The sequence below is a fragment of the Hymenobacter daecheongensis DSM 21074 genome (assembly GCF_900141805.1).
GTDB lineage: Bacteria > Bacteroidota > Bacteroidia > Cytophagales > Hymenobacteraceae > Hymenobacter > Hymenobacter daecheongensis.
In genome coordinates this window covers 518,231-573,507 of record NZ_FQYN01000002.1, presented here as the reverse complement: position 1 = coordinate 573,507, position 55,277 = coordinate 518,231, and the positions used below count along the sequence as shown (strand labels likewise).

The following is a 55,277-nucleotide window of genomic DNA, read 5'->3' as shown; positions in this document are numbered from 1 at the left end:
TCAACAACCAAATCACTGAAACCCTCATGGGTCGCCTCGAAAAGGAGAACCAGGGCTTCAACTCGATTTACATGATGATGCACTCCGGCGCCCGCGGTTCGCGCGAGCAGATTCGTCAGCTCGGCGGTATGCGGGGTCTGATGGCTAAGCCGCAGAAGTCTCTCCAGGGTTCGGTAGGTGAGATTATCGAAAACCCGATCCTGTCCAACTTCAAAGAAGGCCTAGACGTTATCGAGTACTTCATCTCGACCCACGGTGCCCGGAAAGGTCTGGCCGATACGGCTCTGAAAACGGCCGACGCCGGCTACCTGACCCGTCGTCTGGTGGACGTGTCGCAGGACGTAATCGTAAACGAAAACGACTGCGGTACACTACGCGGCATCGAAACCTTCGCCCTGAAGGATAACGAGGACGTGGTAGAGCCCCTGTCGGAGCGAATCCTGGGCCGGGTTACGGTGCACGATATTGTGGACCCGCTGACCGACGAGGTTATCCTGGCTTCGGGCGAGGAAATCAAGGAGGACACCACCCGCCGTATCGACGCTACCAGCATCGAGTCGGTGGAAATTCGCTCGGTACTGACCTGCGAAAGCAAGCGTGGTATCTGCGCCAAGTGCTACGGCCGTAACCTCGCCTCGGGCCGCATGGTCCAGAAGGGGGAAGCCGTGGGCGTTATTGCCGCCCAGTCGATTGGCGAGCCTGGCACCCAGCTCACGCTGCGTACCTTCCACGTGGGTGGTACGGCCTCCAACATTGCGGTGGAAGCCAACATCAAGGCCAAGTTTGCCGGCGTGGTTGAGTTCGAAGACATCCGCACCGTGGATTCCGTCAACGCCGAAGGTGAGAAGACCAAAGTGGTGATGGGTCGCTCGGGCGAAATCCGCATTGTGGAGAAGGGCACCGGTAAGGTGTTCATCTCGAACCACGTTCCTTATGGCTCGTTCCTGCTCGTTGACGAAGGTCAGGAAGTGGAGAAGGGCCAGGAGCTGAACAACTGGGATCCGTACAACGCTGTTATTCTGGCCGAGTTCGATGGTACGGTTGTTTACGATGCCATTACGGAAGGCGTGACCTACCGTGAGGAGTCGGATGAGCAGACGGGTCACCGCGAGAAGGTAATTATCGAATCGCGCGACAAAGCCCAGAACCCGTCCATCATCGTGAAGGCCGGCAAGAAGGATATCGAAGAAGGCCAGCGTGCTTACAGCATTCCGGTGGGTTCGCACATCAATGTCGACAACAACGAGAAGATCAAAGCCGGACACATCCTGGCCAAGATTCCTCGGGCTGTTGGCAAGACGCGCGATATTACCGGTGGTCTGCCCCGCGTTACGGAACTGTTCGAAGCCCGCAACCCGTCGAACCCGGCCGTCGTGTCGGAAATCGATGGCGTGGTGACCTACGGCACCGTGAAGCGTGGTAACCGTGAAATCTTCGTCGAGTCGAAAGATGGCGTCAAGAAGAAGTACATGGTGCCGCTGTCCAAGCACATTCTGGTGCAGGACAACGACTTCATCCGCGCTGGTATGCCGCTCTCGGATGGTGCCATCACGCCTTCGGATATCCTGAGCATTCAGGGTCCGGGTGCCGTGCAGGAGTACCTCGTGAACGAGATTCAGGAAGTGTACCGCTTGCAGGGGGTAAAAATCAACGACAAGCACATCGAGGTGGTAGTTCGCCAGATGATGCAGAAGGTGGTTATCCTCGACGCCGGCGACACCACGTTCCTGGAGCATCAGGTAATCGACAAGATTATCTTCATGGAGGAAAACGATACCATCATCGACATGAAGGTGGTAACGGATGCCGGTGATTCCACGATCCTGAAGCCCGGTCAGATCCTGAGCGCCCGCAAGCTGCGCGACGAGAACAGCAGCCTGAAACGCCGTGACCTCCGCTTGGTGGAAGTGCGCGATGCTCAGCCTTCGGTTTCCCGTCCGACGCTGCAGGGCATCACGCAGGCCTCTTTGGGCACGCAGTCGTTCATCTCGGCGGCTTCGTTCCAGGAGACTACCAAGGTTCTGTCGGAAGCTGCCATCCGTGGCAAGGCCGATGAGCTGTTGGGCCTGAAGGAGAACGTAATCGTCGGGCACCTGATTCCGGCCGGTACCGGTCTGCGCGAGTATACTCGTCAGATTGTCGGCTCGAAAGAGGAACTCGAAGCCCAGCAAGCGGCCAAAGCGGAAGCCCCGGAAACGGGAACGAAACGGGCGTCGCGGGTTGGCAAGCGTGAAACCTCCGTTTCGGAGTAGTCTGCGCTGAAATAAGTAGTAGAAAAGCCGACCGGAGCAATCCGGCCGGCTTTTCTCTTTTTAGTAGCTTTGGTCATTCTGAAAAAGCCCGCCTCTTTCACACCCATGTTTCTGATATGAACCAGCCCCAAGACCCCAACGCCCCGCAGGCGGACCCGAACGCCATCAACATTGAGCTGTCGGAGGAAATTGCCGAGGGCGAGTACGCCAACCTGGCCATGATTGCGCACAGCAGCAGCGAGTTCGTCATCGACTTCATTCGCCTGATGCCCGGCCTGCCCAAGGCCAAGGTGAAGGCTCGCATCGTCGTCACGCCCGAGCACGCCAAGCGCCTGCTCTCGGCCCTGGCCGACAACATCGAGCGGTTCGAGCAAACCTTCGGCCCCATCAAGCAGCAACCCGACTCGCCCAGCTTCCCAATGAACTTCGGCGGCACGATGGGGGAGGCGTAGGCTTCCTGATGTTATAGCATCCTGGAAAAGGCCTTCGACTTCGAGTTGAAGGCCTTTTCGCGTTAAAATGAATAGCAGCAGAGTAGGAGCACTGCCGGTTTACTAGCAGTCAGAGTTTCCTAAAACAAACTATTTCAACCCGTTTGCTATTTCGCCCCGACTTCTATACCTTTGCAAGCCTAATTTTTTGGGAGAGAACCCTCCTTGACAAACCATTCCGTAAATGCCTACCATTAACCAATTAGTACGAAAAGGCCGCGAGAAGCTGACGACCAAGTCGAAGTCGCCCGCCCTTGACTCGTGCCCGCAGCGCCGTGGCGTATGCACCCGTGTGTACACCACCACGCCCAAAAAGCCGAACTCGGCTATGCGCAAAGTGGCCCGTGTGCGTCTCACCAACGGCAAAGAGGTTAACGCCTACATTCCGGGTGAAGGTCACAACCTGCAGGAGCACAGCATCGTGCTGATCCGTGGTGGTCGTGTGAAAGACCTTCCGGGCGTACGTTACCACATCATCCGTGGTGCCCTCGATACAGCCGGTGTAAACGGCCGTACGCAACGTCGCTCGAAGTATGGTGCCAAGCGTCCGAAGCCAGGTCAGCCAGTGGCGACCGGCAAAGGTGGCAAGCCAGCCCCCGGCAAGAAAAAGTAATTGATACGAGTGGAGTCGGGCCCCGCGTTGGATAGAAAATGGTTCTTATCCCGCGGCTCCCGCCATCCGGCTCACATCTGAACCCATGAGAAAGTCAAAACCAAAGAAGCGCATCCTCCTGCCCGACCCCAAGTTCAAGGAGACGCTGGTAACCCGTTTCGTCAATTACATGATGTATGACGGAAAGAAAAACCTTGCCTACGGCATTTTCTACGACGCCTGCGAAATTGTAGAGCAGCGCACGAAGGAAAATGGCCTGGAAATGTGGCGCAAGGCACTGAACAACGTGATGCCGACCGTAGAAGTGAAGAGCCGCCGCGTAGGTGGTGCTACCTTCCAGGTGCCAATCGAAGTTCGCCCCGACCGTCGTATCTCGGTAGGTGCCAAATGGATGATTCAGTACGCCCGTCGTCGTGGTGAGAAAACCATGAAGGACAAGCTGGCCGGCGAAATCATTGCTGCCGCCAAAGGGGAAGGTGCTTCCGTGAAAAAGAAGGACGACACCCACCGTATGGCCGAGGCTAACAAGGCCTTCTCGCACTTCCGCTTCTAACATAGATGAGTGCTTCAGTGAATGCGTAGCCCCGGGGTTTGGTTAAGGCCACACTCCGCCGGCTGCTCAGGCACTAATCACACATTCACTCATTCAAATAGACATGGCTGTTAATAAAGATCTGCAATACCTCCGGAATATCGGGATTATGGCGCACATCGATGCTGGTAAAACCACCACGTCGGAGCGCATTCTCTACTATACCGGTAAGACCCACAAGATCGGGGAAGTGCACGAAGGTGCCGCCACGATGGACTGGATGGAGCAGGAGCAGGAGCGTGGTATCACCATCACGTCGGCTGCTACTACTACGTTCTGGAACTACCCGACCGATGCTAACGGTGACCCAACCCCGGACACCAAGCAGTACAAGATCAACCTCATCGATACTCCCGGCCACGTTGACTTCACGGTAGAAGTGGAACGCTCGCTGCGCGTACTCGATGGTGCCGTTGCTCTGTTCTGCGCCGTATCGGGCGTGGAGCCGCAGTCGGAAACCGTATGGCGTCAGGCTGACAAGTACAAGGTGCCCCGCATCTGCTTCGTCAACAAGATGGACCGTGCCGGTGCTGACTTCTTCAAGGCCGTATCCGAAATCAAGGAAAAGCTGGGTGCCAACCCCGTACCGCTGCAAATTCCAATCGGCGCCGAGGATACCTTCAAGGGTGTCGTTGACCTGCTGACTGGTAAGGCCATCGTATGGGATGATGCTACCCAGGGCAAGTCGTACCACGAAATCCCGGTTCCCGCGGATTTGGTGGACACGGTAGCCGAGTGGCGTCAGAAGCTGGTAGAAAGCGTTGCCGAGTACGACGACGCGCTGCTGGAGAAGTTCTTCGAGAACCCTGATTCCATCACGAAAGAGGAAATGATGGTCGTTATCCGCCAGGCGGTTATCGACATGAAGTTCTCGCCCGTAATGTGCGGTTCGGCCTTTAAAAACAAAGGCGTACAGTCGATGCTGGACGGCGTAATGGCCTACCTGCCTTCGCCGCTGGATATGCCTCCCATCATTGGCACAAACCCCGACACGGGCGAGGAAATCGAGCGTCACCCCGACAACTCGGAGCCCTTCACCGCTTTGGCGTTTAAGATTGCCACTGACCCCTTCGTGGGCCGTCTGTGCTTCTTCCGCTGCTACAGTGGCGTGCTGGATGCCGGCTCGTACGTGCACAACAACCGCACGAACAAGAAGGAGCGTATCTCGCGTCTGATGCAGATGCACTCCAACAAGCAGAACCCGATCGACAAGATCCAGGCCGGCGACATTGCTGCCGGCGTTGGCTTCAAGGACATCAAGACCGGCGACACGCTGACCGACGAGAAGACGCGCATCGTCCTCGAGTCGATGAGCTTCCCGGAGCCGGTAATCGGCTACGCCATCGAGCCTAAGACCCAGGCGGACATGGACAAGATGGGTATGGCCATTGCTAAGCTCGTGGAAGAAGATCCTACCCTGGTAGTACAGACCGACCCCGAGACGGGCCAGACGGTACTGAAAGGTATGGGTGAGCTTCACCTTGAAATCATTATCGACCGTATGCGTCGTGAATTCAAGGTTGAAATCAACCAGGGCGCCCCAATGGTAGCCTATAAGGAGATTCTGACCAAGAAGGTGGAGCACCGCGAAACCTACAAGAAACAAACTGGTGGTCGGGGTAAATTCGGTGATATCCAGTTCGAGCTGGGCCCGAAAGAAACCGATCCGGAGAAGCCAGGTCTGGAGTTCGTAAACGGCATCACCGGTGGTGTTATCCCGCGCGAATTCATTGCCCCGGTTCAGAAAGGCTTCGAAGAGGCTATGAAGAACGGCCCGCTGGCCGGCTTCCCAATCGAAGGCATGCGCGTGCGCCTGTTCTACGGTTCGTATCACGACGTTGACTCGGACGCCCTGTCTTTCGAACTCGCCGCCCGTGGTGGTTTCCGCGAAGCTGGTCGTCTGGCCGGTCCGAAGCTGCTTGAGCCCATCATGGCGGTAGAAGTAGTTTCGCCCGACGAGTACACGGGTTCCGTAACCGGTGACCTGAACCGTCGTCGCGGTATCATGAAAGGTTTGGACACCAAAGGTGGTCTGAACGTGGTAAAGGCCGACGTTCCGCTGTCGGAGCTGTTCGGCTACGTAACCACGCTCCGTACGATTTCGTCGGGTCGCGCTTCGGCGTCGCTCACGTTCTCGCACTACGACCAGGTGCCGCAAAACCTTGCCGAAGGCATCATTGCCAAGCAGAAGGGTAACTCCATTCGCTAACCCGCTTTCACTCAACATCACATGAATCAGAAAATTCGCATCAAACTCAAATCCTACGACCACAACTTGGTGGACAAATCGTCGGAGAAGATTGTGAAGGCGGTGAAGGCTACGGGCGCTATCGTGAGCGGTCCTATTCCCTTGCCGACCGTCAAGGAAAAATTCACCGTGCTTCGTTCGCCCCACGTGAACAAGAAGGCCCGGGAGCAATTCCAGCTCTGCACCTACAAGCGTCTGGTGGATATCTACTCGACTTCGTCGAAGACGGTAGATGCCTTGATGAAGCTGGAGTTGCCCAGCGGCGTTGACGTTGAAATCAAAGTCTGAGGACCGGTTTCACCCGTTGAATAAGTTAAACACCCCATCGGTTTTCGGACCGGTGGGGTGTTTTTTTGACTATCCTTCCCAACTTAGCGCTTCTCTTAACCCACCTAAATGGCGTCAACTCTGGCTTCTACCGTCACTATTCTCCGCCTGCACTTTGCAGCTACGCTGTTCTGCGCATTCGTTATTGTGGGGCTATTTGTGGCTAACTATTTCCGCATTCTGCCCAGTATCGGTATTGCCGGCCTCGGGCTGACGGCCATTAGTTACGCCCTAGTATATAAGCGCGTGGCTAATCGGCAGCAATGGCCGCTGTTCGGCTCCTTCATCGTTATCTATGGCATCCACCTGCTGAGTGGCCTCAACACGGAAGCAGCAAACATGGGCGAGTATTACCGGGACGTAGTGCTGCAGCTACCCTTCGTGGTGCTGCCGCTGGCGTTTTGGGTGCTACCAGCTTTGCCGGCCCAGAAGCTGGAGAATCTGTGGCGGCTTTTCATCGGCTGCGTGGTCGTTTCCGCGCTGATAAGTACCGGCTACTATCTGCTGCACGCAGCGGCCATCAATGAAATCTATTTGCACTCGAAGATTATGCCCACCGAGCCCGACCACATTCGGTTTAGTCTGATGGTGACGCTGGCAGTGGCGGTGGGGGTAGTGCTGTTGAACTGGGGCCGCAATACGACGGCCTGGCGCGTGGCGCTATTAATGGCTGTCATATACCTAGCGCTGTTTCAGCATTTATTGGCCGTGAGAAGCGGCTTGGTTACACTGTATGCGGTAGGAGGGATGTACTTCCTCTGGCTGGTATTGCGAGCAAAGCACTACCGCCGCGCCGCCTATCTGACCGGCTGCCTGCTGCTGCTGCCTGCTGTTAGCTATTTGTGCTTTCCGACTTTTCGCAACAAGTTCATCAACACCCAGGAGGACTTGGGCAAGGTGAGTGATACGCAGGCGGCCAATAATTATTCGCTGGTGGCGCGGGTGTATTCCTACAAAGCGGCCTGGGCCATTATGAAGCAGAACCCGGTAACCGGAGTCGGTAAGGCCGATATGCAGGACGAAATGGCCAGGCAGTTTCGGCAGCACTACCCGGAAATTGCTGAAAGCTCCTACTTGCTGCCGCATAACCAATTCATTTACGACCTAGTCGCCTTTGGTCTGCTGGGCACGCTGCTGTTTGCGGTGTGTTTCTACTACCCGGCATTTTGGGCGTGGCCTCAGTTTGCCCCGCTGCTGGTGGCTCAGTATACGCTGGTCACGCTTTCCTTTCTGGTCGAGTACACACTCGAAACCCAGATTGGTCTGACCTTCTCCCTGTTTTTCCTGCTGCTCAGCCTGAACGGGTTGCTTCCCGCGCCTGATGAATCCCAGCAATGGCGGCCGGCCTGAAAATGGTAGCCGCGAGGCAGGATTGCACTTTTCACTACTCCCCGGCAACAGCAGTAGTGTTCTTTCAGGCAGTGCGAACATAGAACATATTCATTTGCGGCAGATACTTCAAAATGGAACGGCTTGAAGGCCAGCAAATAGCCGCTTAGCTGAGTCAACTACGTGACCCTGAAAATATTTCGGAGCGGGGTTAGATTTCTGTCCTACTTTTTCCTAGCTTTGCACTCCCATTGCGAAAACGTCATTTGGGCGTTTTCTTTTTGCGTCTTTTCATAAACACATAACAGAATGCCTGGCATCATCGGTAAGAAAATCGGTATGACAAGCCTCTTCACTCCGGACGGGAAGAACATTCCCTGCACGCTCATCGAGGCGGGTCCGTGCGTAGTGACGCAGGTTAAGACAGCTGCGAATGACGGTTACACCGCCATTCAGATCGGCTACGGCGAGAAAAAAGCGAAGAATACGACCAAGGCTTTGGCCGGTCACTTCGCGAAAGCCGGTACCACCCCCAAGAAAAAGCTCGTTGAATTCCGCCTCGACGCGGAGTCTACGTACGCTGCAGGCGCCACCATCGACGCGACTCTCTTCGAAGAAGGGGAGTTCGTTGACGTTGTGGGTACCTCCAAAGGTAAAGGTTTCCAGGGCGTAGTGAAGCGTTACAACTTCGCTGGTGTTGGCGGGCAGACCCACGGTCAGCATAACCGTCTGCGTCACCCCGGTTCCATCGGTGCCTGCTCCTGGCCTTCGCGCGTATTCAAAGGAATGCGTATGGGTGGCCGCATGGGCAACGACCGGGTAAAAGTGCAGAACCTGAAGGTGATGCGCGTGGTAGCCGATAAGAACCTCATCTTGGTGAGCGGTTCGATTCCCGGTGCCAAGAACTCTTACGTGGTACTCGAGAAATAGACGATTACGATGGAACTCGCAGTATTTAACATCAAAGGTGAGGACACCGGCCGTAAGGTGACGCTGTCTGACGCCATCTTCGGCCTCGAGCCGAACGAGCACGTGATGTACCTCGACGTGAAGCAGTACCTGGCCAACCAGCGCCAGGGCACGCACAAGTCGAAGCAGCGCAACGAGGTGCACGGCACCACGAAGAAGCTCAAGAAGCAAAAAGGTACGGGCGGCGCCCGCGCCGGCAGCATGAAGTCGCCGGTATTCATTGGTGGTGGCCGTGTATTCGGTCCTGAGCCCCGTGACTACGGCTTCAAGCTCAACAAAAAAACCAAGCGCCTGGCTCGTCTGTCGGCTCTGTCGACGCTGGCCCAGGATGGCAAAATCGCCCTGGTTGAGAACATCAGCCTGAGCGCTCCTAAAACGAAAGATTTCCTCTCGATCCTGTCGGGTCTGAAGCTGAACAACGGCAAGAAAACCCTGCTCGTGACCGGCGAAATCGACAAGAACGTGGTGCTGTCGGCCCGCAACATTCAGCGCGTGAGCGTAGCTACGCCCGTAGCGCTGAACACGCACGACCTGCTCAACACGGACACGCTGCTGCTGTCGGAAGACGGGTTGAAATCGTTGGAACAACTTTATTCGACCGCTGAGTAATGAGCACGCTGAAGAAACCCATCGTGACCGAAAAGGCCACCGCCCTGAACGAAAAAGGTCAGTACTCCTTCCAGGTGGAGCGTACGGCCAACAAGGTTCAGATCAAAAAGGAAATCGAGGCGCTGTATGGCGTGACGGTAACGGGCATTAGCACGATCCGCACCAACGGCAAGATGAAGACCAAATCCACGAAGGCCGGCCAGGTAACGGGCCGTCGCCCGCACGGGAAAAAGGCAATTGTAACTGTGAAGGAAGGCGACGTAATCGACTTCTACAACGGTATCTAGGGTCGGGCAACCGACGAAACGCGCATTTTAAACTAAAATGGCACTCAAAAAACTAAGACCAACATCACCGGGTCAGCGCTTCCGCATCGCCCCGGCCTTCGACGAAATTACGACGTCGAAGCCGGAGAAGTCGCTGTTGGCACCCATGGAAAAATCCGGTGGCCGCAACAACGCGGGTAAAATGACCAACCGCTACATCGGCGGTGGTCACAAGCAGAAGTATCGTGTTATCGACTTCAAGCGTGACAAAGCCGGCGTACCGGCCACGGTGAAGACGATTGAATACGATCCTAACCGCACGGCGCGTATCGCTCTGCTGCACTACGCCGACGGCGAAAAGCGCTATATCATTGCGCCCGCTGGCCTGGCTGTAGACACAGTAGTGGTATCGGGCCCTGGTGTTGCGCCCGAAGTTGGCAACGCGCTGACGCTGCGTGAAATCCCGCTGGGTACCATCCTGCACAACATCGAGCTGATGCCCGGTAATGGTGCAGCCATGGCTCGCTCGGCTGGCACGTACGCCCAGCTCGTGGCCCGCGAAGACAAATACGCTACGCTGAAACTGCCTTCCGGTGAGATGCGCATGGTCCTGGTGACCTGCATGGCTACCGTCGGTACCGTTTCGAATGGTGACCACATGAACGTTCGGATGGGCAAAGCCGGTCGGAATCGTTGGATGGGTCGTCGTCCGCGTGTTCGTGGTGTGGCTATGAACCCCGTCGATCACCCAATGGGTGGTGGCGAAGGCAAATCGTCCGGTGGTCACCCACGCAGCCGTAACGGTATCTTCTCGAAAGGTCAGAAGACCCGTAACAAGAACAAGTACTCCGAACAGCTCATCGTTAACCGTAAAGGCAAGAGATAATCAATGGCACGTTCACTAAAAAAAGGGCCGTACATTGACTTTCGGCTCGAGAAGAAAGTAGTAGCGATGGAAGGTTCCGGCAAAAAGTCGGTTATCAAGACCTGGTCACGCCGCTCCATGATTTCCCCGGATTTCGTGACGCATACTTTCGCGGTTCACAACGGTAATAAGTTCATCCCGGTTTTCGTCACGGAAAACATGGTAGGTCACAAGCTCGGTGAGTTTGCTCCTACCCGCAACTTCCGCGGCCACGTAGCCAAGAAAGATAAAGGCAAGCGCTAAGATGGAAGCAAGAGCTAAACTCAATAACGTGCCTACCTCGCCGCGCAAGATGCGGCTGGTAGCCAACATGGTTCGCGGTCAGAAAGTGACCCGCGCCCTGGGCTTGCTGAAATTCGAAGCCAACTCGGGTGCTGAGCGGATCGAAAAACTGCTCCTGTCGGCTCTGGCCAACTGGCAGCAGAAAAACGAAGACGAGCGAATCGAGGATGCTAATCTCTACATCAAGGAGATTTTCGTAGACGAAGGCCGTCAGCTGAAGCGTTTGCGCCCCGCCCCTCAGGGTCGTGGTCACCGCATCCGCAAGCGTTCCAACCACGTGACGCTGGTAATTGACTCGAAAGTAGAGCCCCTGGGTAGCAAAGCTGCTGCTCAACAGGCTGCTGAGACGAAAGGCACCGAAGCCAACGCTGAAGGCAAAGCGAAGACCACGCGTCGTAGCTCGGCTAAGAAATCAACTGAAACGAAGGCAGAAGCCACCGCATAGCACTATGGGACAGAAAGTAAATCCGGTTGGCTTCCGTCTGGGCGTCATCAAAGGATGGGACTCGAACTGGTACGGCGGCAAGGACTTTGCCGACAAGCTGGTTGAGGACGAAAAAATCCGCAAATACATCATGGCTCGGATTCCGAAAGGTGGCATTAGCCGCATCGTAATCGAGCGTACGCTGAAGCGCATCACCATCACCATCAACACCGCTCGTCCGGGCGTGGTTATTGGCAAGGGCGGCGCCGAAGTGGATAAGATCAAAGACGAGCTGAAGCAGATCACCAGCAAGGACGTTCAGATCAACATCTTCGAAATTAAGCGTCCAGAACTCGACGCGAAACTGGTTGGTGAGAGCATTGCTCAGCAGCTCCAGGCTCGTATCTCCTTCCGTCGCGCCATGAAGATGTCGATTCAGGCCGCTATGCGCGTGGGTGCTGAAGGCATCAAGATTCAGTGTGGTGGTCGTCTGGGTGGGGCTGAAATTGCCCGCTCGGAGCAGTACAAAGAGGGTCGCACTCCGTTGCACACCCTGCGTGCTGACATCGACTACGCTCTGTCGGAGGCCCAGACGGTCTATGGCAAAATCGGCATTAAGGTGTGGGTAATGCGGGGCGAGGTGTTCGGCAAGCCCGACCTGTCGCCTAACCAAGTTCCCGCTAACCAAGGCAACGACACCCGCGGCGGCAACGACCGTGGCCCACGCGGTGAGCGTGGCGACCGTGGCGGTGACCGTGGCCCACGTCGGAATGACCGGGGCGGCAACGACCGGGGTGGCGCAGGTGCTGGCGACCGTGGCCGTGGCCCCGGTGCTGGTGGTCCGAACCGCGGTGGTGGTGCAGGTGCACCCCGTCGCTAACTTTTCTCTCTTCTCGAATCCTTTTTTTCGATAACTCATGTTACAGCCGAAAAGAACCAAGTATCGGAAGATGCAGAAGGGTCGCGTGACTGGCCTGGCCTACAAGGGCTCCACCATCGACTTCGGTTCGTTCGCCATCAAGTCGCTGGAGGTTGCCTGGATTACGGCCCGCCAGATTGAAGCTGCCCGTATCGCCATGACCCGCGCTATGAAGCGTGAAGGTCAGGTATGGATCCGCATTTTCCCCGATAAACCAATCACCAAGAAGCCAGCCGAAGTTCGGATGGGTAAGGGTAAGGGTTCCCCAGAGTATTGGGTAGCCTGCGTGAAGCCCGGCACCATCATGTTCGAGTCGGACGGCGTTTCGTTGGAAGTAGCTCAGGAGTCGCTGCGTCTTGCTGCTCAGAAGCTGCCCGTGAAGACCAAGTTTGTTGTTCGTCGCGATTACGAAGAGAGCAAGTAAGATGAAGCAATCCGAAATCAAAGGTCTTTCGCTCGAGGAGCTGAAAGCCCAAGTTAAGACCGAACAGACCAGCGGTCAGGCCCTGCGCTTCGCGCACGCCATTTCCCCGCTGGAGAATCCGATTCGCCTGAAGCACAGCCGCAAGAACGTTGCTCGTCTCAAGACCGAGTTGACCCGTCGCGAAAACGAGCAGGCTAACCAAACTGCTAACTAACGATGGCAACCAACGAAGCAACCCAAGCAACGGCCGCCTCGGAAGAGCGGAACCTGCGCAAAGAAATCGTCGGCCGGGTGACTAGCTCCAAAATGGACAAGTCTATCACGGTGATGGTGGAAAGCAAAATGAAACACCCGATCTACGGCAAGTTCGTTACCAAGTCGACCAAATTCATGGCCCACGACGAGAACAACGAATGCGGCGAAGGCGATACGGTTCGCATCATGTCGACCCGTCCGCTGAGCAAGAGCAAGCGCTGGAGACTGGTAGAAATCGTAGAACGCGCCAAGTAAGATGATACAGCAAGAATCCCGTCTGACCGTCGCTGATAACAGCGGCGCCAAAGAAGTTCTCTGCATCCGTGTCCTCGGTGGCACGGGCAAGAAATACGCCAGCGTAGGCGACAAGATCGTGGTTTCGATCAAGTCGGCTATTCCTTCGGGCAACGCCAAGAAAGGTACTGTATCGAAGGCGGTAGTAGTTCGCACGAAGAAGGAAGTACGCCGCAAAGACGGTTCGTACATCCGCTTCGACGACAACGCTGCTGTTCTGCTCAACAATAACGACGAGCCCCGCGGTACCCGCATCTTCGGCCCGGTTGCCCGCGAACTGCGCGAGCGTCAGTTCATGAAGATCGTTTCGTTGGCTCCTGAAGTTCTCTAAGCAATGGCAACGAAAACGAAAGCACAGAAGCCCGTAAAACTGCACGTCAAGACCGGCGACACCGTGAAGGTGATTGCCGGCGACGAGCGCGGCAAGACCGGTGTCATCAAGTCGGTGAACCGTACGACTCAGCGCGTCATCGTGGACGGCCTGAACCTGGTGACCAAGCACAACAAACCCAGTGCTAAGAACCCGCAAGGGGGAATCACCAAGATTGAGGCTGGTATCCACGTCAGCAACGTGAAGGCCGTTGATTCGAAAAACGCCTAATCTGTTACGACAATGGCTCGACTCAAAGAGATTTATAAGAAAGACGTAGTACCCGCGCTCCAGGAGAAATTCCAGTTCAAGAGCATCATGCAGGTACCGCGCATCACCAAAATCTGCATCAACCGCGGTATTGGTGCGGCTGTAGCCGACAAAAAGCTGGTTGACAATGGCGTGGACGAACTGACGACCATCACTGGTCAGCGCGCCGTTGCCACCATCGCCAAGCGTTCGGTATCGAACTTTAAGCTGCGCGAAGGCATGCCAATCGGCGCCCGCGTAACGCTGCGTGGTGACCAGATGTACGAATTCATGGACCGTCTCTTAACGGTGGCGCTGCCCCGCGTACGTGACTTCAAAGGCATCAACGATAAAGGCTTCGATGGCCGCGGTAACTATACCCTGGGCATCAAAGAGCAAATCATCTTCCCCGAAATTTCGATCGATAAGATCAAGTCGATTTCGGGTATGGATATTACCTTCGTAACGACGGCCGAAAACGACGAGCAGAGCTACGAGCTCCTCAAAGCTTTCGGAATGCCGTTCGCTAACGCCAAGAAAGAAAACAATGGCTAAGGAATCCGCAAAAGCAAGAGCGCGCAAGCGCATCGCTACGGTTGCTCGTTATGCTGAGAAGCGTAAAGCTTTGAAGGCTGCCGGCGACTACGAAGGTCTGGACAAGCTCCCCAAGGATGCTTCGCCCGTACGCCTCCACAACCGGGACATGATCGACGGTCGTCCTCGTGGTTACATGCGTAAGTTCGGCATCAGCCGGGTGCGTTTCCGCGAAATGGCACTGGCCGGTAAAATCCCCGGTGTCACGAAGTCGAGCTGGTAAAACAGCTTCAGTTATCAAAGTAGCTTAGCCACGAGATAACGCCACTTGGCAGGTTGCCGAGAGAAACCATTGGCCGAGCCTCAATAAGTCGAGCCAAGAAGTCTTAACCGAAAATTTCGCTGCCGCTTTTTCGCGGGGGCGAAATTTTCTTATCTTTGCGCTCCGTTAAAACGAGTGCTCTTCTAAACCGAATGAATACAGATCCAATTGCCGACTACCTGACCCGGGTACGCAATGCCATCAAGGCAAACCACCGGGTAGTAGAAATTCCGGCCAGCAACATCAAAAAGGAAATCACGAAAGTGCTTTACCATAAGGGCTACATCCAGTCCTACCGTTTTGATGACTCATCGGTACAAGGCACGATCAAAATCGCGCTGAAGTACAATCCTACGACCAAGGTTCCGGCCATCACCAAGCTCGAGCGTATCAGCTCGCCTGGTCTGCGCACGTATGCCCACGTAGAAAACATGCCCCGCGTACTGAGCGGCTTGGGTATCGCAATCCTGTCTACGTCGAAAGGCGTGATGACAGAGAAAGAGGCCAAAGCCCAGAACGTTGGTGGCGAAGTATTGTGCTACGTTTACTAATCGAGAAAGAACCAGACTATGTCACGCATTGGTAAACTCCCGATCAGCCTGCCTACGGGCGTCCAGGTTGAAGTAAGCAACGACAACACGGTAACGGTAAAAGGCCCGAAAGGCACTTTGTCGACTCCCGTAGACCGCGACATCATCCTCACCAACGCCGATGGCCAGTTGGTAGTAGAGCGTCCGACCGAGCAGAAGCGCCACAAGGCGATGCACGGTCTGTACCGCTCGCTGCTCAACAACATGGTTGTTGGCGTAAGTAACGGCTATGAGCACAAGCTGGAGCTGGTAGGTGTAGGATACAAGGCTGCAATGGCCGGTACTACGCTGGAATTGTCGTTGGGTTACTCGCACAACATCTTCCTGGCTCTGCCCAAGGAAGTAACGGCTACCGCTCTCACCGAGAAAGGTAAAAACCCGATTGTTACGCTGAACAGCATTGATAAGCAACTGCTGGGTCAGGTAGCCGCTAAGATTCGTTCCCTGCGCAAAGTCGAGCCATACAAAGGCAAAGGCGTACGCTTTGTGGGCGAGGTCATCCGTCGTAAGGCTGGTAAAACAGCTTCGAAATAATTTCGCATCATGGCTTTCGATAAAGCAACTAGAAGAAAACGGATCCAGCGCATCATCCGCACTAAGGTGGCTGGCACGTCCGAGCGCCCTCGTCTGTCGGTGTTTCGCAGCAATACGGGCATTTACGCCCAGATTATTGACGACACTACCGGCAACACGCTGGCGTCTGCTTCCTCGAAGCACGTTTCGGTGGAAGGGGGCAACGGAGTCGCCCTCGCTGCCGCAGTCGGCAAAGAACTTGCTGCCCGTGCTACAGGAAAAGGAATTTCGAAAGTGGTATTTGACCGTTCCGGTTACCTCTACCACGGCCGCGTAAAATCATTGGCAGAAGGAGCCCGCGAAGGCGGCCTCAATTTCTAAGGCATCATGGCAGAAATGAATAACAATCCCCGTGGTGGTGGCAATGAGCGCGGCGGCAACGACCGTCGCGGCGCTGGCAACGACCGTCGTGGTAACACCAACGAGCAGTCTCGCACTGGCGATTCTGATCTGAAAGAAAAAGTGGTTGCCATCAACCGCGTAGCCAAAGTAGTAAAGGGCGGTCGTCGCTTCAGCTTCTCGGCCATCGTGGTAGTAGGTGACGGAAACGGCACAGTAGGCTACGGCCTGGGCAAAGCCAACGAAGTAACCGACGCCATTGCCAAAGGCATTGACGATGCTAAAAAGAACCTAGTGAAAGTGCCGCTGTACAAGCACACCGTTCCCCACGTGATGGAAGGCAAATACTCGGGTGGCTTCGTCCTCGTGCAGCCCGCAGCAGCAGGTACCGGCGTAATTGCTGGTGGTGCTATGCGCGCCGTATTCGAAAGCGCCGGCATCAAGGACGTTCTGGCCAAATCGAAAGGCTCGTCGAACCCCCACAACGTGGTAAAGGCTACGTTCGATGCTCTCCTCAAAATGCGCGACCCAATGCAGATTGCACAGGCTCGTGGCATCACCCTCGCCCAAGTTTTTAACGGCTAAGTAGAGATGGCGCAGATCCACATCAAACTCGTAAAAAGCGTAATTGACCGCCCTGAGCGTCAAAAACGTACCGTCAAGGCTTTGGGCCTGGGCAAAATGGGCAGCACTTCCGAAAAAGAACTCAACCCGCAGATTGCTGGGATGGTTGCGGCAGTACAGCACCTGGTAGAAGTAACTGAACTCTAGGAGCATCTTCGATATGAATCTCAGCAATCTCTCACCCGCCACTGGCTCGACGCGCAACAACAAGCGCCTTGGCCGTGGTACGGGTTCCGGCCGCGGCGGCACATCGACGCGTGGTCACAAAGGTCAAAAGTCGCGTTCGGGCTACTCCAAGAAGTCAGGCTTTGAAGGTGGCCAGATGCCCCTGCAGCGTCGGGTTCCAAAGTTCGGCTTCAAGAACATCAACCGCATTGAGTACAAAGGGGTTAACCTGGACGTATTGCAGGGCCTGAACGAGCAGCATGGTGCTACCACCATGGACGCTGCTTTTTTCGTAGCCAGCGGTTTGGCTTCTAAAAACGCCAAAATCAAAGTTCTGGGTCGCGGTGAAATCACCCAGGCGCTAGAAGTACATGCCCACGCCTTCTCGAAATCGGCGGTTGAAGCCATCGAGAAAGCTGGTGGTAAAGCTGTGACGCTTTAAGCCTATCTGGCAATGAACAAGTTTATCACCACGATAAAGAACATTTTTGCGATTGAAGATCTGCGTACGCGGATCTTCAATACGCTTTTTTTCATTGCCATCTATCGGCTGGGGTCCTTCGTTGTGTTACCCGGAGTCGACTCAACCCGGTTGAAGCAAGGCTCTGAGGGCGTATTCGGGATTCTGGATACGCTGCTCGGCGGTGCTTTCAGCAATGCTTCGATTTTTGCCCTGGGCATTATGCCGTACATCTCGGCATCTATCGTCCTGCAGTTGCTGACCATTGCGGTTCCTTATTTCCAGAAGCTGCAGAAGGAAGGTGAGTCAGGGCGCAAGAAAATCAACCAATACACCCGCATTCTGACCATCCCCATCGTGTTGGCGCAGTCAGTTGGCTTTATTGCCACCATTAATGCGGATGCTATCATCAACCCCAGCACGTTCTTCACCATCTCCACGATGATGATTATTACGGCTGGGACGCTTTTTTGCATGTGGCTGGGGGAAAAGATCACCGATAAAGGTATCGGCAACGGTATTTCGATGATCATCATGATTGGCATTGTGTCCCGTCTCCCTGGTGCCATCGTTGGTGAAGCTCTGGCTAAGGGCATGCGTGGCTCGCTGATCTTTCTGATCGAAGCGGTTGTATTGTTCTTGGTAGTAATGGGCGTTATCATTCTGACGCAGGCTGTTCGCCGTATCCCGGTGCAGTATGCCAAGCAGGTAGGTGGTACTACGCAACTGAATGCGCAGCGTCAGTTTATCCCGCTGAAGGTAAATGCTGCTGGTGTTATGCCTATCATTTTCGCCCAGTCGCTGATGTTCGTGCCCGCCATTTTGGCCTCGGTCTGGCAGGCGGATAGCGAAACAGCCAGCTACATCGGGCAGAAGTTTTCGGACTACACTTCCTGGCAGTATAACTTGGTTTTCGCCACGCTCATCATTGTCTTCACTTACTTCTACACGGCTATCAGCGTCAATCCTAACCAGATTGCGGATGATCTGAAGCGTAGTGGTGGTTTCGTGCCCGGTGTAAAGCCTGGCCGCGACACCTCAGAGCATATGGACGAGGTGCTGACCCGCATTACCTTGCCCGGAGCAATTGCCCTAGCGTTGATTGCCATCTTCCCAGCTTTTGCGCTGCTGGCTGGCGTGACGCGCCCGTTCTCTGCCTTCTACGGCGGTACATCCCTCATCATTATGGTGGGTGTAGTATTGGATACGCTCAATCAGGTAGAAAGCTACTTGCTGATGCGTCATTACGACGGCATGATGAAAACCGGTAAGCTCCGCGGCCGCTCTACTCAGGACGTGGCCATGGCATCTTAATTCGGTCATGATTGTTTATAAGACTGAAGAAGAAATAGAACTCATCCGGGCCAGCGCGAAAGTGCTGGCTCAAGCCCACGGAGAGGTGGCAGGCATGATCAAGGAGGGAGTCACCACGCGGCAGCTCGACCGTCGCGCGGAAGAATTCATCCGGGATAATGGGGGCCAACCTTCCTTCAAAGGGTATAATGGTTTTGAATACAGCCTTTGCATCTCACCCAACTCGGTTGTGGTGCACGGTTTTCCAAACGACGAGCCGCTGAAGAGTGGGGATATTGTTTCGGTAGACTGCGGCGTGTTACTCAACGGCTATCATTCGGATAGCGCTTACACCTACCCAATCGGGGAGGTGGCTCCGGAAGTACTCCAGTTGCTGACTGACACCAAGCAGTCTTTGTACCTGGGTATTGAGGCTGCTTTTGCTGGTAACCGCATCGGTGATATCGGATATGCTATCCAGAACTTCGTAGAGAAGAAAGGGTATGGCGTAGTTCGGGAACTGGTCGGGCACGGACTAGGCAAGAATCTTCATGAAGGGCCGGAAGTGCCAAACTATGGCAAGCGCGGCGCAGGAGTAAAGCTGCAGGAGGGATTGGTCATTGCCATTGAGCCAATGATTAATCTGGGCACGAAGAACGTGGTGCAGGAGAAAGATGGCTGGACCATCCGAACCAAAGACCGCAAGCCTTCGGCGCACTTTGAGCACACGGTAGTAATACGCAAAGACAAGGCGGAAATTCTGACCTCCTTCGAATACATAGAAAAAGCCTTACAGTAGCCTTATGGCCAAACAATCCTCCATTGAGCAGGACGGAGTAATTCTCGAAGCACTTTCCAACGCAATGTTTCGCGTGGAACTGGAAAACGGTCACACCCTCGTGGCGCACATTTCCGGCAAAATGCGGATGCACTACATCAAGATCCTGCCGGGAGATAAGGTGAAGCTGGAGATGTCGCCCTACGACTTGTCGAAGGGCCGCATCGTCTACCGTTACAAATAAGGGTCTTAGGGACCTGGGGTCTTCGGGTCTTGGTTGACGTTTAGATAACCAGCCCTCATCCGACTTCGGTTTCCTAGCACAGACCTCAAGTTCCTAAGTCTCTCAGATTCCATTTCCATGAAAGTTAAAACCTCGGTCAAAAAGCGCAGCGTTGACTGTAAGCTGGTTCGCCGCAACGGCAAACTGTACGTCATCAACAAAAAGAACCCACGCTTCAAACAGCGTCAGGGTTAAGCACCAGACTTTTTAAAAAAGCACATGGCTCGTATTGCAGGGGTAGACATCCCAGACAACAAGCGCGGCGAAATCGCGCTGACGTACATTTTCGGCATCGGCCGTCCATCCGCACAACGCATCCTGACAAAGGCCGGCATCGACCTGAGTAAGAAAGTGAAGGACTGGACGGAAGCAGAGGCCGGCGAAATTCGTAGTATCATTGCTGCCGAAATCAAGACGGAAGGTGTTCTGCGCTCAGAAGTGCAGCTGAACATCAAGCGTCTGATGGACATCGGCTGCTACCGCGGCTTGCGTCACCGGAAGGGTCTACCAGTTCGTGGGCAGCGCACCAAGAACAACTCCCGTACCCGTAAGGGCAAGCGGAAGACCGTTGCGAACAAGAAAAAAGCTACTAAATAAATTGTAGCGGGAATCGAAGCCTGTTCGGGTGAGTAACTCACCCGAACAGGCTTCAACACCTTCCGCAGTTTTTTGCGATAACCAAATGGCACAAAAAAGAAAAGACAAGGCTAAAAAGCGCATTGTCGTTGTTGAGGCAGTAGGTCAGATTCACATCAAGGCTTCGTTCAACAACATCATCATTTCCATCACCAACAACAATGGCCAGGTTATCTCCTGGGCCTCGGCTGGTAAGATGGGATTCAAAGGCTCCAAAAAGAACACTCCTTACGCGGCCCAGATGGCGGCCACGGATTGCGCCAAAGTTGCCCACGACCTGGGTATGCGCAAGGCTGAAGTGTTCGTGAAGGGTCCGGGTGCTGGCCGCGAGTCGGCCATCCGTACGCTCCAGAATGTGGGCATTGAGGTAACTACCATCCGCGACGTGACCCCGCTGCCGCACAACGGCTGCCGTCCACCTAAGCGTCGTCGCGTCTGATATACTGAACTGGTTCGCCGCAAGGCGGGCCGCCCGTGTCGGGTTTCTGATGCGCTTACGCTGAGTAAGCTGCGTCTGAGAAGCCCGACACGCGTGGTTCAACCCCTCCAAAACTCAACATCCCCGAAATGGCACGTTATACCGGTCCCAAATCCAAGATTGCTCGTCGCTTCGCAGAGCCGATCTTCGGTCCGAGCAAAGCGCTCAACAAAAAGAACTATCCTCCAGGTCAGCACGGTCGTGGCCGTCGTAAGAAGCAGAGCGAATACGCTGTGCAGTTGATGGAGAAGCAGAAGGTGAAGTACATGTACGGCATCCTGGAAAAGCAATTTGAAAACCTTTTCCACAAAGCCGCAGCGCTGCCCGGCATCACGGGTGAAAACCTGTTGGCCCTGCTCGAGTCGCGCCTCGATAACACGGTGTACCGTCTGGGCATCGCCCCAACGCGCCGTGCTGCTCGTCAGCTCGTGCTGCACCGTCACATCACGGTGAACGGTGATGTGGTGAATATCTCGTCGTACAAACTCCGCGCCGGCGACGTTGTTGCCGTACGTGAGAAGTCGAAGTCGCTGGAAGCCATTACGACCAGCCTTTCCTCGCGCAATGCCCGCGCTTTCTCGTGGCTGGAGTGGGACGGCAAAGAGCTGGTGGGTAAGTTCCTGAACGCCCCTGCCCGTGACCTCATCCCCGAGAAAATCACGGAGCAGCTCATCGTCGAGCTTTACTCGAAGTAATGCTGGCGGTCCGGCTGCGGCCGGGCGCTGCTACTTCGTTTATTTAATAGATTTTAGTAGTGAGTAGTGAGTATTTAGACTAAGAAGTCTTGTTGCTCACTACTCATTCCTTAATACTTCAAAAGCCCCACTTATGTCAATCTTAGCTTTTCAAATGCCGGAGAAAGTTGTGATGGAGAAATCCGACGACTTTTACGGAACGTTTGAATTTAAACCGCTGGAGAAAGGCTACGGCGTCACGATCGGCAACGCACTGCGCCGCATCCTGCTGTCGTCGCTGGAGGGCTACGCCATTACGTCGGTTCGGACGGCCAGCGTGCTGCACGAATTCATGACCATTGAAGGTGTGATTGAGGATATGTCCGAAATCATCCTGAATCTGAAGCAGGTTCGCTTCAAGAAGGTCAGCGACGCAATTGAGGATAAAATCACGGTCCGCATCAAGGGCCAGGATGCTTTCTCGGCGGGCGACATCAATAAGTTCACCAACGGTTTCGAGGTCCTGAACACGGATCTGGTTATCTGCCACATCGACCCGAGCGTAGAGCTGGAGTTCGAGTTTACGGTGCAGAAAGGCCGCGGCTACGTACCCGCCGAGGAAAACCGCCCTACGGATCAGGTGTTCGGGCAAATCGCCATCGATGCCATCTTCACGCCGATCAAGAACGTGAAGTACAGCATTGAGAACACCCGCGTAGAGCAAAAGACCGACTACGAGAAGCTGCTCATCGAGATTCAGACGGACGGTTCGATCCACCCCGAAGAAGCTCTGAAAGGTGCTGCCAACATCCTGATTCAACACTTCATGCTGTTCTCGGACAACACGATGACCTTCGAGACGGCCAAAGCCGAGGAAGAGGAAACCGTGGACGAGGAGACGCTGCACATGCGTAAAGTTCTGAAGACGCCTCTGGCGGATATGGACCTGAGCGTACGTGCTTACAACTGCCTCAAGGCCGCCGACATCAAGTCGCTCGGCGACTTGGTGCAGCTGGACATGAGCGACATGATGAAGTTCCGCAACTTCGGTAAGAAGTCGCTGACGGAGTTGGAAAACCTTGTAGAGGAAAAAGGTCTGACCTTCGGGATGGACCTGGGCAAATATAAGCTCGACGAAGAATAGAGATTAAATGTGGAAATGTGCTGAATGTGGGTAATGTGCTCGTCACATATCCACTTCAGCACATTTTTTATGTCTGGTCATTCCGTACCTTTGCACTCCATTTTCACACTTTCCTAACCAGTGAGCCCGAAGGGGCGACGGTTCTAATGAGAAAGGTGCCGCAAGGCAGCTTTTCCGCCGTGGTCGTCGTCCGCAAGCTCACACATTTTCACTTTTATGCGTCACGGTAAAAAAATCAACCACCTGGGCCGGACGGCCTCGCACCGCAATGCCATGCTTTCGAACATGGCTTCGTCTTTGATCATGCACAAGCGGATTGAGACGACCGTTGCGAAAGCCAAAGCACTGCGTAAGTTCGTAGAGCCGCTGCTGACCAAAGCTAAGAGCGACACCACGCACTCGCGGCGGACGGTATTCTCGACGCTGCAGAACAAAGAGTCTATCAAGGAGTTGTTTGACTCGGTAGCTGGTAAAATTGCGAATCGTCCCGGTGGATATACTCGCATCATCAAGCTGAGCGACTCGCGTCTGGGCGACAACGCCGAGATGTGCATCATTGAGCTGGTAGACTACAACGATGCCATGCTGGAAGCCAAGGCTGCCGGCGAAGCTAAAACGACTACCCGTCGTTCGCGCAGCAAGAAAAAGGCTACCGACGCGGCTGCTCCCGCTGCTACCACGGCTGCTCCGGCGGCTGTAGTAAGCGAGGAAGCTGCTGCTGCCACCGATGCTCCGACCGAGACGCTGAAAGAAGGCGAAACCCGCGACGAGAAAAGCGGAGAAGCTGCTTCGTAGTAACGAAAGCAACTGAGTTTTGGAAGGGGACGTGCCGTGAGGTGCGTCCCCTTTTTTGTTTCGCGCACAGGCCGGTAAGTAGCCTCCATCCTCTTGTCAAATAGTGCGCAACGCGGCACATCAGATCCGTAGAGATACATGTGCTGCTAGGTGTGGGCCTGAATTTCGGCCCTGGCCGGAAGGGTAGGGGATGTGCGGCCTAAAAAGTAGGATGGGCTGTTTTCTGAAATCCTTACCTTTCCGCTCCCAAGCGGTGCGGCCCCAAGGCGGGCTATAGCCGCGGGGCTGCCACCCAACACTCATTTTCAACCTTTCCTTCTTTCAACATGAGCATTATCTCGGCCATCCATGCCCGCCAGATTTTTGATTCGCGCGGTAACCCAACTGTCGAAGTAGACGTGACCACCGAAAGCGGGGCCGTGGGCCGCGCCGCCGTGCCCTCGGGCGCCAGCACCGGCAAACACGAAGCCGTGGAGCTGCGCGACGACGACAAGAGCAAGTACATGGGCAAGGGCGTGCTGAAGGCCGTGGAAAACGTGAACAGCCGCATTGCCGAGGAGCTGATGGGCTTTTCGGTATTTGAGCAGGGCCTGCTCGATAAGATCATGCTCGAAATCGATGGGACGCCCAACAAGGCCAGCCTAGGAGCCAACGCCATCCTGGGCGTGTCGTTAGCCGTGGCCCGCGCTGCGGCCCAGGAAGCCGGGATGCCGCTGTACCGCTACGTGGGCGGCGTGGGCGCTACCACCCTGCCCGTGCCGATGATGAACATCCTGAACGGCGGCTCGCATGCCGACAACAGCATCGACTTTCAGGAGTTCATGATTATGCCCGTGGGCGCTCCTTCGTTTTCGGAGGCGTTGCGCTGGGGCACCGAAATCTTCCACCACCTGAAGGACGTGCTCAAGAAGCAGGGCTTCAGCACCAACGTGGGCGACGAAGGCGGCTTCGCGCCGAATATCAAGAGCAACGAAGACGCTATCAAAATCGTCATTCAGGCCATCGAAAAGGCCGGCTACAAGCCCGGCGATGATGTAATGATTGCCATGGATGCCGCCGCCTCGGAATTCTACGCCGACGGGCACTACCACTTCAAGAAGAGCACCGGCGACAAGCTGACCTCGGCAGAAATGGTGAATTACTGGACCGACTGGACCAAGAAGTACCCCATCATCAGCATTGAGGATGGCATGGATGAGGACGACTGGACCGGCTGGAAAAGCCTCACAGACAGCATTGGCAGCACTACCCAGCTGGTGGGCGACGACCTGTTTGTGACCAACGTGAACCGCCTGCAGCGCGGCATTGATGAGAAGATTGCCAACGCCATTCTCATCAAGGTGAACCAGATCGGGACGCTCACCGAGACGATTGACGCCGTGAATCTGGGCCGCCGCAACGGCTACAAGAGCATCATGAGCCACCGCTCGGGCGAGACGGAGGACAATACCATTGCTGACCTGGCCGTGGCCCTGAACACCGGCCAGATCAAGACCGGCTCGGCCTCGCGCTCCGACCGCATGGCGAAGTACAACCAACTGCTGCGCATTGAGGAAGAGCTGGGCGAAACGGCCTATTTCCCCGGCCGCAAGATGTAGGGGTAGGACAATTCCACGCCAACCAGTGAAAATTATAGGGCCCGGTCTGCACGCAGACCGGGCCTTTTGCTTTATCTTTGAGAGCTATGCAGTTACTACAGTTATTCGAGCGGGTGCCGCGCTTTCTACGCAGCTTTTACTTTCTCACCACCCTGGGTTTTTTGGTCTGGATGTTCGTTTTCGACTCCAATGACCTGTTTAAGCAATACGACATGTATGCCAAGTGGCGGGAGCTGCAGGGCGAGAAAGAATACTACCTGAAAAATATTGACCTGGTGAAAAAAGACCGCGCCGAGCTGCTGAGCAGCCCTGAGCTGCTGGAAAAGTTTGCCCGCGAAAAATACATCATGAAGCGCCCCGGCGAAGACGTGTTTATGCTGGTGCCCCAGGCCGCGCAGTAAGCCCGTCCGTGCGCCGCCACTGGCGGTGGGCATCCTCTACCGAATTTTCATTTTGCTGCCGTCGGGCTTATTGCCAGGCAGGGCTCCTTTTTACTTTATTCATTTTCAACCCCCTGTATGAAAGAAAATTACACGAACAATGGGCGGTGCCTGCCGTTGCGGCACACCTGGCTTGGCCTGGTGGCCGTGCTGCTGCTGCTGCTCACGGGCCGGGCTGCGGCGCAGTCGTACAACATGCCCGCTACGGGCACCACGACCATTACCACCTGCAGCGGTACGCTGTATGACAACGGCGGCCCCACGGGCTCGTACCCCGCCAACAGCACCGGCACCATCACCATTATGCCTGCTACGGCCGGCAACAAGGTGAAGCTGCAGTTTAGCACATATTCGGTGGGCTACTACGACCGGCTTTCGATTTATGACGGCTCCTCGACTTCGGCCCCGCTGATCGGGACTTATTCTGACTACCAGAGCCCCGGAACGGTGTATGCTACCACCAGCACCGGCACGCTCACTTTGCGCTTTGCCACAGACTACTACACCAGCGGTTATAACGGTTTCGCCGCCGATATTTCCTGCGTAACCACCGTGCCTCAGGCCGACCTGACCATTCAGGGCGCTTCCGTAACGCCGATTTCGGCCGTGCCGGGCACCAGCCTGTCGCTGTACAGCTCTATCTACAACCTGTCGGGCACTACGGCCACCAGCAGCACTATCGGCTATTATCTGTCAACGGATGCGACGCTGGATGCCACGGACGTACTGCTGGGCAGCTCGGTAGGCAGCAGCCTGCAGGTAGGCTCTTATTCGAGCCGGAATAGCTACGTAACGCTGCCAGCCACCACTACCTCGGGCGCCTACTACGTGCTGTTTGCGGCCGACTATCAGAATGCGGTGAGTGAAAGCAATGAAACCAACAACGTGTCGAGCGTCTACCTGAACGTGGTGCCGCCGACCGTGGACCTCATCATTCAGCAGCCGGCCGTGAGCCCGTCGAACACGGCTCCGGGCAACGTGCTAAACCTTTCCTGCGGTATTCTGAACCAGGGCAACGCTACGGCCAGCAACAGCAGCGTGGGTTTCTACCTTTCTACCAACACCACCCTGGATGCCAGCGACCAGTTGCTGACCTCGGCTTACGGCAGCGCCCTGACCCCAGGCTACCCTGCCTACCGCGGCGTGACCACCAACGTGCCGCCGGGCACTGCGCCGGGCACCTACTACATCCTGTTTGCCGCCGATTACCAGGATCTGGTGACGGAAAGCAATGAAACCAACAACGTAGCGAGCGTAGCGCTGACGGTAGCAGCTCCCAACGTGGACCTGATTGTGTCGCAGGCGGGGCTGAGCACCTACACGGTGTCGGCGGGTACGTCGGTGATGGCTAATGCGTACCTCTACAACCAGGGCAACACCACGGCCCCGACCAGTACGACCGGCTACTACTTCTCCTCGGATGCCACGCTCAGCGCCAACGACGTGCTGCTGAACAGCACCACCAGCGGCACGCTGGCGGCGGGCCAGGGCACTTACCCCAGCGCCCCGGTTACCATTCCGGCCACGGCTACGCCCGGCACCTACTACATTCTGTTTGTGGCCGACCACCTGAACACGGTGACGGAAAGCAACGAAACCAACAACGTGCGCAGCCTGAGCCTTTCGGTAGTTGCCCCCAGCATCGACCTGGTTATTCAGTCGCCCTACCTGGGCACTTCGACTTCCGTAGCCGGCGCTACGCTGAACGCGAGCTTCTACATCTACAATCAGGGCAACACTACGTCGCCCAGCTCCAACTCGGGCTGCTATCTTTCGACCGACAATACGTTCAGTGCGAATGATGTGCTGCTGGCTTCCAATACCGGCGGTGCCCTCGCGCCTGGCAACTACGGCTCTCGCTATTCCTCGCTGACCATCCCGGCCAGCACGGCGGCTGGCAACTATTACGTGCTTTTCGTGGCCGACGACCAGAGCCAGGTAGCCGAAACCAACGAGCAGAACAACGTCAGCTCCCTGATGCTCACGCTGGTAGCACCTGGTATCGACCTGCTTATCGCCCAGCAGGGTATTTCCCGCACCTCGGCAGCCGCCGGCTCGGGTCTGAGCGCAGGTGCCTACATTTACAACCAGGGCACTACCAGCGCTTCGTCCAGCACCGTTGGTTACTACCTTTCGACGGATAATGCGCTCAGTGCCAACGACGTGCTGCTGGGTGCCTCCACCGGCTCCATTCTGTATGCGGGCGGCTCTGACTACCGCAACGCCACGCTGACCATTCCGACCGCTACCACGGCCGGCAACTACTACGTGCTCTTCGTGGCCGACCATCTGGGCCAGGTAACTGAAACCAACGAGCAGAACAACGTAGCCTCAGCTGCGCTGACCGTCACGGCTCCTTTCAACGGTACTATCGTGCCTTACAGCGGCAGCGCTACCATCACTACGTGCAGCACTACCATTGCTGACAACGGCGGGGCCGACGACTACGCCAACAGCTCAAACGGAACGCTGGTTATCAACCCCTCCACGGCCGGCAACAAGATTCGTCTCACCTTCACGTCGTTGGTAGTAGAAACCTGCTGCGATGCGGTATCCGTGTACGATGGCCCGACCACCAGTGCAACGCTGCTGGGTACGTTCACCAGCTTGCCCACCGGCCCAATCACAGCTTCGGCGCAGAATACCAGCGGTGCGCTCACTGTGGTGTTCACCAGCGACCCCATCGTAGCAGCTCCTGGCTTCCTGGCTACGGTATCATGCATCACCCTGGGCCCACCCGATCTGATTGTGCAGACGCCCACGGCTTCGCTGTCGACGGTGGCCAGCGGGGGCATCATCAACCTGGGCGCTACGGTGCGCAACCAGGGCAGCGGCGATGCCGGCTCCAGCCAGCTGGGCTACTACCTCTCGACCAACACGACGCTCGACGCGAGCGACGTTTCGCTGGGAACTACCAGCGGTGGCCTGCTCGGGGCCGGCCTGAGCGCCCAGCGCGGTGGCAACTTCACCATTCCGGCCGCTACCACGGCTGGTAGCTACTACGTGCTCTATGTAGTCGATCCGCAGAACAGCGTGACGGAAAGCAACGAAACGAATAACACCGCTTCGCTGGCTCTCACAGTCACGATTTCGGCTCCTGATCTGGTGCTGACCCAGCCTACGCTGACCCCGGCTAGTGTGGCCGCGGGCAATTCGGTATCGGCCACGTGCCTGCTCAGCAACCAGGGCAGCGCCAGCGCGGCCGCTAGCCTGGTGGGCTTCTACCTCTCTACGGACAATGTGCTGAGCGCTAACGACGTGCTGCTGGGCACCACGGCGGCCCCGGCCATGGGCGTGTTCGGTGCCCTCACGCGCTCGGCGGCCGTAACTATTCCGGCCACCACCACGCCGGGCAGCTACTTTATGCTTTACGTGGCCGATCAGCAGGGCACCATCACGGAAACCGACGAAACCAACAACGTCATCAGCCGCGCCCTCACCGTTACGACGGGCACCGCCACGCAGGATCAGCTCAACGGCCTCACGCTGAGTGTGTATCCTAACCCGGCCACGCGCGGGCAGTTTGAAGTACGTCTCGATGGCTCGGCTACCGGCAAAGCCGCCAGCCTATTGCTCTACAACAGCTTGGGCCAACTGGTTACCCAGCAAGTGCTGCCACTGACGGCCGGACACGGCCCGGCGCGTTTCGCCACCAAGGAGCTGCCAGCGGGCGTATACCTGCTGCGCATTGCGGGGGATAACCTCAGTGCCACGCGCCGCGTCGTTATTGAGTAGCGAGTAGGCGGCCTGCGGGTCTGAAAAGTACAGTCGGCGGCATTCGAATCGGAACCTGATTCCGGGCGGGTGCCGCCGATTTGCGTAGCTGGGTTTGGTTTGAACGTGGCCCCGTATTTGACCAGCGCCCCGGTATGAAAATGAATTTTGGATGGCTACGTGCGGGCTGGCCGCGGCTGGCCGCGTGGGGGCTGGTGCTGCTGCTGGCAGCGGTGCCGCCGCTGGCGGCCGCGCCGGCCCGCCCCTCGCAGGTACAGGTGGCCCGGCAGTTTCTGCTCGCCATTCTGCGTGCCGACTATGCCCACGCTTACCAGTTGCTCGCGCCCGAAGTCAGCGCCGCCGTCACGCCGGCCCGCTTTCGGGCGGCGGCCCAGCCGCTGTATGAAAAAGGCCAGCAGTTCGGCCCCAGCATCGATTTATATAAGCTGGGCCTGCGCATCGGCGAGGGCAACGACGTGCGCAACTTCTACAGCTTCCTGTTCAAGAGCGACACGCTGGCTCCCCGGCCCCAGGTGCAGCTCGATGTCACATTCCGCGACTCCACGGCCACGCGCATCCTGAGCTTCGGCCTGATTCCGGCCCCGCAAACCAGCAGCAAAAAACCGGTTAGGTGAGCGAAAGTGCCGGCCCAGCATCTGGCAAAAACCAGCGCATAAAAGACCGCCTTCCCACCGAACATCTGGTTCGATTGGGAAGGCGGTCTTTTTTGTGTAGAGAGGGTACTTATTCCTTGGCCGGAGCGCGGGGAACGAGCTTATCCATGATGGAAGGTGAGCCAACGATGGAAGGCTTGTCGGCCGCTTTTTCCACTTTGTCGGTGAGTTTTTTGTAGAGCGTGAGGGCCTGTGCCACTACCTGGTCCATGTTGTAGTACTTATAGGTAGCCAGGCGGCCTACGAAGTGTACGTTCGGAGTTTCGTCGGCCAGCTTCTTGTACTTGTTGTACAGGTCGGCGTTTTCGAGGCGCGGAATAGGGTAGTACGGGTCGCCCTCGGCTTTGGGGTACTCATACACCACGCTGGTTTTGGGGTGCTGCTGGCCGGTGAGGGCCTTAAACTCCGTGATGCGGGTGTAGAGGTGCTCGTTGGGATAGTTCACCACCGGCGCGTCGAGGAATTTCTCCACGTTCAGGGTTTCGTGCTTAAACTCCAGCGAGCGGTAGGGGAGCTTGCCGAACTTGAAATCGAAATACTCATCGACCGGACCCGTGAAGATGATTTCCTTAAATGGAATGAAATCGATGATTTCGTGGTAGTCCGTGTTCAGCATCACCTTGATGTTGGGGTGGTCCAGCATCCGCTCGAACATGCGGGTGTAGCCGTGTAGCGGCATGGCCTGGTAGGTGTCGGTGAAGTAGCGGTCGTCGCGGTTGGTGCGGGTCGGCACGCGGCTCGTCACCGATTTGTCCAGCTCCGAGGGGTCCATACCCCACTGCTTGCGGGTATAGTTCCGGAAAAACTTCTCGTACAATTCGCGGCCCACCTTGCTCACCACCACATCTTCCGATGTTTTGATAACCGGAATTTCTTCGGCCAGCGAGGCCAGAAACTGCTCTACCTCGAAGCTGTTCAGGCTTAGGCCATAGAGCTTATTGATGGTGTCGAGGTTGATGGGCATGGGCACTAGCTGCCCATCCACGGAAGCCAGCACGCGGTGCTCGTAGGGCCGCCAGTCGGTGAAGTTGGAAAGGTATTCGAATACGTCGCGGGAGTTGGTGTGGAAAATGTGCGGACCGTATTTATGCACCAGCACGCCGTCCTCATTGTAGTGGTCGTAGGCGTTGCCGGCAATATGATTGCGCTTATCGATAATAAGCACTTTTTTGTTGGAGCGGGTGGCCAGGCGCTCGGCCAGCACGCTGCCGGCGAAACCGGCCCCCACAATGAGATAATCGAACATAGCTAAGCGGGTCTTGGTGGAAAGAAAGGCGGAGAAAAACGATAAGACGGGTACGCGGTTGGGGCCGGATTCAGCTCAGGCAAGCGGCTTGCGGCTGAGCTTCTGCTGCATCAGCGCCAGCATCTGCTGCCAGGTCAGGTCCCAAGAAATAGTGTTCAGATACGCATCGGTGCGGGTTTGCCAGTCGGTATCGTGCTTTTGGAGCAGCGCTTTGGCAATGGCCTGCCCAAACTCGTCGGCGGTGGCAGCAATCTGCACCAGATTCAGCTCGCCGTAGGGCCGCACCACGTCGCGAATGGGAGTACTCACCACAGGTTTGCCGGCCGCGAGATATTCGGGCGTTTTGGTGGGTGAGATAAACTTCGTGCTTTCGTTGTCGGCGAACAGCAGCGTGGCTACATCCCAACCACATAAATATGCCGGGAGTTCCTTGTATTCTTTGCCGCCCAAATAGTGGATGTTGGCCGAGTACGGCAGGTCGGCCGGGTCAATCTTGACCACTGGCCCGATGATGACAAACTGCCACTCCGGATGCGCGTGCGCCAGCTCGCCCAGCAGCCCGATATCGAGGCGCTCATCAACCACCCCAAAAAAGCCTACCCGCGGGTGCGGAATAGCAGCCTGATCGGCGGGCTCGGGCAGCGCGGTGCGGGCCTGCCCAAAGTGCTCCTTGTCGATGCTGCTCGGGAAGGCGTGGGCATCGTCGTGTTGGAGGCTTTTGGCTTCGTAGAGGCTCTGACCGCCGGTAAAAACCAAATCGGCCTTGCGGAACAGCTCCTGCTCCAGCTGCCGCAGCTTGGGCGGCGCAAACTTAAAGGCCGCCAACTCATCCATGCAGTCATACACAGTGAGCACCGGCGTGAAGTGGCGCGACTTGCTCAGCGCCATGGGGGTATAATACCAGAAAACGTATTTCGTTATGGAATTCTCGGCGAAAAAGCCCGTCAATAATCTAGCCTGAAGCTCATCGGCCGCCTCTTCGGTGAGACCGGCGGGCAGATGCGCCACCAACACCTTCAGGCCGTGCTGCCGCTCCTTCACCTCCATGTGGGCGAAGCTTTCGGCGGTCTGGTCGTGGTGAATAAACGGCTCTTCAACGTAGAAAACCCGGCCATACTGGGCAAAGCGCGACAGCAGATGCTGGGGCCGCTGCCAAACAAAATCCCAGTGCAGATGCGCGAAACAAACGAAATCGGGCAGCGAATACGTGAAATTGGGACGAGACGGAGTAGCGGTGGCGGCGGTAGCGAAGTAGTTGGAAGTGGTCACGGAAGCGCGTGTGGTAGCCTCCGCCGAAGTAGAGGGCGACATAGTGGAAAAGCTAGGAATGCAGTGGAGGCCGGCAGCGAGCGGGGCAGCCCGCTTGTTCCCACCCTGTTCCCTATACGCGGCTATCTCCGAAAAGGATACCGGCGCGGCCGGCCGCGCCAACCACGCTATTTGCCAAGCTCGACGCTACTAGTCAAGTGCTTAGGCTACTATCAGGTAAGTGATTCTGCCTCAATTACCTTGTAGTCCCAGCAGGCATTGCAGCTCTACGGCATCCTGCCACGAATCCGGCGTGCGCAGCCACTCGCGGCGCACGCCCACCCGCCGAAATCCGGCGGCCCGAAACAGGCGCAGGCTGGCGGTGTTGGCGGCGGCCACGGTACAGAACAGTTGGTGCAGGCGCAGGGTATGGCGAGCATAGGGCAGCAGCAGTGCCAGCGCGGCCCGCGCAAAGCCCTGGCGACGCTCGGGGGCGAGCAGCGTGATGCCCACGCCCGCCCGCTGGTGCAGCGGCTCGAAGCCGAACAGGTCGAGGGTGCCCACGGCCCGGCCATCAGGAGCGGCGCAAATGACCAGCCGCAGCTGGCGCACCTCATGAAAATCGGCGCTGGCGTGCTCCAGATACTGTTTCAGGCTGTAGCGCGAAACGGGGGCCAGCGTATCGGAAACGCCCCAGATGGCGGGGTCATTTTCCAGCGCATACAGAAACTCCAGGTCGGACGCTTCGAGAGCACGCAAAAAAACCGGACCGGACTGGAGCACGAGCAGAGGATGAAAAAGGAAGTGATTGGGGGCCGCGAGGCGGGCTACACGTCGATTTGGCCACCGAAAACCCGGATGGCCGGACCGCTGAGGTAAATCTGGGTGAAGGAGCCGTCGGGGCGGCTTTCGAAGGCCACCTGCAGGTCGCCGCCGGGAGTGCGCAGCTGCACGGGGCTGGTAGCGCCGCGCCGCGAGGCGGCCAGGGCTACGGCCGTCACGCCGGTGCCGCAGCTCAGGGTTTCGTCTTCCACGCCCCGCTCGTAGGTGCGCACCTGCCAGGGCTGCCCGGCCACGGCGGGGCTTTCCACGAAGTTGACGTTGGTGCCTTTTTCGCGGAATTTCTCATTGTTGCGAATCGCGCGGCCTTCGGCAAACACGTTCAGCTCGGCCAGCGTGCTGGGGGGCAAAAACTGCACGAGGTGCGGCGAGCCGGTATCGACAAATATGCCCATTTCGTCTATTTCCTGCTGGCCCAGCACATCCTGCATCCGCAGATGCACGGTGCCGTCGGCGTCGAGGTGGGCTTCGTGAACGCCGTCGGCGGCCAGAAAGCGGGCGGCAGCCTGAATCAGACCCAGGTGGTGGGCGAAGGCGACAATGCAGCGGCTGCCGTTGCCGCACATCGAGCCCAGGTGGCCGTCGGCGTTGAAGTACACCATCTCGAAGTCGTAGCCGGCGCGGTGGCGCAGCAAAATCAGGCCGTCGGCCCCGATGCCGCGCCGCCGGTCGCAGAGGTGGCGCACGAGGCGGTGGTTGGTTTCGTCGAACTGGTGCTGGCGGTCATCGAGCAGCACGAAATCGTTGCCGGTGCCCTGGTATTTGTGGAAGGTGAGCGTCGTGGTCATCATAAGAAGACAAAGATGGCAGGAAACGACCAGGTTTGGGCTAGCAAGGTTGCTACTACTGCACTACGGCCTGCCCACAAGCCAGGATACAGCAGCCAGGCGGCCGCATTCCGCGGGCGCGGGGCAAAAGCGCATTCGGGCCGGATGCCCTACCTTTGGCGGCCCGCCTGGCGGCGGCTTAGCTTCCTTCTATGTATTCGTTTCTCACCACTGGTCCCTGGCCTGATTACGAGCTGATCGACTCGGGCAATTTTGAAAAGCTGGAGCGGTTTGGGCAGCACGTGCTGGCCCGGCCCGAGCCCCAGGCCATCTGGGACCCGCACCTTTCGGCCGCCGAATGGCAGCGCGCCAACGCCACGTTTACCCGCGAAAAAGGCAGCCAGGAGCGCGGCCAGTGGAAAATAAAGCCCGGTACGCCCGAGCAGTGGCTGATCAATTACGACCAGGGCGGGCTGAAGCTGCGGTTTCGGCTGGGCATGTCGTCGTTCAAGCATGTGGGGCTGTTTCCCGAGCAGGACCCCAACTGGCAGTTTATCTACCAGCAAACCAAGCTGCGCCGGGCCGCCACGCCGCGGGTGCTCAATATGTTTGCCTACACCGGGGCCGCCACGCTGGCCGCCCGCGCCGCCGGGGCCGACGTGACCCACCTCGACTCGGTGAAGCAGGTGAATTTCTGGGCCCGCGACAACATGGAAGCCAGTGGCCTCGACGGCGTGCGGTGGCTGGTGGAAGATGCCATGAAATACGTGAAGCGCGAAGTGAAGCGCGGCAGCAAGTACCAGGGCCTCATTCTGGATCCGCCCGCCTACGGCCGCGGCCCCAACGGCGAGAAGTGGCAGCTGGAAGACGAGCTGAACGAGCTGCTGAAGCTCTGCCAGCAGCTGCTCGATCCGCAGGATCATTTCTTCCTTATTAACCTGTACTCGCTGGGCTTTTCGGCCCTGATTCTGGATAACCTGGTGACGGAAATATTCCCCAAAACCCACACCACCCGCGAAATCGGCGAGATTTATCTGCACGACCGGGGCCAGCGCAAGCTGCCGCTGGGCACGTTCTGCCGGTTTGCCACCTGAGTCTCGTTGTTGGTTGTCAGTTGCTGGTTGTTCGTTGTTAGGTCGTTCAAGAACTGGCAACGAATAACTGGCAACCAACAACTGACAACGAGCAACTGACAACCATTAACCAAAAACCAATGCCTCGTCACCGCCGTCTGGCCCTTATCGATATGGGCACCAATACGTTTCACCTGCTCATCGTGGAACTGCCCGAGGCCCGCCACGCCGAGCCGGTGGTGCTGCTGCGCACCAAAGTAGGAGTGAAGCTGGGCGAAGGCGGCATCAGTAAGGGCGAAATCGCGCCGGAGGCGTATGCCCGCGCCCTGCATACGCTGGCGGCGTTTCAGGAGGAAATTGAGCTGCACCAGGCCACCGAGGTGCGGGCCACGGCCACCAGCGCCGTGCGCAACGCCACCAACGGCCCCGAGTTGGTGAAGGATATCTTCGAGCAGAATGGCATTCGGGTCGAAATCATTGCCGGGGCCCGCGAGGCCGAGTTGATTGCCAAGGGCGTGCGCCAGGCCGTGAACCTGGGCACCGAGCCGCACCTGCTGATGGATATCGGAGGCGGCAGCGTGGAGTTTATCGTGGCCGACCAGGAAACCATTTTCTGGAAGCAAAGCTTCGAAATCGGGGCGCAGCGGCTGCTGGATCAATTTTTCCGCCACGACCCGCTCACGGCCGACGACGTGCGGGCCGAGCAGGAGTATCTGGCCGAGGTGCTGGCCCCGCTCACGGCCGCCATTCAGCACTACCGCCCCCAGGCCCTGGTGGGTGCGTCGGGCACCTTCGATACCCTCGGCGACCTGCAAGCCGCTCGCGAGGGTGAGTCGCGCGGCCCCCAGTTGCCCCCCGAAACGCCTATTTCCCTGCCTAGCTTCTACCAGAGCTACGACCAGCTGCTCACCACCACCCACGCCCAGCGCCTGCTCATGCCCGGCATGACCCCGCTCCGCGCCGACATGATTGTGGTGGCCTGCGTGCTGATTGATTTCGTGCTGAAAACCTACGAGTTCACGCACATCCGCGCCTCGGCCTACGCTCTGAAAGAAGGCTTGCTGGCGGAGATGCTGGCTGCCGGCTGACGTTGCAATACTACTGTCATCCTGAGCTTGCGAAGGACCTTATGGGATGAGAACGACCATTGTAACAGCGACACGTTCTACCCTGACAAGGTCCTTCGCAAGCTCAGGATGACACTAGCATTGCAACGTCAGCACGCGAGATGCTTCGACTTCGCTCAGCATGACGGCTCATTTTATATCCTGATTGCCCAAACCTCTCCATGACCACCACTCTCTCCTATAACCACCTTTTCGCCTTCACCGAGTCCGTTTTTCTTGGCATGGGCTGCCCCGAGGCCGATGCCACGCTGGCTACCGAAGTGTTGCTGTCGGCGGACCTGCGCGGCATCGATTCGCACGGGGTGGCGCGGCTGGTAGGCTACGTGCGCCTGTGGGAAGCTGGCCGCATCAACGCTACGCCCCGCGTGGGCATTGTACACGAAACCCCCAGCACGGCCGTGGTAGATGGCGACGGCGGGCTGGGGCTGGTAGTAGCCCCGAAAGCTATGGCCATTGCTCTGGAAAAAGCCCGGCTGGTGGGCACGGGCTGGGTTTCGGTCAAAAACTCCAACCACTTCGGCATTGCCGGCTACCACGCCATGAAAGCCCTGGCCCACGATATGATTGGCATGGCCATGACCAACGCCAGCCCGCTCGTAGCGCCGACCCATTCCCTCGACCGGCTGCTGGGCACCAATCCCATTGCCGTGGCCATTCCGGCCGGCGACCAGCCCGATTTCGTGGCCGACTTTGCCACCACCACCGCCGCCAACGGCAAGCTCGAAATAGCCCAGCGCAAGCAGCTGCCCGTGCCCGAGGGCTGGGTGCAAAACGCCGACGGCTCCGGCTCGACCGATGCCAATGCCGTGAAAAACGGCGGGGCCCTACTGCCGCTCGGCGGCGAAACCGGCTCCCACAAGGGCTACTGTCTGGGCAGCATTGTCGATATTTTCTCGGCTGTGCTTTCCGGGGCCAACTACGGGCCGTGGGTACCGCCGTTCGTGGCCTTTCTGCAGCCGCCCGCCGATCCGGTGGGGCAGGGGCTGGGCCACTTTTTCGGTGCCATGCGCATCGACGCTTTCCGCCCCGCCGCCGAGTTCAAAGCCCACATGGATAACTGGATCAGCACGTTCCGCAATGCTCAGGCAGTGGAGGGGAAAAAAGTGCTCATCCCCGGCGACCCGGAGCGCGAAATGGCCGCCGTGCGTCTGCTGGACGGGATTCCGCTGCTGGCTCCGGTAATACAAGATCTGGAGGCCGTGGGCAAGAAGTTTGGGTTGAAGCTGTAAGCTGGGTTAAATGATAACAAAAAAGGCCGTCTGCACTGCGCAGACGGCCTTTTTTGTTATCATTTAACTTCTCAGCTGTTATTGGAAAGCAGCGTATTCATCGCCACCTGCTGGTCCAGATACTTTGAAGAATACGACGTGTCGTTGCCATTCAGGAACAAGCAGGTGCCGTTGCCCACTGCCTCGATGATCTGGGCGTGCTGGTCCATGGGCAGGGCGGGGCAACCGAGGCTGCGGCCCAGGCGGCCGTATTGCCGAATGAAGTCTTCGCTCACGTAGTCGGCCCCGTGCATCACCACGGAACGCATGAGAGCATTGGTGTTATAGCCTTCATCTACGCCCTGCAGCTTGAGGGAGCGGCCGTGCTTGCCGATGTACTCGCCCTGCGTGACGTAGAAACCCAGGCTGCTCATGTTCGACTCATTTTCGTTGGAGAAATTGGTCGCCATGTTCTCGCCGGAATTATGGCCGTGCGCTACCAGCGTGTGGAACACTACCTGCTTGCTAGCCAGATCGAGCACCCAGAGGCGCTTTTCAGTAGAAGGCAGGTCGAAATCGATGACGGTGAGCAGCTTCTTGTCGCCCAGCTTGCCTTCTTTTTCCAGGTTGAGGTAGCCGGTCATGGCCTTCTCAAACACCTCGTAGCGCAAGCCCTGTTGCTCTACGCTCAGGTCGCGGTACATATCGTGCAGCTGCTGATCGAAGAAAGCGGCCCGCATGGCATCCGGCGAAGGCATCCGGGTGGGCGCGTCCGAAGCGTGGGCCATCGATTTGCTGACCGGCGAGGCCATGGGAGTAGCGAGGAACAACGCGGCCACAAACGGTAGTACACGGCGCGTCAGCATCCGACGGGCCCGAATCTTGAGACGCTTGCGCTGAGTTACACTTGGCTTTTCCATTTGCTCGGGTATTTCGGTTATCAAAAAGGCCTCCCTGCTACCGGAAGCCCTACAAAGGCTTATACGCAAAACAGAACGCTTATGGTAAGATTCTGCCCGGCGCAGTCCATTAAACATCACTGATATTCGATTAATTCCCAGGGTGCTTCGCAAGTGTCGGGCAGAGAGAGGAGGAGAGGAAGATTTTGGCATTGTATTATAATTGTCATATTCCTCAATATCTTTCAAACGAAAAGAATTACGCAAGTAATTTTTCTTCGCTGCTCTCTTTCTCAACCAAATTCCCACGTGCGAATGCAAATTTCTACCAAACGCCGCAGCCCCTGGCTGCTGGCCGCCCTCTCCCTATGCCTGCTGCTGACCGGCAGCCCGGCCCGCGCCCAAAAAATAGTGCTCCAGGGCTTCTGGTGGGACTATTGGAACACCAACTACCCCAACGGCTGGGCCAACTACATTGCCGACCTGGCCCCGCGACTCAAGACGATGGGCGTAGATGCCGTGTGGCTGCCGCCATCCGTCAAAAATGCCAACCAGGGCAATGGCTACTCGCCGTTTGACAACTACGACCTCGGCGACAAGTACCAGAAAGGCTTCGTGGGCACGCGCCTGGGCACGAAAGATGAGCTGCTGCGGGCCGTGGCCATCCTGCACGCCAACGGCATCGAGGTGGTGCAGGACATCGTGCTGAACCACAACGACGGGGCCGGCTCGGCAACCGGCGTGGGCGGGCAGGACCCCGCCGCCTGGGAAGACTATACCACCAGCAAGTACAAAAACTTCCGCTACGTGAGCTACGCCACGCCGGCCACCGATGAGTCGGCGGCCAACTACCTGGCCCGCAGCGGACGCTTCTCCAAAAACTGGACAAACTTCAATCCGAACCAGGGCAACAACTCCACCACCGGCGACTGGAACTCCGTGCTCTTCGGGCCCGATATCAGCTACTACCCCGGCTCGTATGGGCAAAGCTCCAACGCCACTTTCAACCCCGTGCAGGGCAGCGACTACATGCGCAACAACGGCCGCAACTGGCTGGTGTGGTACAAAAAGCAGGAAGGATTTGACGGCGTGCGGCTCGATGCGGTAAAGCATTTTCCGGATTTCGCCATGGAAGACTTTCTCTACAACCTGCAAAGCAACGCCGGCTGGGCTAACGGCAGCGCCACCATGTTTGCCGTGGGCGAATGGGTGGGCTCGGCGGGGCAAATGGACTCGTGGGTAGGCAACGTGCAGAACCGGGCCGGCACGTTCGACTTTTCGCTGCGCAACGGGCTCTACAGCATCGTGAGCGGGGGCGGCAACTTCGACCTGGGCAGCCTGCCGGGCTACCAGCAAGGCACCCGCGTGGTGCTCATCAACGGGCAGTATGTGCACCGCACGGTGCCGTTTGTGAACAACCACGACACCTTCCGGCCCCAGGTAAGCGCCACCGGCGACTACACCGGTTGGAACGGCGGCTCGGAGCTGGCCCCGCACATCGACCCGTTTGACCCGCGCCTGTCGGCCACGTATGCCGCGGCGCTGGCGCTGGATGGCTCGCCCCAGATTTTCTTCGAGGACCTATTCAACGTGGGCAACACGGGCAAGCGCTACTCGCACAGCCCCAAAAGCAGCGTGGACCTGCCCACCCGCAGCGACCTGGAAAACCTGATCTGGTGCCACCAGAACCTGCGCTTTAAGGACGGCGCGTACAAAGTGCGCTGGCAGGCCGCCGACCACCTCGTGATTGAGCGCAGCACGAAGGCCATCATCGGCATCAACGACAACTTCTCGGTGTGGCAGAACAACACGGTGAGCACTGATTTCGCGCCGGGCACCGTGCTGAAGGACTATTCCGGGGCCAACGGCACGGCCACCGTTACGGTGAGCGGCGCGGGCACGGTAGCCATCAACACGCCGCCCTGCAACGGCACGGCCACCGGCGGGCGGCGCGGCTACTCGGTGTGGGCCCCCACGGGCATCGGCACCAACTACACCCGCCCCACGCTGAGCACCACCCAGGAATGGGAGCTGGCCGACGACCTGGGCGACAAAGATACCCGCTCATTGCAGCAGGGCGGGCAGCTGCCCGCCGGCTCCACGGCGCTGCGCACGGCCGGCCGCATCTACGCCGATGCCAACAAAACCATTGCCTACACGCTGTTTCCGACCGATGCCACGCGCAGCCTTACGGTGGCGCTCTACAACAACGCCGGCACGCTGGTGAGCAGCAAAACCGGCACCGGCACGCTCACGGGCACCTACACGCCCACCACGGCCGGCTGGATTTCGCTGAAAGCCAAAAATGCCTCCACCGCCAACCCCGCCCAACGCGCCTTTCTGAAAGCCACATACACCGCCCCTACGGTAGTAGCCGGCTCCATGACGGCCCGCGAAACCGTGACCCCCACGCCCACAGCCGCCGCGGCGGTAGTGCCCGAAAAAGCCGGCTTGGCCATTTATCCTAACCCCACCACGTCGGAGCGCATCGAGCTGACGCTGCAAACGAGCGTGGAGCAGCGCGTGTCGCTGCGCCTGTTCGATCTGACGGGCCGGTTGGTGCACGAGGAGCAGGCCCGCATGTATCCGGGCTCCAACCAGCTGCGGCTGGCCGTGGGCAAGATATTGCCGGCCGGCGTGTACCAGCTGGCGGTGCCGGAGCTGGGCATTAGTCAGAAGCTGGCTCTGCGGTAGCGCCGGGCACAGCTATGGCAGTAGTGAAAAGCCTCTCCGGATAGCGGAGAGGCTTTTTTTGTTGGAGCAGGCAGTAGCTGAACGTCATTCCGAGCGCAGCCGAGGAATCTCGCGTGCTGATGTCAGATTACTAATCCAAAGTCAGCACGCGAGATTCCTCAGCTGCGCTCAGAATGACGTTCGGTTGAAATCATGTGCCTGGTGGCGCTACGCCGACTCGGGCGCGGCCAGTGGGAGCGTGAACATAAACGTGCTGCCGGCCCCCAGCTCGCTTTCGACCCACAGCAGCCCGCCCTGGCTGCCGATAAACTCGCGGGCGATGCTCAGGCCCAGGCCGGAGCCGCCTTTGTAGCCGTTCTTGTCGGGAATCTGGACGAAGCGCTGGAAGATTTTTTCCTGGTATTGGGGCGCGATGCCGGGGCCGTGGTCCTGAATGCTGACCTGCACCTGCTGGCGGTCGGCGGAGAGGCTGGCCCGGATATGAATCTGCTCCTGCTCGGGCGAATAGCGGATGGCATTGGCCAGCAGATTGAGCAGCACCCAGGTGGTCTTTTCGATGTCGGCCCGCACGGGCGGCAGCGTGGCGGGCACCTGCACATCCAGCGTGAGCTGCTTGGGCTGCAGCTGCAGCTGAATGGTATCGGCGGCAAATTGCACGATGTCGAGGATGCCGGAGGGCTGGAAGTTGAGTTGAATATTGCCCGACTCCAGCCGCGACACGTCGATCAGCTCGCCTACCATCTTGAGCAGGCGCTGGTTTTCCTGCTTCAGGGTGAGCACAATGTTCTGCTGCTCGGCATTGAGCGGGCCGACCTTGCCATTCTGCAACAGCTTCAGGCTGAAATTGATGCTGGAAAGCGGCGTTTTCAGCTCGTGCGACACCGTGGCCAAGAAGTTGGACTTGGCCTGATCCAGCTTCTTGTATTCCGACACGTTGCGCAGCGTGAGCACCGAGCCCACAAACTCCATCTTATCAATGGCCTCGTTGAAGCTGATGACATCGTTGACGGTGAGGCGAAAGTAGGCTTCTTCGCCGCTCTGCGCGATGGTGAGCAGCGGCGTGTCTTTGTCGCGCTGGGCGGCGGGCACGTCGAGGTAGCGCAGCATCTCGCGAAACAGGTCATTTTCGCGGGCCAGCTCGTCGGCGGGGCGGCCCACCAGCTTGGCGGCGGGCACATCGAGCAAGCTGCTGATGATGGGGTTGGCCACGATGATGCGGCGGTTTTCATCAATCAGCAGTAAGCCTTCGTCGAGGTTGTTCACGAGGCTGGTCACGCGGTTGCGCTCGGCCATGAGCTGGGCCAGCGTGGAGGTGCGGTAGTCCTGCAGCTGCACCAGCATTCGGTTGAAGGCCCGCGCCACGGCCCCGAACTCGTCGTGGCTTTCTACCGGAATGGAAGACGTGAAGTTGTGGTTGGCGGCATGGTCGATGCTGGCCTGCAGCTTGCGCAGCGGCATCACGGCCGATTCGGGCACGCTCAGCACGAAAAACAGCATAATCAGCCCGCTGAACACCAGCATGGCCAGCGTGTAGCGCGTGACCTGGGTGGCGGCGCGGTTGGCCTGCTCGTTTTTGCGGGTGAGGGCCTGCATGTTCAGTTGCACCATGCGCCCGGTTTGGGTGCGCAGCAGCTGGTGCTGGGGCAGAATGCGGGCCAGGTAGAACGCGGCCGTGCGCGGCTCCGTCGATTGCGGGTCGAGCAACAGCTGGTAGGCATCGAAGGCGTGGGTGAGCGAATCAACCACTTCCCGCTCGCCGGGCTCGGTGATGTTGCCGGCCTCGCGGGTGAGGCTCTGCTGAAACCGGCGCAGCCCCTGGCGCACCGTGGCCTCGTAGCCGGCCGGCGCGGTGCCGCCCAGGTAGCGCTGCTGGTGGGCCAGCGTCAGCTCGTCGAGGGCCGCGTAGAGCTGCTGGCCCAGCTGTACCGAGTAGAAGTTCTCTTTCAGCACGTTAGTGGCCGTGCGGTCGAGTCGTCGCAGCGAATAAAGCGTGTAGGACCCAATGCCGGCCAGCAGCAGCAGCACCGCCAGAAAGCCGAGCGTTATCTTGGTTTTGAGGTTCATGTGTTGGGGGACTTAGGGGCTTGGGGTCTTGGGGGCTTGGTTGGTGGGGTTCTGGGTGATGTTGGGGTGCAACTTGTCAGAATACAACCCAAGACCCCACCAACCAAGCCCCCAGGCCCCCACCTAATACGTCACGAGAAAAATATCCAGGTCCTGGTCGTGGCGGGCTACGCGGCGGATCAGGTCGGTGGTGATGCCGCGGCGGGTGAGACGGGCCCACCAGCCTTTCTCGCTCGTGACCCCGCAGATGAGCAGCGACACGTTCTTTTCGGCGGCCACGCGCATTATTTCCGGCACCACGTTGTCAGCCTTCACCCGAAGAATCTGGCCGCCCAGCTCGGTAGCCAGCTGCAGGTTGTTGATGAGGTGACGCTGGGCCGCCAGCCCCACCCGGTCCGACGACTCGCGCGGCGTCTGGATGTAGAGTACGTACCAGCGGGCCCCGCCGAGGCGGTCGGCGAGGCGGGAAGTTTTGCGGATGATTTCCTTGGCGGCCGGGGCGTTGGCGTTGATGCAGGCCAGCAGGCGGTCGGTGTTGCGACGCTGCGGGGCCACGGCGGGCGCGCCGCCGGCGTCGCTCTCAATCTGGCGGCCCAGCAGGTTGGCCACTTCGCGCAGGGCCAGCTCGCGCAGCTGGAGCAGGTTTTCGGCCTGAAAGAAGTTCTGCAGCGCCGTAGGCACCTTCTGCGAGTCGTAAATTTTGCCTTCTTCGAGGCGGCCGCGCAGCTCGCCCACCGTGAGGTCCACGTTCACCACCTCGTCGGCCAGCTTGAGCAGCTGGTCGGGCACGCGCTCCGTCACGTCGGTGCCCGTAATGCGCAGCACCTGGTCGTGCAGGCTTTCCAGGTGCTGCACGTTCACAGCCGTAATCACGCTGATGCCGGCCTTTACGAGCTGCTCCACGTCCTGCCAGCGCTTCTCGTTGAGCGAGCCGGGCACGTTGGTGTGGGCCAGCTCGTCCACAATTACCACCGAGGGCCGCCGCTGCAGGATGGCCTGCACGTCCATCTCCTCCAGCATGCGGCCCTTATAGAAAATCTGCTTGCGGGGCAGCACCGGCAGCCCTTGCAGCTGGGCCTCGGTGCCGGCCCGGCCGTGCGTCACCACGAAGCCCAGCACCACATCTACGTGGTGCTGCAGCAGGTCGTGGGCTTCCTGCAGCATGCGGTAGGTTTTGCCCACCCCGGCCGCCAACCCGATATACACCTTGAGCCGGCCGCGGCGGCGGTCCTGCACCAGGCGCAGAAACCGCTCAGCCGACTGGTCGCGCAGGTTGTCTTCGGTGGAGGTTTCCATGCGGGTGGCTGGGTGGTAGTTGGCTGCAAAGCCGGCCGACTTATGCCCTACAGAACGTCCCGGCCAGACAGCGGCAGCCGCCTGACTGGTTATTGGGGTTTTTTAAAACGTGAGGCCCAGCAGGCCCGTGAGGGCGGCGTTTGTCGCGCGCAGTTCCTTGCGCTGGGTGAATACTGCATCAGCGGCCCGGAACTGCTTGCCTTCGAGGCGCAGAATCACGCGGGGCACGGGGTTGTAGTCGAAGCCCAGGGAGTAGCCGCCAGTGTGCAGGCCGCCCACGGCGGTGCTGGCTACCACGGCGGCGGGGTCGTGGAAGTACTCGGCGCGGCCTACTAGGCCGGTTTTCTTGCCCAGGCGGCGGCGCACGATGAGGGAGCCGGCGTGCCAGTGGTCGTAGCCGGCGCGGCCGTCGGCTTTTTCCTGCCAACCGGCGTCCACGGCGGCTGCCAGCCGCCACTTTTCGCTGGGGTTGAAGGTGAGGTAGAAGTCGTGGTAGTAGCGGGTGCGCTGGTCTACGGAGTCGGGCACGTTGCGGCCCTCGCCCAAGTAGGTGCTGGAGTTGAGCAGCCACTTGCTGTTGGGCCGGAACTGCACCTGCGTGCCCACGGCCATGTTCTGGTTGTTGTCGCGAATGACCTGCCAGCCGTTGAGCACCAGGGCCGAAAAGAGCCACTTCTGGCCGTTGTCGTAGGTGAGCTTGGCGCCGGCCTCGTAGTAGGGTGAGTTGTCGGCCATGATGGAGCGGGTCAGCGTGAGGTCGTCGCGGGAAATGGGGCCTTCCAGGCCGATGTGCGAAAGGAAAATGCCGGCATCCAGCCACAGGTTTTTAGCCAGCTTCACGCCGCCCCAGGCCTCGTAGATATTCTTGAAAATCTGAGGCTCAGCGGCGTAGTTGGCATCGGGGTAGGTGCCGGTCTGGATGGCGAAGGTGCCCCGCACCCGCTCGCTCTGGTAGCGCGCGCCCAGCAGTGCAATGTTGATGGCAATCTGGTTGTGCAGGTTTTCGGAGTAGATGAAGCCCGGCCGGCGCAGGTCGGCGGGGTTATTGAAGTCGTAGCCGTAGTACACGCCCACGTAGCCGAAAAACTCGGGCTTGGGGTCGGTTTCAGCGGTTGGGGTAGCGGTGCGGGTGGTGTCGGTGGTGGCGGGTTGCTGCGCCAGTGCCGGGGTGCTGCGCAGCAACCCCGCGAGGGCCAGCGCCAGGAATAAACGTGTTTTCATAGCGGAATACTACGGCAAAGGGGCCAGAAAAGGCTGCACAGTCCCGCAGACCCCACCCCAACCCCTCCCCAAAAGGGAGGGGCTTAGGTTACTTTGGCAAAGTCATTTAGTCGTTGTGATGGTAACCTAAGCCCCTCCCTTTTGGGGAGGGGTTGGGGTGGGGTTTACAAACGGAAATTCACCGAGCCGACGATGCGGTTTTCGGTTTTGCGCAGGTCGGGCTGCCAGTTGGCGGGGATGGGCTGGTCGGCGTAACCGGAGGGCGAGGTGGTGCCGCCGCGGCCAGCGAAGTAGGGCACGTTGGCCGAGCGGTGCAGGTACTCGATGCGGAAGGTCACGAAGTCGGAGGGCATCAGGTCGAAGGTGCCGGTAATTTCCTTGGCCGTGAGCTTGCTGGCGGGCGTGTCGAGGAAGGCGTTGGAGCCGTTGCCGCCCACCACGGCCGGCGTGAAGCTCAGGTAGCGCGAAGGGTTTTTTACGAAGCCGGCCCGTAGCGTGAAGGCGGCCTTGTTCTTGGCAAACCACAGACGGTTGGCAAACGAGGTGCCGGTCATGTAGTTGTTCTTGGCCTTGAGCCCGTCGCCGCTCTGGAAGCCGTAGTGCGTGTTCAGGCTGAAAGCAGCCTGCGTGATGCCGCGCAGCTGGTTTTTGGGCTTGTGGTAGTAGCGGGCCACGATGCTGTTATCGTGGTGAAAGCGGTTGATGTTGGGGTAGCTGCCGATGCCCACCGCCGTAGAGTCGAGGCCAGGGCGCGAGTCGTTGCCGTAGTAGAAGTTGGCCACCAACTGAAGGTTCTCGTTGGGACGCCAGTAGTTGGAGTTGCCAAAGGCCGGGCGACGGTTGAACGTGTTGTAGGTCTGCCAGCCGTTCATCACCCACAGCTCAGTTTTGAAGTTTTTGGTGGGGAAAAACTGCACCCGCGCCCCCTGGAAGTAGAACGGCGTGAAGTCGCAGACCAGGCTGCGCTGGTAGCTCCAGTTTTCCTGCATCACGTAGCTTTCCAACCCGATGTAGCTCATGAAAATGCCTAGCTCCACGTTCAGGCCGTAGGCCTTGTTGAAGTGGTAGCCGGCGGCGGCTTCGCGGATAAACTTCAGGTTGCCGGTGCCCGTGTTGCGGCCGCGCAACACCGAGCCGTCGGTTTCCTGCACTACATGGGCCATGGACCCGGTTTGCAGCCACAGTCGCCCGATGATGTTTTTGTAGTTGGACTCCAGCCCCACCGACGCCAGCGCCAGCGAGAATTCATTGGCCCGCCCCGACACCGCCGAAATGGTCTGGGTGTGGTCGATGGGCCGGGCGAAGTTGTAGTTGTAGTGGCCGTCGAGCAAGGCCACGCCGGTCAGCACGGTTTCGCCGTTGGCGTCCTTCACCTGCAGCGGAAACGTCGATTGGCGGTTCTGGCCGTTGATCCAGGTCAGGTCGTAGCCGTCGAAGGGCACTTTGGCCGGAATGGCCGTGGTGGTGTCGGCGGCGGGGCGCTGGGTACCGGGGCGGGTTTCGGTGGTTTGGGCCAGCAGCGGCGTAGTACCTCCTACGGCCAGGAGCAGGGTGGAAAGTTGTTTTTTGAGGGCCGTGGAGCGGGAAAAGTAGTTCATCGGTAACAGGAAAGAGAAAGAAGAATCGGAAGAAAAATGACCGGCACCTTAACGGCGGGCAGCCAGCTCGTCCAGCGCCACGTTCAGGCGCAGCACGTTCACCCGGTCGGGCCCCAAAACGCTGTGTTCGGTGTGCTGGGCCACTAAAGCCTGCACTTTGGCAGTGTCCAGGTTGCGGGCCTTGGCTACGCGGGCTACCTGCACGGCGGCGGCGGCGGGCGAAAGGTGCGGGTCGAGGCCCGAGCCGCTGGCGGTGAGCAGTTCGGCCGGCACCTGAGCTTTGGTTACGCCGGGGTTCTGCACCAGAAACGTATCGAGGCGGGCCTGCACGGCGGCCAGGTACTCGGGGTTGCTGGGGCCTTTGTTGGAGCCGGCCGAGCCGGCGGCGTTGTAGTCCACGGCCGAGGGGCGGCCCTGGAAGTAGTCGGGCCGGGTGAAGTTCTGGCCCAAGTTGTCGTAGCCTACCACGCGGCCCTTGTGGCTGATGGTTTCGCCCTGCCCGCCGGCCGGGGCCAGTTGAGCGCCGGCCCACACCAGGGCGGGGTAAATCAGGCAGCACACCAGCAGCAGCACAAGGGTCAGGCGGAATGCGGGAAGCAGGTTCTGTTTCATGATGGTTTCAAAGTCATTGGTAAATTGGGCGCATGCTTGATGTCCCGATTCCAGATAATCAAATGGTTACCGTGATGGTAGCTCAAACTACTTTTGCGGTTCTTACAATGCCCGGAAAGTCATTCCGGATTGACTATGTAGAGAAGAAGGAAGCGCGCTTAAAGCCGGGAATGCGTGGCGAATTTCTTAGTTGCACAGAGCATCCTTTACTTCTGGCATACAACAGTTCACTGGTTGGAGTATATGTCAACTCCCGCCTGCCAGAACCAGACGACTTATTGGCCGATATCCAGCAGCGAATAGAAGGAGTGTTTCAAGGCTGGCGCGACTGGCAGTGGTTTTTAAACGGTGGAGCCAACCAGCTGAGGAAAAACATAGTTGACGGCTCTGGCCTACTTATGGCGGGTGCGCCGGTTTCTATTGCCCAAGCTATGGTTGAAGCTTGCGAGAAGTATGGCGTGTCAACCTATGTTCACGGAAAAATGGAGGCTCAGCTAGTGAAACCATTGCATCATCTGCTGCTCATTGGTCAAGGCTACATCATTGCGCAGGACTTCCGCTTTACCGAGGTTCTCACAAAAATGCCCCCACAATCAAGTCAATGACCTTGATGCCGATGAAGGGCACCAGCACGCCGCCCAAACCATACACCAGCAGGTTGCGGCGCAGCAGCGCCGAGGCCCCGATGGGCTTGTAAGCCACGCCGCGCAAGGCCAGCGGCACCAGCGCCGGGATGATGACGGCGTTGAAAATCACGGCCGAGAGGATGGCCGACTGCGGCGACTTCAAGCCCATGATGTTGAGCGCGCCCAGGGCCGGAATGGCCACCATGAACAGCGCCGGCACAATGGCAAAGTACTTGGCCACGTCGTTGGCAATGGAAAACGTGGTGAGCGTGCCGCGCGTCATGAGCAGCTGCTTCCCGATTTCGACCACCTCAATGAGCTTGGTGGGGTCGTTGTCGAGGTCCACCATGTTGCCGGCTTCCTTGGCGGCTTGGGTGCCCGAGTTCATGGCCACGCCCACGTCGGCCTGGGCCAGGGCGGGGGCGTCGTTGGTGCCGTCGCCCATCATGGCTACCAGCTTGCCCTGCTGCTGCTCGTTGCGGATGTAGGTCATTTTGTCCTCGGGCTTGGCCTCGGCAATGAAGTCGTCGACGCCGGCTTTCTCGGCAATAAACTTGGCCGTGAGCGGGTTGTCGCCGGTCACCATCACCGTTTTGATGCCCATGTTGCGCAGGCGCTCAAACCGCTCCTGAATGCCGGGCTTGATGATGTCTTGTAGCTCCACCACGCCCAGCACCCGGTCGTTTTCGCTCAGCACCAGCGGCGTGCCGCCATTGCTGGCAATGGCCTCCACGCGCTGCGTGGTTTCCTGCGGAAAGGCCTGGCCGGCTTTCACGGCCAGCTGCCGGATGGCGTCGGAAGCGCCCTTGCGGATACGGGTGCCGTCGGGCAGCGTCACGCCGGAGCTGCGGGTTTCGGCCGTGAACTTGATCAGCTCGGCGCCCTGCAGGCGGGGCAGCAGCTGCTCGGGGCTCACCTGCTGCTCGCGGGCCAACTCCACAATGCTCTTGCCTTCGGGCGTCTCATCGGTCAGCGACGAGAGCGTAGCCAGCTCCACAAACTGCCGGGCCTCGATGCCGGGTGCGGGCCAGAAGTGCGTGGCTTTGCGGTTGCCGATGGTAATGGTGCCGGTTTTGTCGAGCAGCAGCACATCGATGTCGCCGGCCGTTTCCACGGCTTTGCCGCTTTTGGTGATGACGTTGGCCCGCAGCGCGCGGTCCATGCCCGCAATGCCGATGGCCGAGAGCAGCCCGCCAATGGTGGTCGGAATCAAGCACACAAACAGCGCAATGAAGGCCGAAATGGCAATGGGCGTTTTGGCGAAATTGGCAAACGGCGCCAGCGTCACGCACACCAGCACAAACACCAGCGTGAATCCCGCCAGCAAGATGGTGAGGGCAATTTCGTTGGGCGTTTTCTGCCGCGAGGCGCCTTCCACCAGCGCAATCATCTTGTCCAGAAAACTCTCGCCGGGCGCCGTCGTGACGACTACTTTGATGCGGTCCGACAGCACCTTGGTGCCGCCTGTGACAGAAGATTTGTCGCCGCCGGCCTCCCGTATCACCGGCGCCGACTCGCCCGTAATGGCCGATTCATCAATGGTAGCCAGCCCCTCGATAATCTCGCCATCAGTAGGAATGATTTCGCCGGCTTCCACCAGAAACATCTGGCCTTTCTGCAGCTGCGACGACGACACCGACGACACGTTGCCGTTGGCGTCGATGACGCGGGCGGGCGTTTCCTCGCGGGTTTTGCGCAGGCTTTCGGCCTGGGCCTTGCCGCGGGCTTCGGCAATGGCCTCGGCGAAATTGGCGAACAGCAAGGTCAGAAACAGCACCAGAAACACGGTGAAGTTGTAGCCGAATGAGCCCTGCGCGGCGTCGGGCTTCACCAGCAGCCCCAGCGTCACGAGCAGCATCACCACCGTGCCCACTTCCACAGTGAACATCACCGGGTTGCGGAACATGATGCGCGGATCGAGCTTCACAAAGGCCTGTTTCACGGCCTCGCTGATCAGGGCGGGTTGGAAGAGAGATTGGGATTTGGTAGACATGATGTTCTGTTGAGCGCCTCACGTTCGCCTCACCCCCTAGCCCCCTCTCCGAAAAGGAGAGGGGGAACTAGCTACTAGTTTCTAGAGCTAGTTGGGAAGGTTTGGAATAAGAAGGCTAAGACTAAAAGACTAGAGTCTAGTCCCCCCTCTCCTTTTCGGAGAGGGGGCTAGGGGGTGAGGCGAACGTGAGGCGACTAGCGCTAATACAGCGAGAAGTGCTCGGCCAGCGGGCCCAGGGCCAGGGCCGGGAAGAAGGCCAGGGCGGCGATGATCCAGATGACGAAAAACACCATCACGCCGAAGGTGGCCGTGTCGGCGGGCAGGGTGCCGGCGCTTTCGGGCACGTACTTCTTGCGAGCCAGCAGACCGGCTATAGCTACCGGGCCGATGATGGGCAGGAAGCGGGCCAGCAGCAGCACTACACCGGTGCTGATGTTCCACCAGGGCGTGTTGTCGCCGAGGCCCTCGAAGCCGGAGCCGTTGTTGGCCGAGGCCGAGGTAAACTCATACAGCATCTCGGAGAAGCCGTGGTAGCCGGGGTTGGCCAGCCAGCCGGCGTACTCGGTGGGGTTGTCGGCGTAGAGGTGGGCCGTGAGGGCCGTGCCCGCCAGAATCAGCAGCGGGTGCAGCAACGTCACGATGACGGCAATCTTCATCTCGCGGGCCTCGATTTTCTTGCCCAGCAGCTCGGGCGTGCGGCCCACCATCAGGCCGGCAATGAACACGGCAATAATCAGGTAGGCGAAGAAGTTGAGCAGGCCCACGCCGCAGCCGCCGTAGAAGGCGTTAGTCATCATGCCCAGCATCTGCGCCAGGCCCGAAATCGGCATGAACGAGTCGTGCATGGAGTTCACAGAGCCGCAGCTGATGATGGTATTGGTGATGCTCCAGTAGGCCGAGGCCGCCGCGCCGAAGCGGATTTCCTTGCCCTCCATGGCGCCCATCGCCTGGCTGACGCCCATCCGGTCGATGGCGGGGTTGCCGTGCAGCTCGTAGTACACGGTGGGAGCCAGCAGCACCACGAAGCCCAGCGTCATCACCCCGAAAATCATGTAGGCTAGCTTGCGACGCTTCAGGTAGAAGCCCAGCGCAAACACCATGGCCACCGGAATGACGGTCAGGGCAATGTTTTCGACGGCGTTGGTGAGGAAGTTGGGGTTTTCGAGCGGGTGGGCCGAGTTGGCGCCGTAGAAGCCGCCGCCGTTGGTGCCCAGCTCCTTGATGGCCACCATGGCCGCCACCGGCCCGCGGCTCACCGCCACCGAATCACCCTGCAGCGTGATGAGCTGCTGCTTGCCCTGCAGCGTCATGGGCGTACCGTTGAAGGCCAGGATGAGGGCCACCAGCAGGGAGCCGGGCAGCAGCAGGCGCGTGAGGCTCTTGACGAAGTAGTCGTAGAAGTTTCCCAGCTTATCAGTGGCGCGGGTTTGCAGGGCGTTGAACACCACCACAGCCGCCGCAATACCGGTAGCGGCACTTACAAACTGCAGGAAGGTTATCACCACAATCTGCGAGAGGTAGGACAGGCCCGACTCGCCGGAGTAGTGCTGCAGGTTGCAGTTCACCAGAAAGGAAATGGCCGTGTTGAAGGCCAGGTCGGGCGACATGCTGGGGTTGCCGTCGGGGTTGAGCGGCAAGCTGCCCTGGGTGCAGAGCACCAGCATAGCCAGCAGAAACCACACGAGGTTGATGGTCAGCAGCGCCACCAGGTGCTGCTGCCAGCTCATTTCGCGGCGGGCATCAATGCCCGAAAGCCGGTAGATGCCGTTTTCCACGGGCCGCATGAAATCCAGCAGGTTCTTTTCGCCCCGAAATACCCGGGCCAGGTAGGCGCCCAGCGGCAGGGCCAGCACCAGCGTCATCAGGTAGATTCCGCCGATGCTGAGTAGTTCGTTGGTCATTGTTGTAGGGTCTTGGGGAGCGTCTGTCATGCTGAGCTTGCCGAAGCATCTCTACCGCTTCGCCTGAATAGCGCTACAGCGAAGCGGTAGAGATGCTTCGACAGGCTCAGCATGACCGGCTGGGAAAACTAAAATTTCTCCGGGCGCAGTAGCACGTAGCAGAGGTAGCCGAACGTGGCGAGGGAGAGGAAAAACAGGGCGACCATCATGGCGGGGCGGGGTTAGATCTGGTCGAAGAAATCGACGGACTTGTAGAAGAGCCAGAAGCCCGCCAGGCCAGCGGCCGTGAGCACCGGAATCATCAGGAAAGAATTCATCAGCAGTTGCGCGGTTGGATTGCTCGTGGCCTCTTGCCAATCCAGATCCGGTTTCCGCTGCTGCTTTGCATAGCCTGTTTATATAATTGATTATCAGATAGTATATTTTTCTTCAACTGCCTTACGACCTTGACGGCCACAAAAAAACCGGGTCATTCTGACCCGGTGTAGCAGTCAGAATAACCCGGTTTGACGAGGTGCGTGCGTCCCAGGGTTGAAGCCCTGGGCTAGTCAGCGAGAATCGTTGGGCGCTACGTAGCCCAGGAATTCAACCCTGGGGGCGGGGGGAATCAGGTGCGGCGGTTGTTACGACAATCGTTCAACGACGAGACGCGAAGTGTCGCGTCTCTACAGCCCGTACTCCTGAATTTTGCGGTAGAGGGTTTTGGTGCCGATGCCGAGCTGGCGGGCGGCTTCCATCTTGTTGCCGCCGGTGTCCAGCAGCACCTGCCGGATCTGGCGCTTTTCCAGGGTGCGCAGGCTTTTGTCGGAGGCTTCGTCGGCGGCAGGCGCGGCCGCGAAGTAGTGGAAGTCGGCGGGTAGGTCGTCGGTGGTGAGCGTGTCGCCGTCGGCGAGGATGGCGGCGCGCTCCAGCACGTTTTTCAGCTCCCGCACGTTGCCGCGCCAGTCGTGGCGGCGCAGCTGCTCCAGCACCTCGGGCTCGAGGCCGCGCAGGCGGCGGCGCAGCTTGCCGGCAAAGAACTGCAGGAAGTACTCGGCCAGCAGCGGCACGTCCTCGCGCCGCTCGTTCAGGCCGGGCACCGGCACCGTAAATACGGCCAGGCGGTAGTAGAGGTCGGGCCGAAAATGGCCCTGCTCGGCTTCCTGCCGCAGGTTGCGGTTGGTGGCGGCAATGATGCGCACATTCACGCTGGTGGGCTTGGTGTCGCCGAGCTTGGTGAACTGCTGGGTTTCGAGCACCCGCAGAAACTTGGCCTGCACGTTCAACTCCAGCTCCCCAATTTCGTCTAGGAACAGCGTGCCGCCGTTAGCTTCTTCCAGCAAGCCCTTCTTATCCGTCAGAGCCCCCGTAAACGCGCCCTTCCGGTACCCAAACAGCTCCGACTCCAGCAAGTCCTTCGGGAAGGCCGAGCAGTTAACGGCCACGAATGGCTTGCTGCGGCGCGGACTGGCCTGGTGGATGGCTTGGGCAAACAGCTCCTTGCCGGCGCCGGTGGGACCTTCCAGCAGCACAGTGCTGTCGGTGGGCGCCGCGCGCTCGGCCAGCTTTTTGGCCTGCAGCAGCGCCCCGGAGCGGCCAATCATGCTGGCGAAGCTGTACTGGGCGCCTACTTTTTTCTCGAGGTCGGCTACGCGGCGCTGCAGGCGGGCTTTTTCGGCGGCGCGCTCCACTACTACCAGCAGCTGGTCGTCGGAGTCGCCTTTGGTCAGGTAGTCGAAGGCGCCTTCCTTCATGGCCCGCACGCCGTCGGGAATGGTGCCGTAGGCGGTCATCAGAATCACCTCGGCCAGCGGCGCCGCCTGCTTGTAGCGCGGCAGCAGGTCGAGGCCGTGGCCATCGGGCAGCTTCACATCACTCAGCACCACCAGCACCTCGTCGGCGTGCTGGCGCAGCAGTTCCAGGCCGCGGCGGGCGTCGGGGGCCTGCAGCACGGTGTAGTCTTCCAGCTCCAGCACCCGGGCCAGCATCTGGCGCAGGCTGGTTTCGTCGTCGATGAGCAGCAGCGTTCCTTTGGGCATCGGGTGAGGTAGAGGAGTGTAGGGCAGCAGCCAGCGCAAACCGGCATTGAGGGCGCAAGGCTACGCAAAAACGGCGGTTCCGGCGCGGCCTGCCAACCTAGTTCCAGCCCCGCGCCGCGAAGGCCCGGCCCGCCGCGGCCCCATCGAGCCAGCGCGACTGCAGGGCCGCGCCGCTCAGCAGCAGGCACGCGCCCTCACCCACGGCCCCAATCACGGCGCGGTACTGCTCGGGCGGCAGGGCCGGGCAGCCCCGGCTGTAGCCCAGCTGCCCGTGCCGCGCCAGGTGGGCGCGGCCGGCATAGTCGGCGGCGTGCAGCACAATGTAGCGGTCCTCGGCATTGCTGTTCTGCCCCGCATCCAGCCCCCGCAGCCGGCGCGACAGGCCGTGCGAGCCGCCATAGGTATCGGCCGTACGGTAGAAGCCCAGCGCCGTACACGCCGACTTGATGCGGTTGGAAAAGCGCCGCGCCAGCAGCCGGCCCGAGCCGCGCCCGTGGGCCACGTAGCTGCGCTGCACCACTTTGCCGGCCCGCAGATCAATCACCCATAGCCGCTGGCTGGACGAGGGCAGCTCCATATCGGCCACGGCCAGCAGGCCCGACCGGCGCACTTTGCCCTGCTGCCGCAGCACCAGATAGCCCACGCAGGCCCGTTCCCACACGGCCGGCCGCAGTTCGGCGGCCTCCGTGCCCAGCGCCGCGTGCAGCTGGCCAATGCGCCGCCGCAGCTCGGCCGGCACCGCGGCCAGCGGCGGCAGCGGCGGGGGCTGCAGCGTGTCGGCGGGGGCAGTGGCGCGGGCGGGAGCCGTCCGCGTCGTGGCGGGGCGCGGCTTTTCCTGCTGCTGCTGCTCGGCGGTTTGGCAGCCGCTCAGCAGCAGAAGCAGCAGCCAGAACG

General features: G+C 58.9%; 60 protein-coding genes (2 of these 60 running past the window's edge). 45 read left to right on the top strand and 15 right to left on the bottom strand.

The window, feature by feature from the left end:
- The 40 genes from rpoC to BUB62_RS05170 form a co-directional block, all read left to right on the top strand.
- A protein-coding gene (gene rpoC, locus BUB62_RS05365) for a DNA-directed RNA polymerase subunit beta' (protein WP_073107105.1) crosses the window boundary here: on the top strand, positions 1–2,252 show its 3' portion. Its footprint begins 2,104 nt before the window's first position; 2,252 of the gene's 4,356 nt are visible here — the last part of the coding sequence; the start codon falls outside the window, past its left edge; it ends in the stop codon at positions 2,250–2,252.
- A gap of 116 nt (positions 2,253–2,368) precedes the next feature.
- A complete protein-coding gene (locus BUB62_RS05360; RefSeq protein ID WP_073107102.1) occupies positions 2,369–2,704 on the top strand; it encodes a DUF3467 domain-containing protein in 336 nt (111 codons plus the stop codon).
- A gap of 223 nt (positions 2,705–2,927) precedes the next feature.
- On the top strand, positions 2,928–3,356 hold the full coding sequence (gene rpsL, locus BUB62_RS05355; protein ID WP_073107099.1) for a 30S ribosomal protein S12: 429 nt from the start codon (positions 2,928–2,930) through the stop codon (positions 3,354–3,356).
- A gap of 85 nt (positions 3,357–3,441) precedes the next feature.
- A complete protein-coding gene (rpsG, locus tag BUB62_RS05350; RefSeq protein WP_073107096.1) occupies positions 3,442–3,909 on the top strand; it encodes a 30S ribosomal protein S7 in 468 nt (155 codons plus the stop codon).
- 103 nt (positions 3,910–4,012) lie between these two features.
- Positions 4,013–6,157 carry an elongation factor G gene (gene fusA / locus BUB62_RS05345; protein ID WP_073107093.1) on the top strand — a complete coding sequence of 715 codons (2,145 nt, stop codon included), beginning with the start codon at positions 4,013–4,015 and terminating at the stop codon, positions 6,155–6,157.
- A 21-nt stretch (positions 6,158–6,178) separates the two neighbouring features.
- Complete coding sequence (gene rpsJ / locus BUB62_RS05340; RefSeq protein WP_073107090.1) at positions 6,179–6,484, top strand: 30S ribosomal protein S10; 306 nt, start codon at positions 6,179–6,181, stop codon at positions 6,482–6,484.
- Between the two features lie 108 nt (positions 6,485–6,592).
- Positions 6,593–7,873: an O-antigen ligase family protein gene (locus tag BUB62_RS05335; RefSeq protein ID WP_073107088.1), complete on the top strand. Its 1,281-nt coding sequence runs from the start codon at positions 6,593–6,595 to the stop codon at positions 7,871–7,873.
- Positions 7,874–8,161: 288 nt separating this feature from the next.
- Positions 8,162–8,782, top strand: a complete 621-nt coding sequence (gene rplC, locus BUB62_RS05330; RefSeq protein ID WP_073107085.1) for a 50S ribosomal protein L3 — start codon at positions 8,162–8,164, stop codon at positions 8,780–8,782.
- Positions 8,783–8,791: 9 nt separating this feature from the next.
- Positions 8,792–9,430 (top strand): 50S ribosomal protein L4, encoded by a 639-nt coding sequence (gene rplD, locus BUB62_RS05325; protein WP_073107082.1) that lies wholly within the window; start codon positions 8,792–8,794, stop codon positions 9,428–9,430.
- The gene (gene rplW, locus BUB62_RS05320; protein WP_073107080.1) at positions 9,430–9,717 is read left to right on the top strand and encodes a 50S ribosomal protein L23; all 288 of its coding nucleotides are present in this window, start codon (positions 9,430–9,432) and stop codon (positions 9,715–9,717) included. Before rplD ends, rplW begins: the two co-directional genes overlap by 1 nt.
- Before the next feature lie 37 nt (positions 9,718–9,754).
- On the top strand, positions 9,755–10,582 hold the full coding sequence (gene rplB, locus BUB62_RS05315; protein ID WP_073107077.1) for a 50S ribosomal protein L2: 828 nt from the start codon (positions 9,755–9,757) through the stop codon (positions 10,580–10,582).
- A gap of 3 nt (positions 10,583–10,585) precedes the next feature.
- Entirely contained in the window at positions 10,586–10,864 is a 279-nt protein-coding gene (gene rpsS / locus BUB62_RS05310; protein ID WP_073107075.1) for a 30S ribosomal protein S19, read from the top strand.
- Between the two features lies 1 nt (position 10,865).
- Complete coding sequence (gene rplV, locus BUB62_RS05305; RefSeq protein ID WP_073107072.1) at positions 10,866–11,348, top strand: 50S ribosomal protein L22; 483 nt, start codon at positions 10,866–10,868, stop codon at positions 11,346–11,348.
- A gap of 4 nt (positions 11,349–11,352) precedes the next feature.
- Complete coding sequence (rpsC, locus tag BUB62_RS05300) at positions 11,353–12,207, top strand: 30S ribosomal protein S3 (RefSeq protein WP_073107070.1); 855 nt, start codon at positions 11,353–11,355, stop codon at positions 12,205–12,207.
- Positions 12,208–12,244: 37 nt separating this feature from the next.
- Entirely contained in the window at positions 12,245–12,670 is a 426-nt protein-coding gene (rplP, locus tag BUB62_RS05295; protein WP_073107067.1) for a 50S ribosomal protein L16, read from the top strand.
- A 1-nt stretch (position 12,671) separates the two neighbouring features.
- Positions 12,672–12,884 (top strand): 50S ribosomal protein L29, encoded by a 213-nt coding sequence (rpmC, locus tag BUB62_RS05290; RefSeq protein ID WP_073107065.1) that lies wholly within the window; start codon positions 12,672–12,674, stop codon positions 12,882–12,884.
- Positions 12,885–12,886: 2 nt separating this feature from the next.
- Complete coding sequence (gene rpsQ, locus BUB62_RS05285; RefSeq protein ID WP_073107062.1) at positions 12,887–13,180, top strand: 30S ribosomal protein S17; 294 nt, start codon at positions 12,887–12,889, stop codon at positions 13,178–13,180.
- Position 13,181: 1 nt separating this feature from the next.
- Positions 13,182–13,550 carry a 50S ribosomal protein L14 gene (gene rplN / locus BUB62_RS05280; RefSeq protein ID WP_073107059.1) on the top strand — a complete coding sequence of 123 codons (369 nt, stop codon included), beginning with the start codon at positions 13,182–13,184 and terminating at the stop codon, positions 13,548–13,550.
- Positions 13,551–13,553: 3 nt separating this feature from the next.
- Positions 13,554–13,820 carry a 50S ribosomal protein L24 gene (gene rplX / locus BUB62_RS05275; RefSeq protein WP_073107057.1) on the top strand — a complete coding sequence of 89 codons (267 nt, stop codon included), beginning with the start codon at positions 13,554–13,556 and terminating at the stop codon, positions 13,818–13,820.
- A gap of 12 nt (positions 13,821–13,832) precedes the next feature.
- Positions 13,833–14,393 carry a 50S ribosomal protein L5 gene (rplE, locus tag BUB62_RS05270; RefSeq protein WP_073107054.1) on the top strand — a complete coding sequence of 187 codons (561 nt, stop codon included), beginning with the start codon at positions 13,833–13,835 and terminating at the stop codon, positions 14,391–14,393.
- Complete coding sequence (gene rpsN / locus BUB62_RS05265; RefSeq protein ID WP_044016038.1) at positions 14,386–14,655, top strand: 30S ribosomal protein S14; 270 nt, start codon at positions 14,386–14,388, stop codon at positions 14,653–14,655. Before rplE ends, rpsN begins: the two co-directional genes overlap by 8 nt.
- Positions 14,656–14,846: 191 nt before the next feature.
- Positions 14,847–15,245, top strand: a complete 399-nt coding sequence (gene rpsH, locus BUB62_RS05260; RefSeq protein WP_073107051.1) for a 30S ribosomal protein S8 — start codon at positions 14,847–14,849, stop codon at positions 15,243–15,245.
- 18 nt (positions 15,246–15,263) lie between these two features.
- On the top strand, positions 15,264–15,818 hold the full coding sequence (gene rplF / locus BUB62_RS05255; RefSeq protein WP_073107048.1) for a 50S ribosomal protein L6: 555 nt from the start codon (positions 15,264–15,266) through the stop codon (positions 15,816–15,818).
- Between the two features lie 9 nt (positions 15,819–15,827).
- Positions 15,828–16,178 carry a 50S ribosomal protein L18 gene (gene rplR / locus BUB62_RS05250; protein WP_044515439.1) on the top strand — a complete coding sequence of 117 codons (351 nt, stop codon included), beginning with the start codon at positions 15,828–15,830 and terminating at the stop codon, positions 16,176–16,178.
- A 6-nt stretch (positions 16,179–16,184) separates the two neighbouring features.
- Positions 16,185–16,781, top strand: a complete 597-nt coding sequence (gene rpsE, locus BUB62_RS05245; RefSeq protein ID WP_234988635.1) for a 30S ribosomal protein S5 — start codon at positions 16,185–16,187, stop codon at positions 16,779–16,781.
- Between the two features lie 6 nt (positions 16,782–16,787).
- On the top strand, positions 16,788–16,967 hold the full coding sequence (rpmD, locus tag BUB62_RS05240) for a 50S ribosomal protein L30 (RefSeq protein WP_073107046.1): 180 nt from the start codon (positions 16,788–16,790) through the stop codon (positions 16,965–16,967).
- A 13-nt stretch (positions 16,968–16,980) separates the two neighbouring features.
- Positions 16,981–17,427 (top strand): 50S ribosomal protein L15, encoded by a 447-nt coding sequence (rplO, locus tag BUB62_RS05235; RefSeq protein ID WP_073107043.1) that lies wholly within the window; start codon positions 16,981–16,983, stop codon positions 17,425–17,427.
- 12 nt (positions 17,428–17,439) lie between these two features.
- Entirely contained in the window at positions 17,440–18,759 is a 1,320-nt protein-coding gene (secY, locus tag BUB62_RS05230) for a preprotein translocase subunit SecY (protein ID WP_073107041.1), read from the top strand.
- A 7-nt stretch (positions 18,760–18,766) separates the two neighbouring features.
- Complete coding sequence (map, locus tag BUB62_RS05225; RefSeq protein ID WP_073107038.1) at positions 18,767–19,537, top strand: type I methionyl aminopeptidase; 771 nt, start codon at positions 18,767–18,769, stop codon at positions 19,535–19,537.
- A gap of 4 nt (positions 19,538–19,541) precedes the next feature.
- Positions 19,542–19,760, top strand: coding sequence for a translation initiation factor IF-1 (gene infA / locus BUB62_RS05220; protein ID WP_073107036.1), 219 nt, complete (start codon positions 19,542–19,544; stop codon positions 19,758–19,760).
- Positions 19,761–19,877: 117 nt separating this feature from the next.
- Entirely contained in the window at positions 19,878–19,994 is a 117-nt protein-coding gene (rpmJ, locus tag BUB62_RS05215) for a 50S ribosomal protein L36 (RefSeq protein ID WP_046246595.1), read from the top strand.
- A gap of 24 nt (positions 19,995–20,018) precedes the next feature.
- Positions 20,019–20,396 carry a 30S ribosomal protein S13 gene (rpsM, locus tag BUB62_RS05210; RefSeq protein ID WP_073107034.1) on the top strand — a complete coding sequence of 126 codons (378 nt, stop codon included), beginning with the start codon at positions 20,019–20,021 and terminating at the stop codon, positions 20,394–20,396.
- Positions 20,397–20,481: 85 nt separating this feature from the next.
- Positions 20,482–20,874 (top strand): 30S ribosomal protein S11, encoded by a 393-nt coding sequence (gene rpsK / locus BUB62_RS05205; RefSeq protein WP_073107032.1) that lies wholly within the window; start codon positions 20,482–20,484, stop codon positions 20,872–20,874.
- A 128-nt stretch (positions 20,875–21,002) separates the two neighbouring features.
- Entirely contained in the window at positions 21,003–21,608 is a 606-nt protein-coding gene (gene rpsD, locus BUB62_RS05200; RefSeq protein WP_073107030.1) for a 30S ribosomal protein S4, read from the top strand.
- Positions 21,609–21,741: 133 nt separating this feature from the next.
- Entirely contained in the window at positions 21,742–22,731 is a 990-nt protein-coding gene (locus tag BUB62_RS05195) for a DNA-directed RNA polymerase subunit alpha (RefSeq protein WP_073107028.1), read from the top strand.
- A gap of 216 nt (positions 22,732–22,947) precedes the next feature.
- A complete protein-coding gene (rplQ, locus tag BUB62_RS05190; protein ID WP_073107026.1) occupies positions 22,948–23,526 on the top strand; it encodes a 50S ribosomal protein L17 in 579 nt (192 codons plus the stop codon).
- A gap of 326 nt (positions 23,527–23,852) precedes the next feature.
- A complete protein-coding gene (gene eno, locus BUB62_RS05185) occupies positions 23,853–25,124 on the top strand; it encodes a phosphopyruvate hydratase (RefSeq protein ID WP_073107024.1) in 1,272 nt (423 codons plus the stop codon).
- Positions 25,125–25,210: 86 nt separating this feature from the next.
- Positions 25,211–25,525: an FtsB family cell division protein gene (locus BUB62_RS05180; RefSeq protein WP_073107021.1), complete on the top strand. Its 315-nt coding sequence runs from the start codon at positions 25,211–25,213 to the stop codon at positions 25,523–25,525.
- A gap of 117 nt (positions 25,526–25,642) precedes the next feature.
- Positions 25,643–29,299 (top strand): CARDB domain-containing protein, encoded by a 3,657-nt coding sequence (locus BUB62_RS05175; protein ID WP_073107020.1) that lies wholly within the window; start codon positions 25,643–25,645, stop codon positions 29,297–29,299.
- A gap of 134 nt (positions 29,300–29,433) precedes the next feature.
- Positions 29,434–29,913, top strand: coding sequence for a hypothetical protein (locus BUB62_RS05170; protein ID WP_073107018.1), 480 nt, complete (start codon positions 29,434–29,436; stop codon positions 29,911–29,913).
- Positions 29,914–30,022: 109 nt separating this feature from the next.
- On the opposite strand, the gene glf is transcribed toward BUB62_RS05170, so the two are convergent.
- The 4 genes from glf to dapF all read right to left on the bottom strand — a co-directional run bounded on the left by glf (position 30,023) and on the right by dapF (position 34,077).
- Positions 30,023–31,198, bottom strand: a complete 1,176-nt coding sequence (gene glf / locus BUB62_RS05165) for a UDP-galactopyranose mutase (protein ID WP_073107015.1) — start codon at positions 31,196–31,198, stop codon at positions 30,023–30,025.
- 75 nt (positions 31,199–31,273) lie between these two features.
- The gene (locus BUB62_RS05160; RefSeq protein ID WP_084538840.1) at positions 31,274–32,509 is read right to left on the bottom strand and encodes a glycosyltransferase family 1 protein; all 1,236 of its coding nucleotides are present in this window, start codon (positions 32,507–32,509) and stop codon (positions 31,274–31,276) included.
- Positions 32,510–32,698: 189 nt separating this feature from the next.
- Complete coding sequence (locus BUB62_RS05155) at positions 32,699–33,205, bottom strand: GNAT family N-acetyltransferase (RefSeq protein WP_234988634.1); 507 nt, start codon at positions 33,203–33,205, stop codon at positions 32,699–32,701.
- 68 nt (positions 33,206–33,273) lie between these two features.
- Positions 33,274–34,077, bottom strand: a complete 804-nt coding sequence (gene dapF, locus BUB62_RS05150) for a diaminopimelate epimerase (RefSeq protein WP_317041376.1) — start codon at positions 34,075–34,077, stop codon at positions 33,274–33,276.
- 188 nt (positions 34,078–34,265) lie between these two features.
- Between dapF and BUB62_RS05145 the strand changes: the two genes are divergently transcribed.
- The 3 genes from BUB62_RS05145 (at position 34,266) to BUB62_RS05135 (ending at position 37,482) form a co-directional block, all read left to right on the top strand.
- The gene (locus tag BUB62_RS05145; protein ID WP_073107011.1) at positions 34,266–35,147 is read left to right on the top strand and encodes a class I SAM-dependent methyltransferase; all 882 of its coding nucleotides are present in this window, start codon (positions 34,266–34,268) and stop codon (positions 35,145–35,147) included.
- A 119-nt stretch (positions 35,148–35,266) separates the two neighbouring features.
- The gene (locus BUB62_RS05140; RefSeq protein ID WP_073107009.1) at positions 35,267–36,214 is read left to right on the top strand and encodes a Ppx/GppA phosphatase family protein; all 948 of its coding nucleotides are present in this window, start codon (positions 35,267–35,269) and stop codon (positions 36,212–36,214) included.
- A 200-nt stretch (positions 36,215–36,414) separates the two neighbouring features.
- On the top strand, positions 36,415–37,482 hold the full coding sequence (locus BUB62_RS05135; protein WP_073107008.1) for an Ldh family oxidoreductase: 1,068 nt from the start codon (positions 36,415–36,417) through the stop codon (positions 37,480–37,482).
- A gap of 71 nt (positions 37,483–37,553) precedes the next feature.
- Here the strand turns inward: BUB62_RS05135 and BUB62_RS05130 are convergent, their stop codons facing one another.
- Positions 37,554–38,381: a murein L,D-transpeptidase catalytic domain family protein gene (locus BUB62_RS05130; RefSeq protein ID WP_084538839.1), complete on the bottom strand. Its 828-nt coding sequence runs from the start codon at positions 38,379–38,381 to the stop codon at positions 37,554–37,556.
- Between the two features lie 294 nt (positions 38,382–38,675).
- Here BUB62_RS05130 and BUB62_RS05125 point away from each other — a divergent pair, with 294 nt between their 5' ends.
- The gene (locus BUB62_RS05125; RefSeq protein ID WP_073107005.1) at positions 38,676–41,054 is read left to right on the top strand and encodes an alpha-amylase family glycosyl hydrolase; all 2,379 of its coding nucleotides are present in this window, start codon (positions 38,676–38,678) and stop codon (positions 41,052–41,054) included.
- A 207-nt stretch (positions 41,055–41,261) separates the two neighbouring features.
- Here BUB62_RS05125 and BUB62_RS05120 read toward each other — a convergent pair whose 3' ends face one another.
- The 5 genes from BUB62_RS05120 to kdpC all read right to left on the bottom strand — a co-directional run bounded on the left by BUB62_RS05120 (position 41,262) and on the right by kdpC (position 47,845).
- Positions 41,262–43,118 (bottom strand): HAMP domain-containing sensor histidine kinase, encoded by a 1,857-nt coding sequence (locus tag BUB62_RS05120; protein WP_073107004.1) that lies wholly within the window; start codon positions 43,116–43,118, stop codon positions 41,262–41,264.
- Positions 43,119–43,241: 123 nt separating this feature from the next.
- Positions 43,242–44,414: a histidine kinase gene (locus BUB62_RS05115; protein ID WP_073107001.1), complete on the bottom strand. Its 1,173-nt coding sequence runs from the start codon at positions 44,412–44,414 to the stop codon at positions 43,242–43,244.
- 102 nt (positions 44,415–44,516) lie between these two features.
- The gene (locus tag BUB62_RS05110) at positions 44,517–45,635 is read right to left on the bottom strand and encodes a porin (protein ID WP_073107000.1); all 1,119 of its coding nucleotides are present in this window, start codon (positions 45,633–45,635) and stop codon (positions 44,517–44,519) included.
- 164 nt (positions 45,636–45,799) lie between these two features.
- A complete protein-coding gene (locus BUB62_RS05105) occupies positions 45,800–47,233 on the bottom strand; it encodes an outer membrane beta-barrel protein (RefSeq protein ID WP_073106997.1) in 1,434 nt (477 codons plus the stop codon).
- A 48-nt stretch (positions 47,234–47,281) separates the two neighbouring features.
- On the bottom strand, positions 47,282–47,845 hold the full coding sequence (kdpC, locus tag BUB62_RS05100) for a potassium-transporting ATPase subunit KdpC (RefSeq protein WP_073106995.1): 564 nt from the start codon (positions 47,843–47,845) through the stop codon (positions 47,282–47,284).
- A gap of 32 nt (positions 47,846–47,877) precedes the next feature.
- On the opposite strand from kdpC, the gene BUB62_RS05095 reads away from it, so the two are divergent.
- Positions 47,878–48,450: a hypothetical protein gene (locus BUB62_RS05095; protein WP_073106992.1), complete on the top strand. Its 573-nt coding sequence runs from the start codon at positions 47,878–47,880 to the stop codon at positions 48,448–48,450.
- Here BUB62_RS05095 and kdpB read toward each other — a convergent pair.
- From kdpB to BUB62_RS05070, 5 genes are all read right to left on the bottom strand, one after another.
- Positions 48,419–50,464, bottom strand: a complete 2,046-nt coding sequence (gene kdpB, locus BUB62_RS05090) for a potassium-transporting ATPase subunit KdpB (RefSeq protein ID WP_073106990.1) — start codon at positions 50,462–50,464, stop codon at positions 48,419–48,421. The genes BUB62_RS05095 and kdpB overlap by 32 nt on opposite strands.
- A gap of 200 nt (positions 50,465–50,664) precedes the next feature.
- Entirely contained in the window at positions 50,665–52,365 is a 1,701-nt protein-coding gene (kdpA, locus tag BUB62_RS05085; RefSeq protein WP_073106988.1) for a potassium-transporting ATPase subunit KdpA, read from the bottom strand.
- A gap of 128 nt (positions 52,366–52,493) precedes the next feature.
- Entirely contained in the window at positions 52,494–52,571 is a 78-nt protein-coding gene (kdpF, locus tag BUB62_RS19775; RefSeq protein WP_143164046.1) for a K(+)-transporting ATPase subunit F, read from the bottom strand.
- A gap of 459 nt (positions 52,572–53,030) precedes the next feature.
- Entirely contained in the window at positions 53,031–54,383 is a 1,353-nt protein-coding gene (locus BUB62_RS05075; protein ID WP_073106983.1) for a sigma-54-dependent transcriptional regulator, read from the bottom strand.
- A gap of 97 nt (positions 54,384–54,480) precedes the next feature.
- Positions 54,481–55,277: the 3' portion of a murein L,D-transpeptidase catalytic domain family protein gene (locus BUB62_RS05070; RefSeq protein WP_073106982.1), read on the bottom strand. 37 nt of this gene lie beyond the right edge of the window; 797 of the gene's 834 nt are visible here — the last part of the coding sequence; its start codon lies beyond the right edge, outside the window — the gene reads right to left on this strand; it ends in the stop codon at positions 54,481–54,483.

What these genes read in the sequence shown, in the direction of transcription:
- kdpF (WP_143164046.1), bottom strand. Translation starts at nt 52,571, where the DNA reads ATGGTCGCCCTGTTTTTCCTCTCCCTCGCCACGTTCGGCTACCTCTGC.
- BUB62_RS05160 (WP_084538840.1), bottom strand. Translation starts at nt 32,509, where the DNA reads ATGTCGCCCTCTACTTCGGCGGAGGCTACCACACGCGCTTCCGTGACC.
- rplV (WP_073107072.1), top strand. Translation starts at nt 10,866, where the DNA reads ATGGAAGCAAGAGCTAAACTCAATAACGTGCCTACCTCGCCGCGCAAG.
- kdpB (WP_073106990.1), bottom strand. Translation starts at nt 50,464, where the DNA reads ATGTCTACCAAATCCCAATCTCTCTTCCAACCCGCCCTGATCAGCGAG.
- rpsK (WP_073107032.1), top strand. Translation starts at nt 20,482, where the DNA reads ATGGCACAAAAAAGAAAAGACAAGGCTAAAAAGCGCATTGTCGTTGTT.
- BUB62_RS05120 (WP_073107004.1), bottom strand. Translation starts at nt 43,118, where the DNA reads ATGAACCTCAAAACCAAGATAACGCTCGGCTTTCTGGCGGTGCTGCTG.
- BUB62_RS05095 (WP_073106992.1), top strand. Translation starts at nt 47,878, where the DNA reads ATGCTTGATGTCCCGATTCCAGATAATCAAATGGTTACCGTGATGGTA.
- eno (WP_073107024.1), top strand. Translation starts at nt 23,853, where the DNA reads ATGAGCATTATCTCGGCCATCCATGCCCGCCAGATTTTTGATTCGCGC.
- rpsL (WP_073107099.1), top strand. Translation starts at nt 2,928, where the DNA reads ATGCCTACCATTAACCAATTAGTACGAAAAGGCCGCGAGAAGCTGACG.
- rplQ (WP_073107026.1), top strand. Translation starts at nt 22,948, where the DNA reads ATGCGTCACGGTAAAAAAATCAACCACCTGGGCCGGACGGCCTCGCAC.
- secY (WP_073107041.1), top strand. Translation starts at nt 17,440, where the DNA reads ATGAACAAGTTTATCACCACGATAAAGAACATTTTTGCGATTGAAGAT.
- rpsQ (WP_073107062.1), top strand. Translation starts at nt 12,887, where the DNA reads ATGGCAACCAACGAAGCAACCCAAGCAACGGCCGCCTCGGAAGAGCGG.
- infA (WP_073107036.1), top strand. Translation starts at nt 19,542, where the DNA reads ATGGCCAAACAATCCTCCATTGAGCAGGACGGAGTAATTCTCGAAGCA.
- BUB62_RS05360 (WP_073107102.1), top strand. Translation starts at nt 2,369, where the DNA reads ATGAACCAGCCCCAAGACCCCAACGCCCCGCAGGCGGACCCGAACGCC.
- BUB62_RS05130 (WP_084538839.1), bottom strand. Translation starts at nt 38,381, where the DNA reads ATGGAAAAGCCAAGTGTAACTCAGCGCAAGCGTCTCAAGATTCGGGCC.
- rpmJ (WP_046246595.1), top strand. Translation starts at nt 19,878, where the DNA reads ATGAAAGTTAAAACCTCGGTCAAAAAGCGCAGCGTTGACTGTAAGCTG.
- BUB62_RS05125 (WP_073107005.1), top strand. Translation starts at nt 38,676, where the DNA reads ATGCAAATTTCTACCAAACGCCGCAGCCCCTGGCTGCTGGCCGCCCTC.
- BUB62_RS05195 (WP_073107028.1), top strand. Translation starts at nt 21,742, where the DNA reads ATGTCAATCTTAGCTTTTCAAATGCCGGAGAAAGTTGTGATGGAGAAA.
- rpsN (WP_044016038.1), top strand. Translation starts at nt 14,386, where the DNA reads ATGGCTAAGGAATCCGCAAAAGCAAGAGCGCGCAAGCGCATCGCTACG.
- rplW (WP_073107080.1), top strand. Translation starts at nt 9,430, where the DNA reads ATGAGCACGCTGAAGAAACCCATCGTGACCGAAAAGGCCACCGCCCTG.
- BUB62_RS05145 (WP_073107011.1), top strand. Translation starts at nt 34,266, where the DNA reads ATGTATTCGTTTCTCACCACTGGTCCCTGGCCTGATTACGAGCTGATC.
- rplX (WP_073107057.1), top strand. Translation starts at nt 13,554, where the DNA reads ATGGCAACGAAAACGAAAGCACAGAAGCCCGTAAAACTGCACGTCAAG.
- rplD (WP_073107082.1), top strand. Translation starts at nt 8,792, where the DNA reads ATGGAACTCGCAGTATTTAACATCAAAGGTGAGGACACCGGCCGTAAG.
- BUB62_RS05135 (WP_073107008.1), top strand. Translation starts at nt 36,415, where the DNA reads ATGACCACCACTCTCTCCTATAACCACCTTTTCGCCTTCACCGAGTCC.
- map (WP_073107038.1), top strand. Translation starts at nt 18,767, where the DNA reads ATGATTGTTTATAAGACTGAAGAAGAAATAGAACTCATCCGGGCCAGC.
- dapF (WP_317041376.1), bottom strand. Translation starts at nt 34,077, where the DNA reads ATGATGACCACGACGCTCACCTTCCACAAATACCAGGGCACCGGCAAC.
- BUB62_RS05170 (WP_073107018.1), top strand. Translation starts at nt 29,434, where the DNA reads ATGAAAATGAATTTTGGATGGCTACGTGCGGGCTGGCCGCGGCTGGCC.
- rpsE (WP_234988635.1), top strand. Translation starts at nt 16,185, where the DNA reads ATGGCAGAAATGAATAACAATCCCCGTGGTGGTGGCAATGAGCGCGGC.
- BUB62_RS05175 (WP_073107020.1), top strand. Translation starts at nt 25,643, where the DNA reads ATGAAAGAAAATTACACGAACAATGGGCGGTGCCTGCCGTTGCGGCAC.
- rplF (WP_073107048.1), top strand. Translation starts at nt 15,264, where the DNA reads ATGTCACGCATTGGTAAACTCCCGATCAGCCTGCCTACGGGCGTCCAG.
- kdpA (WP_073106988.1), bottom strand. Translation starts at nt 52,365, where the DNA reads ATGACCAACGAACTACTCAGCATCGGCGGAATCTACCTGATGACGCTG.
- BUB62_RS05110 (WP_073107000.1), bottom strand. Translation starts at nt 45,635, where the DNA reads ATGAAAACACGTTTATTCCTGGCGCTGGCCCTCGCGGGGTTGCTGCGC.
- rplE (WP_073107054.1), top strand. Translation starts at nt 13,833, where the DNA reads ATGGCTCGACTCAAAGAGATTTATAAGAAAGACGTAGTACCCGCGCTC.
- BUB62_RS05140 (WP_073107009.1), top strand. Translation starts at nt 35,267, where the DNA reads ATGCCTCGTCACCGCCGTCTGGCCCTTATCGATATGGGCACCAATACG.
- BUB62_RS05075 (WP_073106983.1), bottom strand. Translation starts at nt 54,383, where the DNA reads ATGCCCAAAGGAACGCTGCTGCTCATCGACGACGAAACCAGCCTGCGC.
- rpsG (WP_073107096.1), top strand. Translation starts at nt 3,442, where the DNA reads ATGAGAAAGTCAAAACCAAAGAAGCGCATCCTCCTGCCCGACCCCAAG.
- rplR (WP_044515439.1), top strand. Translation starts at nt 15,828, where the DNA reads ATGGCTTTCGATAAAGCAACTAGAAGAAAACGGATCCAGCGCATCATC.
- rpmD (WP_073107046.1), top strand. Translation starts at nt 16,788, where the DNA reads ATGGCGCAGATCCACATCAAACTCGTAAAAAGCGTAATTGACCGCCCT.
- rpsS (WP_073107075.1), top strand. Translation starts at nt 10,586, where the DNA reads ATGGCACGTTCACTAAAAAAAGGGCCGTACATTGACTTTCGGCTCGAG.
- BUB62_RS05115 (WP_073107001.1), bottom strand. Translation starts at nt 44,414, where the DNA reads ATGGAAACCTCCACCGAAGACAACCTGCGCGACCAGTCGGCTGAGCGG.
- rplN (WP_073107059.1), top strand. Translation starts at nt 13,182, where the DNA reads ATGATACAGCAAGAATCCCGTCTGACCGTCGCTGATAACAGCGGCGCC.
- rpsD (WP_073107030.1), top strand. Translation starts at nt 21,003, where the DNA reads ATGGCACGTTATACCGGTCCCAAATCCAAGATTGCTCGTCGCTTCGCA.
- rpsC (WP_073107070.1), top strand. Translation starts at nt 11,353, where the DNA reads ATGGGACAGAAAGTAAATCCGGTTGGCTTCCGTCTGGGCGTCATCAAA.
- fusA (WP_073107093.1), top strand. Translation starts at nt 4,013, where the DNA reads ATGGCTGTTAATAAAGATCTGCAATACCTCCGGAATATCGGGATTATG.
- rplC (WP_073107085.1), top strand. Translation starts at nt 8,162, where the DNA reads ATGCCTGGCATCATCGGTAAGAAAATCGGTATGACAAGCCTCTTCACT.
- rpsM (WP_073107034.1), top strand. Translation starts at nt 20,019, where the DNA reads ATGGCTCGTATTGCAGGGGTAGACATCCCAGACAACAAGCGCGGCGAA.
- kdpC (WP_073106995.1), bottom strand. Translation starts at nt 47,845, where the DNA reads ATGAAACAGAACCTGCTTCCCGCATTCCGCCTGACCCTTGTGCTGCTG.
- BUB62_RS05105 (WP_073106997.1), bottom strand. Translation starts at nt 47,233, where the DNA reads ATGAACTACTTTTCCCGCTCCACGGCCCTCAAAAAACAACTTTCCACC.
- rplP (WP_073107067.1), top strand. Translation starts at nt 12,245, where the DNA reads ATGTTACAGCCGAAAAGAACCAAGTATCGGAAGATGCAGAAGGGTCGC.
- rplO (WP_073107043.1), top strand. Translation starts at nt 16,981, where the DNA reads ATGAATCTCAGCAATCTCTCACCCGCCACTGGCTCGACGCGCAACAAC.
- rpsJ (WP_073107090.1), top strand. Translation starts at nt 6,179, where the DNA reads ATGAATCAGAAAATTCGCATCAAACTCAAATCCTACGACCACAACTTG.
- rpmC (WP_073107065.1), top strand. Translation starts at nt 12,672, where the DNA reads ATGAAGCAATCCGAAATCAAAGGTCTTTCGCTCGAGGAGCTGAAAGCC.
- rpsH (WP_073107051.1), top strand. Translation starts at nt 14,847, where the DNA reads ATGAATACAGATCCAATTGCCGACTACCTGACCCGGGTACGCAATGCC.
- glf (WP_073107015.1), bottom strand. Translation starts at nt 31,198, where the DNA reads ATGTTCGATTATCTCATTGTGGGGGCCGGTTTCGCCGGCAGCGTGCTG.
- rplB (WP_073107077.1), top strand. Translation starts at nt 9,755, where the DNA reads ATGGCACTCAAAAAACTAAGACCAACATCACCGGGTCAGCGCTTCCGC.
- BUB62_RS05335 (WP_073107088.1), top strand. Translation starts at nt 6,593, where the DNA reads ATGGCGTCAACTCTGGCTTCTACCGTCACTATTCTCCGCCTGCACTTT.
- BUB62_RS05180 (WP_073107021.1), top strand. Translation starts at nt 25,211, where the DNA reads ATGCAGTTACTACAGTTATTCGAGCGGGTGCCGCGCTTTCTACGCAGC.